Origin of the sequence: Desulfitobacterium sp. LBE (genome assembly GCF_007830365.1) — a bacterium.
GTDB lineage: Bacteria > Bacillota > Desulfitobacteriia > Desulfitobacteriales > Desulfitobacteriaceae > Desulfitobacterium > Desulfitobacterium hafniense.
Map to the genome: position 1 here is coordinate 2,879,341 of NZ_VLKD01000001.1, position 57,671 is coordinate 2,937,011.

Consider the following 57,671-nt stretch of genomic DNA (forward strand, 5'->3'; position numbering starts at 1 on the left):
CACCGGTCGCTCCTGTTTCTCCTGCCGGGCCTGTCGCGCCGGTTACTCCCGTTTCTCCCGCTGGACCTGTGGCACCCGTGGCTCCTGTTGGCCCTGCCCCTCCATTCTGATCTAATGGATCAAGCTCTGCAGGCAGCACACGATGAGCTGCGATCAAATTTCCCTCGTTATCTTTTCCCCAAGCCGAAATCTCAACATTTTCCAAACTGGTGGTAAATTGAAACTGAAACGCATCAAAATTGGCTGAGTAGCTTCGTGTTGCCACCTCTCCAGGTTCCAGAATGAATACCTCCAAAACATACGCCGTAGTAGTGGTTCCAGATACATAAGATCCAGATATTTGCACAGAAGCAGATGCGGAATCATCATTCACTACTCTGACAGAAAGCACAGTAGTTGCTCTTATTCCGGAGACGGGTGAGTTTTCAATCAATCCCGTGGTTAATAGCGCCATGAATTTCATCTCCTCTTTTTTTCAAGCCTGCAATTCTATATAAATAGAAAATTGCTTTGCTTCATTAACAACTCTATTGAACAAAACACTAGCTTTAAAAAAACTTCAGTGTGCACTATTATATGCAACTTGTACACAATCTGTTAACGCAGACAGCCTTCATACTGAAACGCAATTTAACGATTAGCAAGCTCCTAGCACTTTTATGGCAAAAAAATAAACCCGATGTGTCAGGCTTATTTAAATACCATCAATTTATTTAATATCAATCCCATACTCTTTAAGTTTACGGTAAATAGTCGTCCTCCCAATCCCTAAGATTCTTGAAGCTTCGCTTGCATCATTTCCTGTTTGTGACAGAGCCTCAAAAATTACTTCTTTCTCAATTTCTGCTAAGGTTAGCTTCCTGGTGTTAACCTTGGTCCTAAAATAATCATTACTCGTAATTTCGTCTGGCAAATTGCTGAGTTCTATCACTCCATTTGTCGACATATTCACACCATAGACCATTGCATTTTGAAGTTGTCTTATATTTCCTGGCCAACTGTATTCCTTAATCTTTTGGTAAGAAGCCGGACTGAGTTTGGGCACTTCACTCATCAATTTTTTCGAGATGTCCTCAATGAAATATTCCGCTAAAAGGATTGCATCATGATCTCTTTCGCGAAGGGGAGGGATAGTGATTTTAAAGATGGATAATCGAAAATACAAATCTTCGCGGAAGGTTTTTTCTTTCACCATTAGAGAAAGATTCTTATTGGTTGCAGCGATCACACGGAAATCTACCGGAATACCTCTGCTTCCCCCAAGCCTTGTAACCCTTTTTTCTTCAAGAACACGCAATAGTACGGGCTGGATTTCCAGTGGCATATCTCCAATTTCATCTAAAAACAAGGTTCCCCCGTTAGCCAATTCAATTTTGCCCGGACGTCCATTACGATCTGCACCTGTAAAGGTTCCTCCTTCATAACCAAACAATTCGCTTTCAATTAGATTTCGTGGTAATGAGGCACAATTCACTGCAACGAAAGGACCGTCTGCCTTATACGAATTATGTATTGACTGGGCGAAAAGTTCTTTTCCTGTGCCACTTTCCCCAATAAGCAATACATTATAGCCTGTTCTCGCGACATTCTGGGCAATTTGAATAGACTTTGCTAAGGATGTGCTTTTCCCCTTAATATCTTCGAATTTAAAGCTCGCAGGAGTTCCGCCACGGTTCGCAACCATACGATTGACTTTATCTGAACGCGATAAGCGAATTACTGCACCACTGTTATATTTTCCTTGACCATCCGCAATCGGCCGAATATTCAGTAAATATTGAGTGTCACGTCCCCGGTTCATAAATATCGTCTCATATTCCTGGACGAATCTCCCCTTATGAATGGATTCATTAATTATGATAAGTTGATCATCCTTCACAAATTCGGAAAGATGCCTGCCTATAATTTTCTCTTGAGGATTAGAAGCAAGAATATTAATCCCTTCTTTATTGATATGAGAAATATAGCAATTTTCATTGACTGTTATGACTCCGTCATCAATAAGTGATAATGTCGCTTCCAATGTTCCATTCATTAGCGTCATAGAATTATTTTGTTTTTTAAGTTCCAGTAAATTTTCAATCGCATACCCCATAGCCATAACCCATCCAAGTGAATGAGCTTGAATATTTTGCATATCTTTTCTGGCCAGCATTTGGACAACGACTAATGTACCGATTACGCTTCCATGATCGTTGAATATAGGAGTCGCCGAACTGATATTATCTTGTAAAATCATACTATAATTATATGGACCAATAAATTGGATCGGTTTACGATGACGTATGCATAGGGTATGAGCTGAGGTGCCGATTATTTTTTCATTTAATAAAGAAGAAAGTCTTATATTTAACTTATTAAAAGCTTCGATCTCCTTTTTAGAGCCTTCTATAAGAAGTACTACGCCATTCTCGTCCGTTAAAACCATTATAAAATTTGAGTAATTTAGAATTTCATGAAAATTGTGTATGTAATTAGATGCTGTCTCTACTAGATCCGCTTTTTTTGCTATAACTTTTTCGAATTTATTTGCCTCTAAAAGTACCTCAAAACTTTTTACGTAGGGATCAAGGTGTTGGTTCTTGGCCACGATCCATGATTCCGCTACTTCCCTGGGAATGATTGGGTCTAAGCGGGGGTCAACGTTTTCCTCAATGAATTTTCTTTTAGAATCTTTTACTTCGTCCCATAGGTTAGTGCTTAGCTTGTTTTCTTGTTTAAGAAAATTATCACAACTTAATAGAAGGCTCGGATTTTGGATAAAGTACACCACTTCTTTTTCACCTCTATGACTTAATTGTTTAAGTGCATTTCTTGTGAAAAGTTACTCCTATCTAATTATAGCATATGCCTGTCATTTTACGTTGTTTTTACAAAAATTATCATAAACTTTGGTTGACTTGGCACAGTGAGGTCAAACTAAACTACAGATGGATAAAACTCCACCTGTAGTAAGTATAACTATGTATTTTGGCAACCTGAGTGAGTAAAATTCAAAAACAACTGAGAGCTACGATGTCATCCCGTCCGCAAAATCCTGTTTCCGGCGGCTTTTTATGACAGCTAAACGTAAAGACCCTGCCGCTATACCCATGAGAGTTAAAATAACTAAGAGACCAAGTATGAGAACAATCGGTTCCTGATTGCCGTTCATAAGTTCTAATGTGGCTCCGGTAATTGCATTGCCCGCTCCCATAACCATCACCAATAGACCTGCACCGCCCCACTCACTGAGAGCTGTCATCATGCCATAAGGCGTAAGCAGCGCACCTAAACCTAGACCTAAAATAAGAATGCGTGGTGGATCCAATTTAGTAAATATCATAAAAATTTGAAATAGTGCCGACAAAATTCCACCCAATAAAAACGCGGCAATATACATCTTGAGGACCTCCCTAAATAGTGTAGAAGGCGATAACGCCGACAAGAACCGCTAAAATTGTCCCAATCCCTAATATATACAGAACAAATAAAAGTGCCTCTTTTACAGCATCGCGAGTCGATCCGGTATTAATTTTAGCTCCCGAATAAATTCCCCCTATAGCAGCAACCAAGCCGCAAAGAGGAAGAATCGCTCCAAAGGCCCCTATCTTCTCAATTTTCTGGTAGATTCCGCTGATAAACAGGACTCCTCCCATCATACCCAATACTAACAAGGTCACGAGAACAACCATCATTGAGAAACCTCCCAGCAAGGAAGAGATTACGGAAATCAGGCTTTGTCCCACCACGGCAAAAATACCCCCAACAATAAATGCTGACACAATTTGTTTAAACATACATAGGATGCCCCTTTCGGAAACAATTTGATGGACGGCGGCGGATTGCCAATGACGATCCGCCATCCGTTCCTTATTCCCACAACGGATTACACCTGTTTTTGAAGGGCAATATCCTCCACTTTCAAGCTATCTTCTACCCAAAAGCCATTTAACACATAGACTTGATAGCCTTCCTTTTTAGCCGTTAAAGAATATTTGCCTGCCTCCAATTTTTTAAACCAATAGTCGCCGAAGTTATCCGTTGTTTCTTTGAGGACCTTACCCGTATCAATATTTGTCAAAGTCACTTCTACTCCGCTTAAACACTCATCAATATTCGGATCGTAGATTTCACCCGCAACAAATAACTTGGGCAGGTTCAAATAGTATACACGGGGTTTCATACCATACTCAGGATTCATCACCTCTGCCTTGGTTAAGATATTCACAAATTCGCTCTCATCCCCGAACATCAAAGCTCCGGTTGCGCAGGCATCAACACAACGGGGCTCTTTCCCTTCGACGATAAGTTGGGCGCACCCTGTGCATTTTTGAGGAATGTCGAGGGTGTCATTCCAGTATACCGCCTCATATGGGCAAACTTCAGCAATTGCTCTCTGGCCTTTTGCTTTTTCCGGGTCAATAATAACCAGTCCATCAGGACGTTTATAGACAGCATTGTTTTTCGCAACTTTGATACAGGAGGCATCATCACAGTGCATGCAGGGTTTAGCAAAATATTCGACCTTTACTTTGGGTACCTGACCATGAGTCTTTTGATTGACTTTCATCCAAAAATGCCCGGTATCAGGCTGGGGCTTGGCATAGGGAGACCAGTCATTATCAACATGCTCATCCTTACAGGCTACCTGGCAGCCGTAGCATCCATTGCATTTTGCAGCATCAAATACAAATACTTTCATTTTTTTACCCCCCAATGATCCAAGAATCAACAACCAAACCAGCATTCGGATCGTATTTCTTGGCAAATGCTTCAGGATATTGCGCCTTTAACTCATTAATGTCGACCTTGGCGACTCCCACCAAATAGCCGCTCGTAACCTCACCTGCACAGTTTTTAGAAGTGGTCATCGTCGGGCAGATTAAATTATTCGCACCGGATCGGTCGCTTTCACCCGGAACAATCATATCTATTCTTGCACCATGGTCTTGGTAGACCACGCCGGGCATAATGCGTTCTGTAATATAAGCCCCGCCGAGTACATATCCTCTCTCGTTAAATAGCTTGACAATATCGCCCTTATGGATCCCCAATTCCTCCGCATCGACTGGGTTAATCCAAACCGGTTCATACATATAACCGTCGGCTCCTTTAACTTTACAGGTTTCGATTTCTCTGAACCAGGTTACATCATCTAAGTTCGCATGGACGCGCCAACGGGGGTGATTCGAAACGATTAGGAATGGATATTTTTCCGATCTCGGGTGAAGCAGACTTTCTTGATGGCTTTCCCCAAAGGGAATCCACTTGGGAATGGGTTGCCGTTCTTTATCATCCGGGAAGAATTCCTCAAGTCCTGTAGCGTAAAACTCGATCTTTCCTGTAGGAGTTTGCAGCGGATTGACTTCGGGTTCATTATAGAAGGGGCTGAAACCAGCCTGGTCCTCTTCCCAACCCTCTGCGGTAGGAATCATGTAGTAATCTTTTTCACGAAACTCTTCATAAGAAATCTTGTGAGCTACCCCTGATGTTTCAAAACCTGCTTTAATCCAATCTTCAATAGATTTCCCTTTAGTATACTCTTCATAGAGACCCAGCTTTTTCGCAACTTCACATACCGCTTCATAATCGCTCTTGGATTCATAAAGTGGTTCGATGCATTGACCTTCATGGAAAATATGATTAAACTGGCCGCTAAAGACATCCACAGAGATGTCTTGCTCCTCAAGTTTTGTGTTGATTGGCAGAATAATGTCTGCAAATAAACAGTCATTTTCCAGCCAAGGATGCTGAATTACAACGAATTCAATCTTGGGAGAACGCAAGGCCTTGATCATGTTGTTTCCACCGGACCAACATGTTGTCCAGCAAGGTGTGTCACTCCATATCATGTGAATTTCCGAACCACCATCATCAGCCGGGTATTTATACTGGATGAATTGATCTTCGCGGGGGAATCCGGCTATTGTTGTGCCGTACCAAGTGATAGGCTCATCTCTCAATATGGCTTCCGGAACCAGAGTTTTAGGAATAAACTGTTTTGGAATCGTAAAATACCAACCATGATAAGCGCCTTCAACATTGGGAAGAATTTCAGGTCTCGGATGGGGAATTTGGTCAAACATATTGAAGAGGCCCCACTCGATCATTTTCAATTGGTTTCTGCCCGGCTTTCCTAATCCCTGCATGGCGAGCAAACAGACTTCTAAACGACCAGGCTCCGAGGAATAGGCTGCTCTGACATAGGAACCTCCATTACAGTGTACAATCGTTGTAGCTCGGGCGGCCCATTCTCTCGCTAAAGCTTTGATCGTTCTGGATGGAACACCGCAGATCTCTGCTGCCCAACCTGGGGTCTTAGGAAGTCCGTCTTCTTTACCTAACACATAATCCGCAAATTGATTAAATCCATGGGTATGGGTTTCAATAAAACCTTTATCGTAGGTATTTTCTGTAATCCAGGTGTAGGCAATTGCCAGTTGCAATGCAGCATCCGTATTGGGTCTTACAGGTATCCATTTGTCGGCGTGAACTGCAGCTCCATAATTTACATCGGGGCAAACATAAATCGATTTAATACCGATTTCCGTGAACCAATAACATAATCTACTGGCCTGTTGACCTGACCATCCCCAAGTCGTGGTTTCTGGGTCACAACCCCAGAAAAGCAAAATTTCCGAGTTATCAGCAACATCTTTCCATAGATTTGTTTGTGTACCTTGGCCCACTGGGTCTTGTCCCCATACATGCTTTGCTCCCCAATACCAGCCTTCCCAACTGTCCGGGTTCCGTGCCTGAACAGTGTAACCGCCCAACAGCTCAAGTAATCCGGTTTGACATCCGTGGGGACCATGAATTGCCTTCGTCTCACCGTGTCCGTCAGCTTGGGCCAAAACGGAACATGGACCATAGGTACTTTGAACTCTCTTAAGCTCTTTGGCGATTAACTCTGCTGCTTCATCCCAGGAAATCCTCACAAACTTACTTTTGCCTCTGTTTTGAGGATTACGCTCCCCTTCAGGATCCCAGTCTACCCGTTTTAGTGGGTAAGGAATTCGGTTTGGTGAATAAACACGTTTTTTATAAGCCATACTGAAGGGTGGTATTAAGGATTTCATCGTCGGTTCAAAAACCTTGCCCCGCGCTTTGATCTTCCATGGTTTCATTTCTTCAGGTTTGTACTCTTTGTCAAAGTGAAGTGGACGAATACGTAAAATCTTGCCATCCTTAACATCAACCTCTGCTGAATTGGATCCAATACCGAAGCCGCACCAACCGAGCCCCTTAATATGGGTTTGAATTTGACCTTTTTCCATTGATCTTTCCCCTTCCTAAGATAAGTGTTAATAGTATGAAAAAGCTACCCCTACCAAATCACCTCCTTTCAGTAAGCGGGACTTTATTTGTTTTCGTTCTTAGTCAAATCAGCTTTACATTTTCTGCATTCTTTGGTATCCGGCGGGTTCATAGCCCCGCACTCGGAACATTTTATTGGCTTTTGAGCTGTTGGTGGTCTAAAACACATTTCTGATTCCCCCGTTTCTGCATCACTTTGATACCTATTGAATTTTTACGCTAAATATTTCACATAAATAAACTGTAGCAATTTTCATGCCACTTTATGGGTGCTATGAAATCAGCTGTTGCAGAAACTCTATTCGAAAAAAGAGGACATTAATTCCAATTCGGTAACCAGTTTGGAATTAACAATCGGGTCATGGCACCAATTTTCATTCATCAGTGGTGCCGCTATGCGACATGGAAGTCTGATACGTAAAGAAAATGCCGGCATTTTTGCCGGCGCCCTCTATAACTCACGTTCCAACTTCCTGAAATCTCTTTTACCCGCTCCCTCATTACGATACCATTTCATCACCCTTAACAACGGGCTCTTCCTTTTTCCTCACTGCTTCGCTGCCCCGCACTGCTCCCTTATCGCATTTGTTGCCCCAGGCGTCGATCAGCTCTTCATTCCTGTAAACACAAATGACTTCACAGTTATTGGGGCACCCCTGGCATTCCACACCCCGGGTATCAAAATGCATCTCCGTCATGCTGAAATTGAAATCCTGTTCCTGGCCGGAGCTTTTGGCCAACAAGGCCGCGCCTAGGGCTCCCATCAAATGGGCATGAGGGTCCACATGGATGGTTTCGCCGGTTGCTTCCTCAAAGGCTTTGATCACCCCAACATTTTTGCTGACGCCCCCCTGGAAGACGATGGGGGCTTTGGTGTGTTTGCCTTTGCCCACATTATTCAGGTAATTGGCTACTACGGCATGGCACAATCCGGCCACAATATCCTCTTTTTTATGGCCGATCTGAGCCTTGTGCACCATATCCGACTCGGCAAAAACCGTGCATCGGGCCGCTATTTTGGTGGGATTCTGGGACCGCAAGGCCAGTTCGCCGAATTCTTCCACTTCCATCCCCAGCCGCTTGGCCTGGGAGGACAGGAAGGAACCTGTACCGGCGGCACACAAGGTATTCATGGCATAATCCACCACAATCCCGTCTTCCACCAGAATAATCTTGGAATCCTGACCGCCTATTTCAAAAATAGTCCGGACATCTGGATACACGGACAGGGTTCCCACGGCGTGAGCCGTGATTTCATTTTTGACCACCTGGGCATTGAGGAGGGCGCCGATCAAGCGCCTGGCTGAGCCGGTGGTGCCCACGGCCTTAATCTCAATACCCTGAGTGACACGATTGCCGCTATCACCATTACTGCTGTTGTCGTTACCGCCATTACCGCTGATATCATCATTACCGTCAGCATCTTTAGTGCAATTAATACCGTCGATCTGAGCTTTGAGGTCGGCAATTACTGCCTTAACGGCCTCCACCGGGTTCCCTTCCGTCCACAAGTACTTCTCGGCCAGAATCTTGTTGTTCTGGTCAATGATCACACCTTTGGTGGAAATGGAACCGCTGTCCACTCCTAAATAACATTTTGCCATCTGTTCGCTTCCCTTCTCATCATCAGCATGTCATGGAACGCTTCCAAGCGTGTGAGCACCCCGGTTTCGGAGGTCTGAGCATCAAAACTGAAATACAGTATGGGCATTTTGTAATCATTGCTGATATTCTGCATCATGGGCATGGAATTGACTTCCGGCGTGCATCCGAAAGGTTTGACATGGATGACCCCGTCATAGCCGGCTTCAGCCAGCATTTTCGCCCGGGCCACACTGTCTGTGCCATCGGCGCCGATTTCATACTCCAGATAGTTTCCTGCCAGCTTCAGCAAGTCACTGGATTGGGGATGATGACGCAGCAAATAGGATACAGTGATGAAGCGGGTGACCTGGATGCCCTTTTTCGCCAGCTCCTTTTCGATGAAACAGCTGCTGAAAGGCTCCATAAGGGTATAGAGCTCTCCGACGATCCCCACTCTGAGAGGATTGTCCGGTTTATTGACTTCCAGTTGGCGGAATAGGGCATCGTATTTTCGATAGAGTTTGTCCAGGCTCCGGAAGCCTTCCACAGCGGCAAGCTCCCGGAGGAACTCCTTGTGCAGCAGCTCAAAGCTACCCTCCCGGACGGCAAAGCCGATATTGCTGCGGATCATATGATCCAAGGAGTCCATGGCCTCGATCATTTTAAAGGTCAGCTGAAAGTAGTAGGCAAATCGGGCCAAGGACAGTTGGGGATTCAAGCGCTTAAAGCGGTTGAAAAAGGCCAGGGGATTGACTTTTTCGTTGTCGATCAGGCTAATGAACTCAAAATCATAGCCTAGATCTCTTAAGATCTGTTCCTGAATTTCCCCATAATACCCGAACCGGCAGCCCCCGCCGGACTGAACCAGGATATTCGCCCCTTGCTCCAGGGCTTCCAGGTAGTTGCCCAGGTTATATTTAAAGGGTACACAAACAAAATCCGGGCTGTATTTCGAGCCCAGTTCCAAGGTTTTTTTGGTAATGGGGGGCGGGGTCAGAACCTGAATATTCTCCAGAACATGCTTGAGCAGAAATTCGATGGCCACATGGTAATTTCCAATGTGGGGAAAACTCATGATCTTTTCCTGACTAGCCAATTTGTGCTTCCCTCCCGGTCTTTTTCCTTTCCATGATGATATCGACAAAGCTTTCAATTCTGGTCTGCAGACCTGCTTCTCCCTGGAGTTCATCCACGATGATATTAGCCATGGGAACGCCTTTTATTTTTCTCAGGCACAATTCATTGACCAGGGAATCGGGACCGCAGGGGAAGGTGGAAATGAAGATGATCCCATCGATGTTCTGCTGATAATGATCAATGGCTCCAATGAGTTCTTTGTTGAAGGTCCAATAGAGGGTGTCCGAGATGAGCCTTGACTTGAGGGCGGTTTTCTTTTTGTCGGCGGCATCGGCATAAACAGGCACAATACCCAGGCTTTCCAAGTGCTTGACGACCGGATAGCCCACCACCTTGTCGTAGGTGTTGTAATCATGGGCGATAATGAGTATTTTCAGCTTGTCTTTGCCCTGAATGAGGCTCTCCTGCTCTTCGGCCAACTGCAGCTCCATCTTCTTTTGCAGCCGCTTCCCTTTAAGATAAGCTTTTAAGACCAGGGCGGGGTTTTTGCCCAGTTCCCTGCCCATCTTCATAAAGCCTTTGAATTCACTTTCCTGATGTGCCATATCGATGTTGTAGCTGAGCAGGTTGACTTCTTTAAAGGTATTTTTGACGATATCGTAGAGGGCGTTGAACTTGGTGCATACTTCTTCTTTTCTGCCGAAACCGACGATCCTGGGTACTAAGATAAAGTCTGCCTTTCCCCTCAGATAAGCAAGATGGCCCATATAAATCTTGGCGGAAAGGCAGCTTTCATCGATGGAGGAATCAATGCCCTCTTTGAGAATCTTCTTATTGGTTTCCGGGCTTAAGATGACCTGGCAATTCAATTCCGCGAAAAAGGTTTGCCATAGGTACTGATATTTAAAGAAGAGAAAAGCCCGGGGAATTCCGATGGTGATTTTGTCTTTCAATAGTGTGTCACTTCTTTCCTGGAGGTTTCCTTGAACGGGAGCGGGCCGGCAAGGGGGGTTCGATAACGGCAGCAGCATAATTGCCAACCCTCTGGTAATTCTAACCACTTATACCCAATTTCATAAGTCGTAAACAAATGGGCAATCCTTCCCGTGCATAATCCCTTGCTGTTGCTGACCGGCCTAAGTTCCAGCGGGTTGACTTTTATAACATTGTATTGCATTTGTACATATAATGTAATATGTTAAATATACTATAGTGAGGTGATTTCAGATGGCAAAGAGTTCAAGCATGTATATCCGCATTGACCCAAAAATCAAAGCCGAGGTAGAGGAGATTTACGCGCGATACGGCATGAGCATTACTGATGCCATAAATGTTTTCCTTTACCAGTCTCGCAACGTCAATGGACTTCCTTTCGATTTGCGCCCGTCTGCACAGGAAACGCGTGTTCCTTTATCTCCAAGCATGAAGGGTGCCTTAAGAAAATACGCCGACCCTGCCTTAAGAGCGAAGGAAGAAGGCGCGTGGGAAAAGGCGGCGGAAAAGCATGAAGGCATTTGATACCAACGCCGTCCTGCGTTATATCTTGCAGGATGATAAGAAAATGGCGGATGTGGTTGAGGATCATCTTAAACAGGGAGACTCCTTTATCCTACGGAGGTAATCGCGGAAGTAGTATATGTCCTGAGCGGAGTGTATCAGGTACCCCGCCAGGAAATAACGGCGGTTATTTCAGGCGTCTTGATGGAAGATGTAGCAGTGACCAATGCCACAGTGATCATAAAGGGACTGGAAACCTTTGCGACAACTACCCTCGATTTTGTAGATTGCCTTATGGTTGGATATCAAAAAGAAGAAAGACCAAACCGCTTCTAAGTCTTGTTTGAAAGCGGTTTGGTCTTTAATTGGTCATTATTTTGATTTCATGGCTTCTTTAATGGCTGCGGAAGTGATGGTTAGACTCGCCGGCGCGCGGCGTTGCGGCCGGCCAGCCGGCCAAAGGTAACGCTGCGTCCGGCGGCGGCACCGGCCAGCAGGTTCACATAGCTGCCGTGAAAATAACCGCCTGAGCAGTCGCCCGCAACGTACAGGCCTTCGATGGCGTTGCCGTCTTTATCGATGGCGTTCATGTCGGTATTGATCTTGACGCCGTCCATGGTGGCGATGAAGTATCCGCCGCACTGGCGGGTGCCGTAAAAGGGCGCGGTGCGCAGTTGGGAAAGGCGGAAGGGCTCTTTGTCAAAGTCTTCGTCCTTCTGTTGATCGTAAAGCTCATTATAGCGGTCTACCGTTGCTTTGAGGTTGTCGGCGGGAATGTTCAGCTTCCCGGCCAGCTCTTCGATGGTATCGGCCTGGACGATGTATCCCTGCTTCTGAAGATCGGGATTCATGACGTTCTGGATATACTCCATGGGGAAAACCGATTCCGTACCGTTGGCATGAGGATAGAGGCGGGAGCAGCCGTGGCTCTCGAAACGTTTGATATCCTCGGGATAGTCGGCATCCCAGATCATAGCGTAAGTATGCTCCGGCAGCAGGTTGAAGGCAGTGTGGAGAATATGGTCATAGCTGCCGGATTCATTGGTAAACCGGCGGCCTTTCAGGTCTACCTTCAGGAAGGGCTGGGAGCCCATCCAGAACCAGCCGGCATCTTCCGGGCCGGAGGCATCAGGCTTCACGCAGGCCCGGTCAAAGATCATGCTTGCGTGGGTCTCATCCATTATGCCGCCGGCCCACAGGCAGGCTTTGATCCCCTGGCCGGAACTGCCTGGGAAAGAGCGGTTAACACCGGTCATCTTCAGCGTCTCGGGCTGGAGAGCCTGGAGCATCTCAGTGTTGTTGGAGTAGCCCCCGGTGCACACAATCACACCTTTGGAAGCGTTGTAGCGCACGTATTTATCGCCGCTTTTGGCAAGGATGCCGGTGACCTTGCTTCCGTCTTTCAGGAGCTTGATCATCTCCGTATCGTGGTGAACTTCAAGCCCTTTGGCCTTGTAATCGTCCAAGAGAAGAAACATGGTGAATTGGGACTTGTATTCCCTGCCCTCCCACTGGACGGAATGGCCCACATCATAAAATTCAAATTTCTCTCCGGTGTCGTGATTATCCACCTCGTGGAGGACTTTCACGTCATGCTTGGCCATGCGCTCGGTATACCAGTCAATGGCCTCACCGGAATTATCCGCCCAAACCTTGAAAAGCCTCTGGTCGCCATAGCCTTGGGAATGCTGATACATCAGGCGTATCACGTCAAATTTATCCGGGTTATCCTTGTTGGCGATCTGCTGCTTTGAGCCAATGGCCCCAAGTGTATCACGGATGCCGGAACCGCCGAAGTCCGCGCCCGATTTCTCGATAAGCACGGTTTTCGCGCCTTCTTCAACGGCTGAGCAGGCGGCAAAGGTGCCGGAGGTCCCGGCGCCAATGACCACCACCTCATAATCATAGGTTTTGACGATCTCGCTGTCGGCGATCTCCGGTGCTTGGCCAAGCCAGTCGGTACCTGCGGAGCCGGAAGAGCCCGGGGAGACGACAACGGGGTTGCCGCCGGCCTGGGTGATGCAATCGGCCGCGGCCTTCATAACCGCCTTGCTGGTGATCGATGCACCGGATACGCCGTCGACCTGCACGCTCTGACCGTCAAGGATCTGAGCGATAAGCGTATCCTTAGCTGCCTGGCCGATGCCTGCGGTCTCGTTGGCCAGGTCAAGAACCACATCGGTGATGGTGTTCTCGTCGAAAGTCATGGTAACGGTTACTTCGCCCATGCCCTGGGCGGTGGCAGTATAGGTGCCGGGCTTGTAAGTCCCTTTGGGGGCAGAGGCAGGGGAACCGGACGAACAGCCGCTGAGGATACCGAGGGTGCTTGTACTGACGACACCTGCTGCAGCGGCCTTTAAAAAGTCGCGGCGGGAAAAATCCTTTTTCATTTTAATCCCTCTCTTTTTCTTGTTCGCGCAATATTGGCGGCTTCAGTATATCAACTTTACAAGCCCCGAAAAAGCAGCTATAATTTTCACAAGGTGCAAGCAATTGCTTGCGTTTGGAGGGCTGAGATGGATATTTCAAAGCTAAAGGCCTTTTTGGTTTGCTGTGAGGAAATGAATTATACCAAAGCCGCGGTCCGCCTTTTCATATCCCGTCAGGCACTGCGTCAGACGATCCAATCTCTGGAGACCGAGCTTGGTACGACGCTTTTCAGTAATTTGCGCAACCGCCTTTCCCTGACTGCATCAGGAGAAACGGTGCGAAACTATGCGGAAGAGCTGACACGCACCTATGAATCCATGCTCATGGAGGTGGGTGCCGTTCAGGGAAAGACCCTGCGGCTTGGGATTTCCTGCTCCCTTCTGCCGTTCTTCAGTCCGGAGCTGCCCGGCTATCTGGAAGAGTTCGGAACCGCTCACCCGGAACTGCCGCTGGAGTTGTTATCCCTGACGACGGATCAGACGATTGAAAAGGTACTGTCCGGAGAGCTGACCGCCGCCATTCTGGTCATGATGGACTGGGACATTCCCGGAATCGCAGCCGATACCATCTGCAGGTTCCCCTTCGGCGTGACCTTCGCCGAAACCCACCGTTTTTCCCGAAAAAAACAGATCGGCATCGAGGATCTGGCCGGTGAAAAATGCGTCGTCTGGGGTTCTCCGGAACTGATTATGAGGCCGCTGTATGAGGAATTGCAGAAGGCAGGCGTTCAGATCAGCGTCGAAGTCATTCCTTCGGCCAAAACAGCCTTTTACCTTATGGAAAACGAAAACCGCCTGATGTTTGAATACACCTATCCCAATACAAAGCAGCTTCAGGTCGAACGGAACAGCCCCCTTGCCGGCAGCGCCTTTTCATGGAGCCTGATGTTGATCCATAAATCACAAGAAAGTATCCTGCCCCTCACCCTGCTGAAGGATTTTCTTATTGCCAAATATGACTATATCACTATTTCCCGCAACATTATTCCTGTGTCTTAGAGGAACAACCATATAGGATGTACCTCATGGGTACCCAATAAAAGAACGCCGGCCTCTGCCGACGTTTTTTATTGAGTCATTAAGCTATGTTCTGCTTAGATTGTGGTATAAGCCGGTTGAGCAAACTATCTTCCCTATTTCTTTGGCCATCGATCACAGCAAGAACGCAAACCTTGTTTTCTTCAAGTTTATAGATAATCCCTCACTGAAGCCGCTGCTGATTCCGGAAAAAACCTTCCCAGGGATCACTGTCCTGGATCCTGCGCAGGGCTTCCGCCATATCCACACCGTCGGGAGCCACTGTATCCAGCTCCTCCCAAGTGATGGGCATGGATACCTTGGCTCCCCTTCTTGCTCTCAGGGAATAGGGGGCAATGCTGGTGGCTCCCCGGCCGTTGCGAATCCAGTCGATGAAGATCCTGTTGGTGCGCTTGGCCTTGCGCACATTGCTTGTGTAACGATCCGGCCATTTCTGCTCCATGACCTGGGCGACGCCTTGGGCGAAATCATGAAAGACTCCCCAGGAAACGGCGGGTTTTAAGGGGACCACCACATGGTACCCTTTGCCCCCGCTGGTCTTGAGATAGGAGTTCAGGGAAAGCTCGGCAAGGATGGTTTTCAGATCCCGCACACCCTGGCGCACCGTACCCAGCTCCATTCCCTCGTCGGGGTCCAGATCAAAGACCATCAGATCAGGCTTCTCCAGCTCATCAACACGGCTCCCCCAGATGTGAAATTCCAGAGTGCCCATTTGGGCTTCGGCGATCAGCCCGGAAGGGTTCTCAATATAGAAGTAGTCCTCTGTTGTTCCGTCACTGGTGAGAATGGGAATAGTGACAACTCCCTGACTGCCGGGGCCGGGATGCTTCTTATAAAAGCAGGTCTGGGCTACCCCTTTGGGACAGCGGACAATGCTGAGAATCCGGCGGCTTACATAGGGCAGCATGCGCTCTGCCACCTTGGCGTAATACCGGATCATATCCACTTTGGTGATTTCAGGATCGGTGAAGATCACCTTGTCCGGACTGCTGATCTTGATTCCTTCGATAATCATGCTGTTGGTATTGATTTTCATGAGGCTCTTCCTTTCAGGGGCAGGTGGCTGAAGCTGCAGTTCCCCATCATCTTTTTCCTCATCCGCCCTCTCCCTCCTGATCTCCCTGGGGTTCTTATCCGCCCGCAAGCCTTTGAAGCTGGCCTGCCTCAATAGATTCTCTTCGGTCCAATCGGCAAACTTAACCTCCACCACCAGTTCAGGTTCCACCCAGGTGATCCGTTCATTGGCTCTGGGCTTAGGAGCAGGTTTAAAGGGCGCCGAACTTCTCCTGATGTCCTTAAATTTCTCTTCAAGTTCCTCCATGTCGCTTTCCTTCAGGCCGGTACCGGCCCGGCCGGCATAGACCAATTCCCGGCCTTCGTAAATACCCAGGAGAAGGGAGCTGATCCCACTGATTCTTTTCTGGGAAAGAGTATAGCCGACGATGATGAATTCCTGCCTTTGATCACATTTCAGCTTGATCCAGTCGCCGTTCCTGGTTCCGCTGTAAAGGGCATCGGCTTTTTTGCCGATAATCCCCTCCATGCCTGCTTCACAAGCCGCCCGGAAACTTTCTTCGCCCTTTCCCCTCACATGCCGGCTGTAGTGAAGGTTTGGGGGAGCATTCTCCAGCAAGGCCGCCAGGGTTTCCTTCCTGTGGATCAGGGGGTGTCCCCGCAAGTCGGCTCCATCCAGGGCCAGGAGATCAAAGAGGATATAGGTCAGGTTTTTGGTCCGGGGATTTTTCAAATAGTTCTGCAAAGCCTGAAAGTCCGTCTTGCCCTCCGGATCCGTAATGGCCATTTCCCCATCCAGAATCATGGCCCTTCCCTCAGCCCAATCAGCGAGGGAAGAGGCCACATCCTGGAACCGCTCTGTATAATCATGGCCGTTCCTGGTCATAAGCCGGACCCTGTGCCCTTCAAGATAGGCCACGATCCGATAGCCATCATACTTCAATTCATAAAGCCAGCCCTCACCCTCGGGAAGGTGACGGACTAATTTGGCAAGCTGCACTTCCGTACTGCTGAAGGGGTTCCGGGTGAATTTTTCCTCCTCCCCTTCTTCAATTTCCGTCATGGTGCGTCCGGTCCTGATGCTGGTGGTAAATTGGGAAATTCCGTCGGCTGTTTGCACATAGTCGTCTTTTTCTTTAAGCAACAACCAGTTATCCTTCTTGTCCCCGGCTTTCCCTTTCATCCGTACCAGAGCCCACCTGCCTTTAAGCCTTCTGCCCTTCAGTACAAACTTCAGCATACCTTCATGGAGTCCCCCATCCACATCCACATAAGGTTCCCAGAAGCCTTCATCCCAGAGCATGACCACACCGCCCCCGTATTCCCCTTTGGGAATGGTCCCCTCAAAATGCCTGTATTCCAAAGGATGATCCTCCACCTGTACAGCCAGTCTCTTATCCCGGGTATTGTAGGAAGGCCCCTTGGGCACTGCCCAGCTTAACATGGCTCCATCCCATTCCAGACGAAGATCGTAGTGATCTCTGCGGGCCAGATGGTGCTGCACTACAAACCTCAGCCCCGCCTGGGGCATTTCTGTGATCCCCTCCGGCTCCAAGGTTCTGGTGAAATTCCTTTTTTGGTTGTACTGATTGAGTTTTGACCTCATATAATCACGCCGGTTCCTTCTTTTTGGTTAATATTCTGTAAGGTGTCACTGAGTACTATTGTTTCCCGCTGCAGGATAAGTATGTCCTCTCCGGGAATGGCCCGGCAGGCATTCCGGCAGATTCTTTTCTTGACACTTCACATCATTTTGATAAGCTTTAATTATTCCGAGCCAGGGTGCTGCTTTCAGCCCGTGCAAACCATATTCAGCTATGCTAAATTCTAAACCAGGGGGGCTTTTATGACTTACAATTCCATTCCAACTGAGATTATCGATACTATCCTTGCGGAATTAAAAATCGGTTTAACTCTTGTCGACAATACGGGAAAAATTATTTATTTCAATCAGTTGGCCGGTGAATTGCTTGGCTGGGACAATAAGCTCCCCGAAAACACTATTCTCTCCTGTCACAAAAAAGAAAACCAGCCCAAAGTGATTGAGAAGCTCAATCAGCCTGCCGCTATGGAATGGCACAAAGTGATTAAAACTCAAAACAGGTTTATTGAGAACGCCTATTCCCCGATCAACATACCGGATAAATTTATGGGGGCAATGATTCTTACCAAGGATGTGACGGCGAGAGAAGAAAGCTTAGAAAAATTAAAGAAAAATGCCGAAACGGATGCCCTCACAGGGCTATATAACCGCAATCTCTTTCATACGGTTATTCAGAGCTATATTACGGAGTCCAAGCCTTACGGGCTGATTATGCTTGACATTAGCGGTTTGAAGTATATCAATGACCATTTTGGCCATGAAGAAGGGGATCGAATCCTCAAGGAAGCTGCTGAGGCTATTCGAAGCAGCATCAGAGATACTGATTTCGCCTTCCGCTTTGGCGGCGATGAGTTTCTGATTCTTACCTCTTATCAGGAAGCCGTTCTCAAAACCATCGCCAACAGAATAAGGAGCAAAAATAAGATTCCGACCGAGAATACTCCCGCGGTATTAAACTTAAGCTTAGGTTATGCCACTTCTTTGGAAGAAAAGAATATGGAGGCTGTTTTGTCCTCAGCCGACCAACGAATGTACCGGGACAAGCAGCTGTTTTATCTGGGTGACGGAAAATACTTTAAACAATAATCAGCGGCTCCTTTCCCTTTCTCAGGGCATATGTATCAAGGGATTTATGCCTTCTTAATGGTGAACAAATAAAAAATCAACATACCCCCAAGGGGTATGTTGATTTTGTTTAATTAAGTCTTTATAATAGTCTTATCAGGATAAACATCCAAAAAATCCAAGGGTAAAATATAAACCAGCTGAACAAAATACGAATAAGGAGAGTGATTAAAATGCAAATTTCTGAAAAAGCAGCCGAAAAGCTAAAGGAAATCATTGCCACTCAGGATAATCCCGACCACACTCTGCTGAGAGTTGCTTTCAGGGGCTTTGGCTGAGGAGGCCCGCAATTAAGTTTAACTCTGGATGAGTTAACTCACGAAGACGATATCTCCATTGAATCCCAGGGAATTACCGTTGTCTACGATGCTAATCTGGAACAGTATGTTTCCGATTCAGTCATCGACTATTCGGATAGCTCCCTGAACCGGGGCTTCTCAATCAAATCAGAAGGACTGTCTTCCTGTTAGTCAGGTTAGCCCAGGTCCGCTAAGAAAAGGAGCATATCATCACAGCTGTAGGCTCAGGGCGCTGGAGGTTAAGTATATTTATACTGAAACCTCTGTTTTTTTGCCGATCAGGGTTAGGTCCATTGCACAATCACTGCTGCAGGCTAAATCACAGCTACAGGCTCAAAATCCGTAAGCTTGCAGACCTCTTTAAAATAGATCAACAGAATAAACATATCCCGCGGCTCCTCAAACTCGTCCACATGCTCGAGTTTGATTTGTTTCCCTGCAAAGAAGGTCTTAAGGTCCAGGTCCTTGTTCTCTTCCTGCTCAATCAGGAGATTGTATTCGTCGACCAGCTTCTGCAGTTTGACCTGGTTTTCATCATTGACCTCGACATCCGGAAAACGATAATTCTTAGAGTTCTCCCCAAAGCAAATCATCTCCTTGAGGGTTGATTCCGCTTCCGCTGCAGCCTCTTCTTCAGGTCTTAGCATAATATATCTCTTTGCCATCCTTCGCTCCTTTCCGGAAGTTTTCCACGTTCTAAGACTCCACGTTCTGGACTATCTTTTCGATAGCCGGGTTGAATTCATACTACTATGGATTCGCGGCCATTCCGGCAGTTCCCTTCTTATTGATTTTGGAAAAGGCCGCCCCAAATAAAAAACCTTATTCACCGAGTCTAAGCTCTTTGAATAAGGTTTTCCTTTGTGTCATCTGAAAGTACAGGTTTTCTTGTTCAGTCCGCCTTAGAGACAATCAGCACATTCCAGGCATTCTGTGTATGGATTCTGCAATTTGGGCTTTCCTTTTTTAGTTATAGCATTATAGATAGCCCCAATCAGTGAAAAGGATCTCATATTTTCCTCCGCACAATCATATAGGCACAGGAGTTCGGATCTTGGATGCATTTCATCCATAATTTGAGCATAGGTCTTACCTTCTTGCATTCCGGCAAGGATCGTGTTGATTTCTTCTTTAGTATAATACATATGGCCATCCCCCTCTTAACTCTTCTGTCTGGATCATCGAGTTTTATCTTGATTAAAGTATAACCCGGGACAGGAGGATAAGTACAATCTGAATGGCAAATGAATCGAATCGGGTTTCTTTATCCATTATTTTTCTTTAAAGAAGGATCTGCAGCCTTTTTCCCGTCTAAAGCGTATATAGGATAGGAGGTGAAGGACATGGCCTATAAGTCTGCCCGGCCGGAAGACTTTGAGGTGTTCGTAACAACACATGAAAACAGACTTTACCGCACAGCGCTGGCGATTACGGGGAATATCCCCGATGCTGAGGACATCGTCCAGGAAGTGTTTCTGCGGGCTTATGAGAAGGCTCCCCAATTTGAATCGGCGGAGCATGCAAAGGCATGGCTGATCCGGGTCACCGTAAACTTAGGCAAAAGCCGTCTGCGCTCACCCTGGCACAAGCGAAGGGAGCCCTTTCTCGATTCTTATCCTGCTTCAGAGCCCAAGCAGTATGAATTGCTGGAGCAGATCATGGCCTTACCTTCCAAATACCGTACGGTCATCCATTTGTTCTATTATGAGGATTATTCCATTAAGGATATTTCCGAGCTGACCGGGCAAAAGGAAGCAACTGTGAGAAGCCTTCTGACCCGTGCCCGGCAGAAGCTCAAGCTTTCTATAAAGGAGGACGATTATGAAAGCTTATAAGGAATATATGAATAACATAGACGTTTCGGACGCTTTGCACCAAAAGCTTATGTCCTGCACAGAGGCAGGCATGGGCACGGGCAAGGCCCGGACCCAATACCGGGCACCCCTGCTCCGGCGTTATAGGGCAGCCTTTGCTTGTCTGGCTCTGATCCTGCTCGGTGTTTTTATGCTGCTCCGCTTCATGGAGCATCCCCTGGCGCTGATGCCAGGTAATCCAGGGATTTCCCAGTCTGTTGATCCATCCATCAAATACCCCTTGGTTTTTAATAAAGCAGCCCGCCTTGCTGCAGCCGATATGGCAATTCCCGGTCATTTTTGGCAGGAGCTGACCGCTGACGAGCTTCGTGCTGTTTTCCCGGGTCTGGCAGACATGCGGAGGATCACGGCCACCGCAAATTTCTCAAGTGAGCAAAATGTGGCCGCCTTATTCAATATCGATGCCCATATGCTGTCCCCATCCGGACTGGAGACCTATCTCCAGCTTGCTCCCGGCCAGGTGCAGATTGACTATGCCTTTGATGTGGAGACCAAAACTTCGGATCCGCTTGGCACAGAGGTTACCGCAGGCTATTTTGAGACCCGGCCCAACAGCCGGGGGCTGAAGAACATCATCTACTTTGCCGCTTTCCAACTGGCAGACCTGGCCTACTATGTGGAGCTGGGCGGCCCGGAAGCTGAAAAGGAAGCTCTTCAGGCTGAAATCTCAGAGCTGGTTGGCCGTCTGATTGAGGGCGGAAGGGCCGATCTTACCGTATTCCATCCCGTCATACCTGAGCTGCGGGAGGAGGGGCTCACTCTCGGGGAAGCCCGGGCCGATGCTGATTTCGGTGCTTATCTGCCCACAGACCTCCCTGAAGGGTTTGCTTTTGAGGATGCTCTGCGCTCTATCAATCAGAACCAGGATGCTCTCTTTGTCAACTGGACAAAGAGCATGGGCTATATCAATTGGCGGGTTTCCCTGCTGGAGGATAAGGACCAAGAGCGGATCACCCCGATTGACCATAAAGAGAATTACGACCTATGCCTCTATCCCCTTCCCCGGGCTGATTCAGTCCCTGGAGAATTACAGGACATCGTGGATAATCCCATCTTCCTCATAGATGAACTGACACTGGATGCGGTACGGGCCAGGACTTATGAGATTGCCGATGCCGGGGATGAGCCGGGTCAGCGGATGAGCTTCAGCGTATTATATGGAGATGTCCTGGTGGAAATCGGTGTTAAAGGCGCTGCGCCGGAAAGGATATTCGAGATTCTGCAGGGGATTAAGCAATAAGATCCTTTTTGACATGGTTTGCCGATAAAAGAACCGCAAAAGGGATTGACAGATAATGAACCCTCTAATATCATTAATAATGAAAAGGAGTGACATTACCTTGGACGATCCTGACTCTGAATCGGAGCCGCCTGATCCTCGATGGGATAAATTAGGCCTGCTTAGTAAACAGGTCTATGCAAGGATATTACACAATGATATGGGCAATTTTACATTGTCCTTATTGTTGTGTATTTTTTTACGGCTATAACAAAGGATGTCAGTCCAATAAAGCGTTTCTGCCACTAAGGCATCCCTTGGCAGCAGCATAACTATTATCACGATAAAGCAGAATTTTGGGAGGGTATTATTTTGTCGGACAGTCCTTTATTTTGGTTATTTTTACTTCAACTTATTTTTATCTTCTTTAATGCGATTTTTGCCTGTGCGGAAATTGCCGTAATTACCATGAACGATAACAAACTGGCCAAACTGTCCGCTGCCGGTGACAAGCGGGCCTTGCGTCTCACCAAGCTGACTGAACAGCCGGCGGGTTTTCTGGCCACGATTCAGGTTGGCATTACTTTGGTCAATCTTCTGAGCAGTGCCGTGGCTACGGAAAACTTTTCCGACCGCCTGGTGGCCTGGTTTGCCGGGATGGGCTTTAATATTCCTGCAGCCGTCATCAGCATCCTGTCTGTGGCTATCATTACAGTTTTGCTCACCTATTTCACCGTACTCCTGGGCGAACTGATTCCCAAACGCCTGGCTATGAAAAAAGCTGAACAGATTGCCCTGGGCATGTCCGGGCTTATTTATACGGTTTCAAGAATATTTACCCCTGCGGTGTGGCTTTTCACGGTATCCACCAACGGTTTATTGCGGCTCTTCGGGGTTGATCCCAACAGCGAGGATGAAGAAAACGCGGAAGAAGAAATCCGCATGATCCTGGATGCCGGCAAGCAAAAAGGAACCATTCAGCCTGACGAGCAGAATATGATTCAGAACATCTTTGAATTTGACGATATTTCCGCCGGGGAGCTCATGACCCATCGGACGGAAGTTGCTCTCCTGTGGCTTGATGAAACCGATGAACAATGGCAGCAAACCATCAATGAAAGCAGGCATTCCATCTACCCTATCTGCTCGGATAGCCCTGACAACATCCTCGGCGTTTTGTATGCCAAAGATTACTTCAGACTGAAAAACAAAGCCCGTGACGAAGTGATGAAAAACGCCGTACAGTCGGCTTATTTCGTCCCGGAATCCGTACGGGCGGATGTTCTTTTCCGCAATATGAAAAAATCCCGAAACCACTTTGCGGTAGTGGTGGATGAATACGGCGGCATGAGCGGCATCATCACTATGAATGATTTGCTGGAACACCTGGTAGGTGACCTGGATGATGACATTTCCATGCCTGCGGAGTCTCCGCTGATTGAGCGTATTGATTCCAAAACCTGGCGCATTCAGGGCTCTGCACCACTGGACGAAGTGACAAAGCAGCTGGGTGTATTGCTTCCTGATGAAGATTACGACACCTTCGGGGGCATGGTCTTCGGGCTATTGGGCTCCATCCCCGGGGACGGCAGCACCCCGGAGCTTGAGGAATACGGGCTGGCCATCAAGATTATAAAAGTCAAAGACCGCCGGCTGGAAAGCGCGTTGGTCTGCTTGTCAGGGGCTGAATCTCCAGACACGGCAGGCGGGTGATAATCTCCGGATACCGGCAGGGAATGAGAATTTAAATTTCATATACAAGGATACTTGATAAGGAGAGAGGAATGAAAAGATATATATCCAAAATTGTCTTGACCGCGTCATTGCTGTCCTTTCTAGTTGCTGTGATTCAGGCCCTGATCAGCCGGTTCGGCGGTTCCTTAGGGAAGGATCTGTACTTTATTTTGCTGATTGCCGCCATCGGTGTCTTGTTTTTAGGTCTCTACAGAATCATTGACCTATTGGAAGCCCGCCGATAGGTTCCGGGAGTTAACATTCGTGAAGCAACGGGGATTCAGCTTACAAGGAAAGTAAAAACTGCTCCAGCTGTTGGATATTGCAGCAGGGCCAGGCCCCGGTGCAATTCTCTTCGTATTTTTCCATCAGACAGTCGGCGGCGCCCCAGAGATTCCGGCTCAAGGGATTGAGCCAGTAGAGGGCGGCCGCCGACTCTTTGATCTGGGCCAGAGCCTCATGCCCTTCCGGCTTATAGCCATTGTTCTTGCCGTCTCCCAGGATAATCACCGTGGTTTTCCTGCTGAGCTGGGTTAAATGCTCCGCGGCAAACTGCTGGAGGACTTTGCCGTAATGGGAATAGCCGGTAAGGTTGAAGCCTTTAAGCCTTTTCATGCTGTGCAGGGCATCGCTCCAATCCTGCCCCTGAAAATGCTCCGTGACCTCCAGCAGTGCATCCACAAACAAAAAGGTACGGATATGGGCATAACGGCTCTGGGTAGCGTAAACAAACAGCAGCATAAAATAGCTGAAGGGGCTGACGGAATTGGACATATCGCAGAGGAGCCAGAGATCGGGTTTAGCCGGTTTGCGGCGCACCCGTACCGGCGCCAGGGGGATGCCGCCGGTTTGCAGGGCCCGCCGGACGGTCCTGCTCAGAGCTATGGTTCCTTTACCCGCGACCTGGCGCCGCCGGCCCGGACGGACAGCCAATCTGCGGCCAAGCTTTTGAATTTCCCGGAACATAGGCTCAATTTGCCTCTCTTCCCCGGCCAGAAAATCGATGGTGCGGGGATTGTGCTTTTTCAGTTCGTCCAGCAGAACCTGCCCGCTCATAGTTTGAATCATCTGCAGTTCAATCTGATCCTGCAGGAGACAGTTCCATTCGCCGAGAGTCTCCCAGGCCTGGGCGTACTCCTCTTCCTCCAGTTCCCCCCGGCGGCGGGATTCTTCCACTCTCCGCCGGACTTCCCCCCAGCCGCTGCATTCACGGAAAAACTCCAAAGCCCGTTCTTCGTCTTCCCAATGAGGCTCAAGCCTGATGTTCAATCCTTGGAGCACGGCATAAATCAGGCCGATATTTTTCTTCAGCACCGCCTCGGCCAGCAGTTCCACCGGCGCTCCCCGGCCGCTGCTGCCCAGACCTTCCCCGGTGACCTCGGTGACCTGACGGCGGGAAAGCAGTTGGAGATGGTCGTTGCTGAGCTCCGGGTCCGGTCCATAGTAAAGCTCGGTCAGCCAGAGCACAAATTCCGCCCCCCAGGGAGTTTTGATCATGGTGGTGTTCACCAGCTGATAAAAGGCATACTTGCTGATTTTTGTTCCCAGCCGGTTCAACCCCTGCAGGCAGTCCTCAAGCTCCGGGGTGCCCACATGGATCCCCGCTCTCCGGAGCAGCCGGGCCATATCAAGCAGTAAATATTCCATCAAACCAGTCCTTCTGGTTTATTTTTTCTCTGATTTTCTCCTGGTCTTCCTTATATTTAAGCAGCAGGCCCAGGGTATTGAGGGCCAGGGGAGGGGACAGCTCCCGGGCTCCCATTTGGTTAAGGATGTTGACCCAGTCCAGCACCTCACTGATGCTGGGATGTTTTTTCAGCCGTTCCAGCCTGATTTTGCGGATCAAAATGACCGCCTGCCGGCCCAGAGTTTCCTGCAGCTCCGGAAAATTCAGACGCAGAATGTCCAGCTCCCGCTGCTCACCGGGATAGTCCAGATATAAATACAGGCAGCGCCGCCGTAGGGCATGGCTTAAGTTGCGGGTATTATTGCTGGTGAGCAGGACGGATGGGATGCTGGCCGCGCTGATCGTGCCCGTTTCCGGAATGGAAACCTGCCAGTCTGAGAGGATTTCCAGGAGAAAACTTTCAAATTCCTCGTCGCTTTTATCCACTTCATCGATGAGCAGAACCACCGGTTGGGGACTGCGGATAGCTTTCAGCAAAGGTCTGCTCAATAAGAATTCTTCCGAATAGATGGTTTTGCTGTTAACTGCCCAGGCATTATCTTCCGGACTCTGCTGACCTGAGTCCTGAGGATATGCCCCCTGAAAAGGTTTATCCTGAATGCCCTGCAGCCGGGTATTCTGAGATTGAATATAAAGCAGCTGCTTCTGGTAATTCCATTCATACAAAGCTTTGGCTTCATCGATCCCCTCATAGCATTGCAGGCGGATCAGGGGCCGCTGCCAATAACGGCTCCAGGCTTTGGCCAGTTCGGTTTTTCCGGCACCGGCCGGCCCCTCGATCAAAAGGGGCTTGTTCAGCAGCAGGGAGCACTGCATAGCCATGAGGGTATTGTCATCGGCTATATAACCCTGTTCTTTCAGACCTTGCCGCAGCTCATCAGAATCCATTGTTTCCCCTCCTTTTTCTTCAGTTCGCTCCTGACTCTTGTCTATTTTCTCCATCCAGGAAGGCAACTCCTGTACACTCTCGTGAAAACCCTGGTGAAAACCCAGGCAGATAAAATTACCAGCCTGCAGCTGAAGGCGCCTAGTAAAAAGAGAGCTTGCCGCAAGCATGCTCCCTTTTTACAAACACGATTATGTTTTCTCTGCATCCTCACAGGCCAGCCCCGGATTAAGATCATTGGCTTTTACAGGCTCTCACTAAATTATTTAAGAGAATGGTGGTGGTAACCGAGCCGACTCCCCCAGGTACAGGAGTGATGGCTTTGACCTTGTCCACTACCGCATCATAGTCCACATCGCCGCAAATTTTGCCGTCACCGGCATCATTGATGCCCACATCGATGACGATGCTGTTTTCCGCAACATAGTTGTCATCGATCATTCTGGCTCTGCCCATGGCCGCAATGACGATATCCGCGTTTTTAGCAACTTCCGGCAGGTTCCTGGTCCGGGAATGGCAGATGGTCACGGTGGCATTGTCCTGGAGCAGCATCATGCTCAGAGGCTTGCCAACCACTAAGCTTCTTCCCATCACTACGGCATTGGCGCCTTTCAGCTCAATGTCATAATGGCGCAGAATTGCCATGACGGCGGCCGGTGTGCAGGGCAAAAGGCCGCTCATATCCCCTTCAAAGACCTTCTCCAGATTGAGAGGGCTCATGCAGTCAATGTCTTTGTCCGCTGAAATGAGGTGCTTAATGACTTCTTCATCCAATTGTGGGGGCAGAGGCCGGAAAAGCATGATCCCATGCACAGAAGGGTCATCATTGACCTGAGTCATAACGGCAGTAAATTCTTCCATGCTGATATTCAGATCGAGGGGGTAGGTCTTGGTGGCGATTCCTACAGTTTCACAATTCTTAATGATATTATTCTCGTAGTAAACATCATCGGGGCGGCTGCCCACCCGGATAATTCCCAGCGTCGGCGCTTTTCCTTCAGCTTGCAAGGCCGCAACTTCCTGACGGAGGTTCTCCTTCATGGCCTGAACCACCGGCTTGGCATTAAGAATTTGGGTCACGATGATTTACCTCCCGTAATTGAATTCTGAACTTCAGCAAAAATCCGGTCGGCCTTGGCTGTATAGACTGTACAGAGATCGGCCAGTTCGGTCTCGATTCTGTGCTTGAACTCCTGATCCTTCATGATCTGGGTATTGATCAGAACATTGAGTTTGGCCCCTTCCAAGGCCGCCTTCAGGAAGGCCACACCCACTCCCACATCACTGATGGCGATCCGGGTGCCTTTCTGGGCGAATTCCTCCTGCAGGTCGATCCCCTCCGCACAGCAGCGGGCGATCTCCAGAGGAACCAGGGTGGCATTGACCAGGGCTTTCTGCAGTGTTTCCTCTTTCCGCTGAATTTCCTCTTCGGTGTTTTTAGGCATGCCATAAGCCTGAGATAGGGGATAAAAGGCTGCGGCATCTTCCGCCACCAGAGACTGGAATCTGGCGATGACTTTTTCGCTTTTTTCTATTAAAATCTTAACCTCTGCTTCAACATCAGCGTATTTTTTCTTACCCACGGTCAGATTCCCGACCATTACACCCAGGGCCATGCCCATGGAACCCACATAGGCCGAGGCTCCGCCGCCTCCCGGTATAGGTTCTTTTGATGAAAGGGCCGCTACAAAGTCTTTAGCGCTTGACTCAAGCATCCTGTTCATCTCCTCTCTCTAAAAATTGGTCTCATCCGCACAGTTTATCTCTTTAGCTCTACCCTTTTCAATTTATCTGTAGTTAACTCTACCCTTGTCACCTATCTTTATTTAACTCTACTCTTTTCACCTATTTTATTATCTCTACCCTTTTCACTTATCTTTATTTATCTCTATCCTTTTCTCCCGGATTTTTTATATTATCCGCACCCTTTTACCAAGCTTTATAAAAACCCTCTCCCTATAACCCTGGGAACTGAGATGACAGCATTCACCGCCATCTCAGCCCAATTTGACAATGAAGCACTCCCTGGGTGCCGATCAGAATAAACCGGAAATCCTGCCTGTGTTGTCCACATCAATGCTTTCGGCAGCCGGAACCTTGGGCAGGCCGGGCATGGTCATGATATCCCCGGTCAGGGCCACAGCAAAACCGGCCCCTGCCGATACTTTGACACTGCGGATGGATATTCTGAAACCGGTGGGGCGTCCCAGCTTTTTCTGATCATCGGACAGAGAGTACTGGGTTTTGGCCATGCAAACCGGAATATTGCGGTAGCCGATGCTTTCGATGCCCTCGATATCCTTGGTGCTGGAACCGATAAAGTCCACACCGTCGGCACCGTAGATTTTGGTGGCAATGGCTGTGATCTTTTCTTTAAGCCCCAGATCGATGTCATAAGCAAAGGTGAAGTTCTTGGGGCTGTCCATGAGCTTAAGAACCTCTTCAGCCAATTCGACACCGCCGGCTCCCCCCTTTTCCCATACTTCGGAAAGGGCCACATTGACACCCAGCTTTTTGCATTCCTCTTCGACCAGCTGGACCTCGGCCAGGGTATCGGTTGGAAAACGGTTAATGGCTACCACGGCGGGAAGTCCGAAGTTAACCGTAATGTTCTCCACATGTTTGAGCAGATTGGGGAGTCCTTCCTTGAGGGCTGCCAGATTTTCCTGATTCAGATCGGCTTTGGCAACGCCTCCATGGGATTTAAGAGCGCGGACGGTAGCCACGATGACCACAGCATCCGGTTCCAGACCGCTTAAGCGGCATTTGATATCGAGGAATTTCTCAGCGCCCAGGTCGGCGCCGAAACCTGCTTCCGTGACCACATAATCCCCGAGCTTTAAGGCCATCTTAGTGGCCATAACACTGTTGCAGCCATGGGCAATATTGGCGAAAGGTCCGCCATGGATGAAGGAGGGGGTATGCTCCAGGGTTTGCACCAGATTGGGCTTTAAAGCATCTTTGAGCAGGGCCGCCACGGCTCCCTGAGCCTTCAGCTGACCGGCGGTGACCGGTTCCCCGCTCCGGCTATAGCCGACGATGATTCTCTCCACTCTTTGCTTCAGATCGTCCAGGTCACTGGAAAGGCAGAGAATGGCCATAATCTCCGAGGCCACGGTAATATCGAAACCGTCTTCCCGGGGCATGCCGTTGGCTTTGCCCCCCAGGCCGTCATTGATATATCTGAGCTGACGATCGTTCATGTCCATGCATCGTTTCCAGGTGATGCGCCTTACATCGATGTCCAGGGCATTTCCCTGATAGATATGGTTGTCCAGCAATGCGGCGATTAAGTTGTTGGCGGCACCGATGGCATGAAGATCCCCTGTGAAATGAAGGTTAATATCTTCCATGGGAACCACTTGGGCATAGCCGCCGCCGGCCGCTCCGCCTTTAACTCCAAATACAGGTCCCAGGGAGGGTTCGCGCAAAGCGATAACGACTTTCTTGCCCAAATGAGTAAGGGCGTCCCCCAGACCAACGGTGGTGGTTGTTTTCCCTTCACCGGCCGGTGTGGGGTTAATGGCGGTCACTAAGATCAGCTTGCCGTCGGGGGTATCCCCTCTTTCCTTCAGGAGATTGTAGTCGATTTTAGCTTTGTACTTTCCATAGGATTCTACATACTCTTCGGCGATGTTCAGTTTTTCAGCGATCTCTGCCACAGGCAGCATGGTGGATTCCTGAGCGATTTCGATATCACTTTTGAAAGCCATGTTGTTTTTCCTCCCCTTATTGTTTAGATCTGTTTATTTTGATTTTGCCCAAGCGTTATCTAATTTTCCCGGCATAAGGCGGTCTGTTTTTTCCGCGGCTGCCGGCCTCCCTTTGTACAGGGTACCCAGCCAATAGAATACACCGACAAAAAGACTGCCCCCGATAATATTGCCCAAGGTTACCGGAATAAGATTATTGACTATAAAGCTTTCCCAATTGAGATGAGCCAGCTTGGCCGCCGTGACACCCAAAGCCTCGGCCTGCTCTACCCAGACGGGATTCATTTTGGCTATGATTCCTGCGGGAATATAGTACATATTGGCGATGCTGTGCTCAAAGCCGGAGGTGATAAAGAGCATAATCGGGAAAAATATGGCCAGCACCTTTCCCGCGATATCTTTGGCCGCAGCTGCCATCCAGACCGCCAGACAAACCAGCCAATTGCACATAATCCCCATTAAGAGAGCCTGGCTGAAGGTTAACCCGGTCTTGTAGACGGCGGTTTTGATGGTGAATCCGCCGAGAAGTCCTCCGGAAAAGTCCAATTGGCCGGAATAGATAATAAACATAACGATGGTCAGGGCGCCTATAAAATTGCCCAGATAGACGATGACCCAATTTCTTAGCATATCGAGCCAGCGGACTTTCTTTTCAATACAGGAAATGACGATCAGGGTATTGCCTGTGAACAGCTCTGCACCGGTAATAACCACCATCATAAGACCTGTCCCGAAGATGATCCCGGCCAGCAGCTTGCCTAAACCAACGGAATCCAAGGTGTGAATGGCAACATTTGAGCCTTCTGAGGCAAAAGCGATCAAGGCGCCGGCCAGTATTCCCAGTATAAACAGTTTGTAGGCCGGAGTGCTTGCTTTCTTTTGGCCGATTGCTACATATTCTTCTGTTATTTCTTTGGGACTCAGATACATATTAGCCATCCTTTTTGCTCCTTCCTGCGCAAGATCATGCAAGCCTTCCCTAGGTTTTAATCAAGGATAAGAATTCCGCTCTGGTTTTGGCACTTTTCCTGAACAGGCCCCGCACTGCGGAAGTCACGGTTTTGGAGCCTGGTTTTTTGATGCCCCGCATACTCATGCATAAATGCTCAGCTTCTACAACCACGGCCACTCCCTGGGGATTTAACTTTTTCATAATGACATCGGCAATTTCCCGGGTTAAGCGCTCCTGAAGCTGTGGACGCCTGGCGATACTTTCCACCACTCTGGCCAGTTTGCTGAGTCCGGTGACTTTGCCGCCGGCAGGAATATAAGCGACGTGAGCCTTGCCGATAAAAGGAACCAGGTGATGTTCACACGTCGAATAAAAAGGAATATCCTTTACCACGATCATTTCTTCATGTTCTTCTGTAAATACACATTCCAAATAAACTCCCGCATCTTCTGCCAACCCGCTGAAAATCTCAGCATACATCCTGGCTACTCGGTCAGGCGTATCCTTAAGCCCTTCCCGCTCAGGGTCTTCTCCGATTGCTTCTAAAATCATGAGTACTGCTTCCCTGATTTTTGCTTGTTCTATCAACTGCATAACCTCAAATCCTGTCGTCATACCTGAATGTGTCATCCTGTCTTCCAATTCAGAATAGCATTTTTCACCGAATGCGTCATTGTTCATAACTGACAGTATTTTTTATAGTTTTTTGATATTTTTGGACAAGTCAGACAGTTCCAATTTTTTTAACTCTTACTTCTGATGGAGAAAGATGCTTATCTATTTGGAATCTTCTTTAAAAAAGATATATAATGACTCTATCCGGTCTTTTTGAGCAATGTGCTGTAAATCGTTCAGCCGACCTGGCGGGAGGGGGAGTAAATTGAATATCAATATGCATATTCTTTTGGACGAACTAAGAGAGCTGAACCCCAAATCTTATCTCCATGATGCCATTGACCTCACCATCCGCTCCATGGCAGGTTTTGACAAAACATCCGACGGCTTTTTAAAGGACACATTGTATTTAGCCGCCACAACTGCCTTGGCCGCCTGGGAAGGAAAATTGCAGGATGTGAATCTGATCGCCACCGGTGCTTTTGATCTTGATTTTGCCCAACGCAACCGGTGCAATATCATTTGTTTCGATGATTCCCTGACACCTGTCGAGATTGCCGGCCATATCTTCAGAATTCAAAAGAAATATGATGATTGGAACAATGCCCTGCTCTCAGCACTGATAGCCAAGAAACCCACGAAACACCTCTTCGCCATTGCCCTGGAAGAGATTCATAATCCCATGATGTTGCTCGGCCCCCTCAATACACTGATCCTGGCCGCCGGCGACATCCCGGCAAGCTGTACCGATACCCTTTGGCGGGAACTGCTGAATGAGGGTTATCTTTCCTATGAACATCCTTTATACAGTGAGCTTCTTAAAATAGCAGAAAAGAAACCTTCTGAGCAGCCTTTTATCGTTAAATTTCCTATGCATGATTACACTTATCTTATCGCCAATCTGTTTCAATCGGGAAAACGCTGCGGGGCTCTGCATCTGCTTGAAGTCAATCAACCTTTTTCCTTGGGGCAGATAACCCTTGTGGCCCATTTCCGCAGTATTCTTGAACAGGCTATTAAAACTATTCCGGATCTCCAGATTCTCTCCTCCAATGCCAACGGCTTTGTTTATCAGCTGCTGAATCACATCTATGTCAAAGAAAGCATTATCATCAATTCCCTCCAAGCTAAAGGGTGGAAGGTGTTTGATGAATTTCTTTGCTTAAATTTAATGCAGAATAAGATGCAGAGGGATGATACTTTATTGAATATTATTGTCCAGGAGCTGTCCAGAGTTTTCCCTGCCGCTATCATTCTGAATTACAAAGACGGGGTGGTCATGATCCTGCGTCATGCTGATTTTCCCTTTGACCGGGAAGATTTGCGGGCCAGGCTGGCCTCTTTCGTCAAGAAGTTTTTCTTAACCATCGGGGTCAGTTCGGTCTTCTATGATTTCAAAAACCTGAAAAGACATTATGATGAATGCAGTCTGGCTATCAAATATGGTCTGGCTCAGGATCCTACTCTGGCCCTTCATTTCTTTGATGATCATGTCTTCCGGCACCTCAGCCGGTTCATCTTCGTTGAGAATGGCAAGAACCAATTTATCCATACCAAGGTTGAGCTGCTCCATCATTACGATCTAAAAAATAACACGGAGCTGGTTAAAACCCTGCTCACTTATTTTCAGTTCGGACAAAGTAAATCCCTGGCCGCCGAAAAGATGCACCTCCATCGGAACACCCTGACCTACCGGCTGAACAGCATCAACAATCTCGTAGGCATTGACTGCAGCAGCCGGAATCTGCAGGAGGAGGAAATCTTTCACATCATGCTGTCCTGCAAATTCCTTGAATATATACCGTAAATTTGCATCCTTGACAACACCTTGTACATTTTGTTACAATATGAATAAGTTAATTAAAGAAGTCTGTGTTCATCAACCCCAAGCAAAGCCTTTTGTAAATATCTACAAAAAAAGCCCGGTTCTTTGTAATTTTCTACAAAGACTGGGCTTTTGTTTTGGCCTCTGATTCCTGGGGTTATTCCATTATGCTAAAGAATTTTTGTTCCTCTGGGCGGGTAATAAAAAGTGGAGGGTTTTGTTAAACGCAACGTCGGCAAAGGAGCCGTCAGGCGCAGAATCCTGTCCGTCGGATTGCCCTGAATTTCTCTGAGCTGCAGGGCTCCGGTGACACAGGCCTGCACGCAGTAGGGGGCATTCCCTTTATCCAGCCGCTCATGGCAAAGCTGACACTTGCCGGCTTTGCCTGTCTGGGGATTAATTTGGGGAGCGCCGAAAGGGCAGGAGGCCACACAGGATTTGCAGGAACCGCATTTGTCCGGAAAATGAAGGACGATACCGTCCCGCCGCTTGGCATAGGCTCCGTAGGGACAGACCCGCAGGCATTCAGGATTGGCGCAGTGATTGCAGGCTGTGGAGAGAAAAAAGCGGGAAATCTGACCCCGGTCATCATCCACATCTTCCACCTGCCGCAATTTCCGCCAGGTCAGGGAAGGAGGCAGGCGGTTATGGTTGGCGCAGGCTTTGATGCACGCTCCGCACCCCAGACATCGGTTCACATCCAAAAAGAAACCCAATTGTTTGGCCATGTTTTCCCTCCTCATGAGGTGGTTTTTCTGATTCCGACAAAGGTCTCATTCAAGGCTAATCCATAAGCTCCTGTGGCATATTTCCCCATATCGGTCAATTCGCCAAGGTTGAGCAGATTCAGGTGGGGGGATTTTAGATTGGGCCGGTTCTCCTGATAAATCACGATAACTCCCTCTCCTATGCCCAGGTCCGGCTCGATGATGACCGGGAAACTCCCGCCCCGGTTCCATAAGATGGCCTTGTCTCCTCTGTTCAAGCCATAGCCTTCAGCGGTTTTAGGATGGAGCCGGGCTTTCAATAAGGAGTCGCTCTCTTCGGAATAGAGATAGACCTGGGAATTCAGCCCGGATAAATGATGGGGGGTCAGCAGGCGCAGAGGAGTTTCCGGGGGTGCTTGACGTGGCGGCCGGTAAACAGGCAAAGGGGGGAGGCCCCATTCCTGAGCTTTCTCCGCATAAAATTCATACTTGCCTGAGGGAGTTTGGAATTGCCGTCCCTGCCAGGCGGTCCCGGGATAGTTTACCCGCCTGGGACCCTTAAGCAGCTCCTCAGCCGAGTCAATTCCCAGTATGGCCAGCATCTCCGGTCCGATGGCGCCGAGGACCCACTCCTTTTCCGACCCTTCTGTGGGAAAAGCCGAGCTGCCCGGTGAGCTTTGATTAAGGCGTTTCGACAAATCCCAGGCAATCTGCAGATCGGAGCGGGCTTCGCCCACCGGCTCAACGGCCGGTTCATTGATCCCAATATAGTAATGCCAGTAGCTGGCATGAAGGTCCCAATGTTCATAATGGGTGGTCACAGGAAGAAAGAGGTCGGCCGCGGCGGAGGAACGGGTGTGAAAGAGGTCACTAACCACGATAAGCTCCAAGGTTTCACTGAGTTTTTGCCAGCCGGCATGATTGCCATCCTGCTGGAAGGGGTTGCGGCTGGCGATCCAGAGCATTTTCACAGGAGGATCGACTTCTAAGGCCAGCTGGGGAAATTGATTGATATCCAACTCCCGGTCCTGAGCATGGCCGCATTGGGAATGGGCTAAGGGCCCGGCAAAACGCCAGGTTTCAAAATGCCCGTACTGAACTCCTCCGCCGGGCCGGCCGATATTCCCGGTCAGGGCTCCTAAGGCGTCGATGGCTCTCAGATTCTGTCCCCCGTTGGTATAGCGCTGCAGTCCAAAGCCCGCCCAGATGCAGGCCGGTTTCACCGCCCCATACTCCAGGGCCAGTTCCTTCATGGTCTCCAGGGAAACCCCCGTCACTGCCGAGCATTCCCGGAGATCAATCTCCGCCTTCAGATAATCTATAAATTCATTATACCCCAGTGAATAGTCGGGCAGCTCCGGATCTGTAAGCTGATGATCGACGATAATTTTCGCCAGGCCTAAGGCTAAGAGCCCATCCGTACCCGGATTCACCCGCACAAATTGATGAACCCGGGCAGCCGTAGCTGAAAAATGGGTATCCAGACAAATGACTTTGGCCCCTTGGTCCATAGCCCGAAAGATAATGGGCATCTGGTGAGCGGCATTCCAGGCGGGATTGGCTCCCCAGATCCAGATGAGCTTAGCCTTCTCCATATCCAGAGGATCGGAGCAAAAGAAGGCCCCGAAATCGAAGACCTGAGCCTCCACCCCTGCCGACCAGCAGGGAGAGCCCACGGCCCGGGTGGTGGGACCAAGACCTGTCAGAAAAGCCTCCAGGGCATTATGAAGGATCCCGAAGTTGCCGGAGTATTTATTGTGAGCAAGGGGCAGGGTGGTTCCATACTTATCTTTAAGGTCAAGAATCTTCCGGCTGATGGTTTCCAGAGCTTCATCCCAGGTGATCCGCTCCCATTGCCCCGAAAAGCGTTTGCGCTGGCGCAGGGGGTAGCGGATCCGCTGAGGGCTGTATACTTTATGAATCTCATCCATAACTTTGGGGCAAAGCTTGCCCCGGGTATAGGAGTGGGCAGGATTGCCCTCGATGGAGACCAACCGGCCATGGCGAGTGGTGCTGATTATGCTGCACGTGTCATAACAGTTTCGGGGACAGATATGATGATGTAAAGTATCCATGCCGGAATCCCCCCTGCAATTATCGCTGTTCATGAATTACCCTTATCTTCGCTAAAGAAGAGGTTTTTCCTGCTCAATTTTTTGTGCTAAAGTCATATTGAATTCCTCCTTACACCATAAATATAGCCCAATAGGAATTTAGTGTCAAAGCGCCCAATTAAAGATCTTGTGTCGAAGATTGCCAGGTTTTGATCATAGTTCAAAGTTAAGATACCCTGGACCCTCACCTCAAGAGTGAAGAGTCCAGGGTGTTTAAATTTAAGAGAATTACATCAAGGCCGTGATCTGCATTCCTACCGCACTGACATAGAAGAGTCCTCTGCCCAGGAGCTCGCCCACGACACCGCAGGTGAGAGCCAGAACAATGAGCTGAGATTGGGGATTATCCTGCTTGCTGATGGTATTGAGGATAAGAAGGATGGGGAGAATCCAGCCGACCGCCGCCCTCAGCCAGAAGACGGGACTGCTTAAAAGGGCCTGGGCTGTAGCGGCTCCCTCCGGGGTAACTTCCAAGCCGGAGAAGTAGAGCAGATAGAGGATAGCACTGCCCATAACACTGCCTAAGGCGATGCCCAGCATCTGCTTCATCTCTCCCCCGGCCAATGCTTTGCGGCCTAAGACTGCCGTGACAAGGGCCCCTAAGATCATGCCCGTCATCAGGAAGAAAATCACCGGTCCTAAGTTGTTCCAGGCGGGAACCCGGGGCAGGGTGTAAATCAAGGCGCTGCTGATGATCCCCAGGAAGCCTAAGGCCGAAGTGAGAGCTAAAACTCCTGTGAGCTTGCCTCCGGGTCTTCTGGAGAGAAGGGCCAGATAGGCCCAGGCCCCAAAGGTGAAGACGAAGAGAAGAATTTCCCGGCTTAACCAGGAGGTGCCCAGATGGGTTAAGGCCCGGTAAGCGGCCAAAGGATGCCCTAAGTGGAAAAGGGAGGCGATCATCGCCACGGCCAGGAGCACTCCTGAGACCAGGACGGAGCTTTGCATAAATTTTTGATACTCGGGGCCGGCCTGTACAGCCTGTTTACCCCGTTTCCTTTCCAGCAGCCAGAGACAGAAAATGATTCCCACGGATGTTTGACCGAGAACGGTAAAGAGCACTAATGGCCATTCCCAATGTCCCATTATACATCCCTCCTTATTTGCTTCCCTTGTTTCGGGCCGATGAACCGTATGGACGGATGGGTGACTGCCGGATCAGGCATTCCCGGCAGGGTGGTCAGAACTCCGGTCTTCAAATCCAGTTCATCCGTCATCTCCACCAATTGTAAGGCTTCGGGAACACAGGCCGCCACACAGGCCGGCTGCTGCCCCTGATCCAGGCGCTCATAACAGAGATTGCATTTCTCTACTTTTTTGACAACGGTATTGAATTGGGGGCGGTCATAAGGGCAAGCCATGGTACAGAGCTTGCAGCCGATACAGCGCTCCTGGTCATGGATGACAATGCCGTCCTCCCGTTTGGTGTAGGCTTTAACCGGACAAACCCTCAGGCATTCCGGGTTTTGGCAATGGTTGCAGGCCACGGAGATAAACATCCGTGTGGGCAGGGAAAAATCTTTTTCCCGCAGCTGATAGACCTGACGCCAACGGACCGAGGCATCGCTTTGGTATTCATTCTTGCAGGCCATTTCACAGCCTCTGCAGCCGATACATTTTTCTGAATTATGCAGGAAACCTAATTGCTTACTCATGCTTCATCCCCTCCTTACGCCTTTTCAATGGCCACAAAGTTATCATGGAAGGCAATACCGTCCATTCCGGTGGCCAGCTTGCCCATATCCGCGGGAATGGCCTTGACGGTATAGTTCACATTGAAGGGAGAATCCTTATACCAGGCCTCATAGCTGACGATCACATCCGGGGAGGTGGTTCTGGTCAGATGAGCCTTAATCGTGACTTCACCTAAGTCATTGTAGACCCGGACCTGATCCCCTTCGGCGATGCCGTGCCGGGCGGCCAGCTCGGGATGAATCTCCAGAAGGGGCTCCGGATTGGCAGCCATCATCCAGTCCAGGTTCTGGAATTGAGAGTGGATACCGTGTTGGGGATGAGGGGTCATAAAGCGAATGGGATATTGGGCGGGAGCCTTCATTTCCTCCACCCAGATGGGGATGGCAGGCAGACCATTTTGAGCGGCGCGCTCACTGTGGACTTCAAATTTCCCGGATGGAGTACGGAATTTACCATCGGCCCAGGCTGCCGGTGAGAATTTAGCTTTGCGGGGTCCAGCCAATAATTCCTTATAATCGGTGATTCCCAGCATGTTATAGACTCCGTCATTGAACTCCTTAGCTGTCCATTCCTCGGGATCACCCTCGGTGGGGTAGGTGCAGGAGCCGGGTTCCAGGGCATTCATGGCCTTGGACAGGGCCATGGCGATCTCCACATCGCTCTTGGACTCGTACATGGGGTCGATGGCCCGCTGATTGACTCCGACCCAGTGATGCCAGTAGCTGGCCATGACATCCCAGTCCTCAAAATGAGTGGTGGCGGGGAGGACGATATCCGACTGCTCCACCGTCTTATTGAAGAAAGAGTCTACGGTAACCACAAGTTCCATGGAATTGAACATTTTGATGATATCATGGGTATCGGGATCCTGGGACACCGGATTCCGGGCGGCAATCCAGAGCATTTTGACCGGCGGATCCGTCAGAGCCTGAACATCGGCAGCAAAATTATTCATATTGACAGAGCGGTCCGTATAAGTGCCGTCAGGTCCTGCCATCCCTACCGAGCCTTCCGGGGCGGGCATGACCATGGCATGGTAGTTAAAACCCCAGGTTTCCAGATGGGCATAGTTGATGCCGCCGCCGGACTTGCCGATATTGCCGGTCATTAAGCCTAAGGCGTCGATGATGCGGACATTCTGCCCGCCGTTGGTGTGGCGCTGCATACCGTAGCCCACCCAGATGGAAGCCGGTTTGGCAGTGGCGTATTCATGGGCAAGCTGGCTGATGATTTCTTTGGGAATGCCGGTCTTTTCCGCGGCCCAATCCAGGGTGATGTTTTTCTTTACATAGTCCGCCCATTCTGCAAAGCCGATGCTGTTGGCCTGGACATAATCCCAATCCACCAGATCATGATCCAGTATATAGCGGGCCATGCCGAGAGCCAGAGCCCCGTCGGTACTGGTATTGATCTGAATATAGAGATCCGCCTTGGAGGCTGTGGAGGTCAGAACGGGATCAATAGCCACTACTTTGGCCCCTCTCTCCTGAGCTTTGGTGATGAAGGGCAGGCTGTGCACTCCCGTCCAGGCGCAGTTGGAGCCCCAAAGAATGATGTAATTGGCATTGACAAAATCCTCCGGATCGTTGTTGACGATGGTCCCAAAATCATAGGTTTGGGAATCGATGCCCGCCGGCCAGCAGGGGGTTCCGATGGCTCTGGTGGTATAGCCGATGCTGGACATGGTTCCTTCAATACCGTAGTGGGTAATGCCAAAGTTGCCGGAGTACTTATTCATACAGATGGGCAAGGTGGAGCCGTAACGCTTTTTCAGATCGAGAATCTTTCCGGCAATGGTGTTCATGGCTTCATCCCAGCTGATCCGCTCCCAGTTCCCTGAACCCCGGGGAGTTTGCTTCATGGGGTATTTAATCCGGTCCGGGCTGTAAACCCGGCGGGTATAGTTATAGCCTTTGAGACAGAGCTTGCCGTTGGTATAGGTGCTCTTGGGGTCTCCCTCCACTTTTTTGAGCACCCCGTCTTCTACATACGAGATCTGGGCACAGGTGTCATAACAGTTGCGGGGACAGACATTGCGGAATGTCTTAACTCCGGCTTCAGCCCCGGCAGCCCTGGCAAAATCCGATTCAGCCAGCATGTTAAAGCCGAACAACCCGGCCCCGGCGGTGACTGCAGCGGTTCCGCCAATAAATTGGCGACGTGTGATTTTCATAGTAGACCTCCTTTTTTGTGCAACTCCATGGGTGGGGTAATTAAGATGGAACAGCTCTCACCGTTTTTAGGATCATCTCGCCCAAGACATGAAAGAGGGGTTCTCTGGCATGGGTGAAAAGGCCTGTCACAAAGCGAGGGAGCCAAATTCTCAGATGTTCCTGGTAAAAAGCATTGTAGTTTTTTAGATAGAGTTGGGCTTCTCCGGGTTGGTTTTTCTGAAACCCTGCCAAGGCCTTGGCGAGAAGGTAGGCGGCAAACTCCAGTTCCGTAGCAATGTAATCGTCAGGCTCTTTGCTTGCCCCTGCCAAGGATAACCCTTCCGAGCGATACCAGCGGCGAACGTCCAAGGTGGATTTTTGCATGACCAGGCGTTCCCCATGGCGATAGACGGACTCATAAGGGGGAACGGTTGGAGATTGAGGCCCCACAAACAGCCGGTTGAATTCATACCCCAGAGTTTTTTTCTCTTTTCCCTCTTGGGCCTGGAGCAGTTGATTGAGAATCTCTTCTTCCTCAGCCAATACCCCTTCCTTTTCCTCCAGCCACTGAGCATAGGCTTCAGACAACGTTGTCAGAGTTCGCTGGAGATTCTCCCCACCTGCAGAGAAAACCCCGCTTAGAGCCATCAGTGTGGCGATGCGGGCTTGAAGATGAAGTGTTTGCGCAGCCCCTTCAGGTGAGCACACGAGCTCTGCCATAAGCATCCCTCCTTTGGTTTTGGTGACGTCGTGAATTTTTTCTTTTTCCTAGCTTCACTTTACTTGTTCGGCATTATAAAACTTCATGAAAATCTTCCGCTTCCTTTGTAATAAAAAACAAAACCCTTGCCCCCCATGTGGTGCAAAGGTTTATCAGGATTTTCAAAGTTTTTAAACTTCTTTTAGGTTTTTTTATTATGCCCGCTCCCGGATGGGCATCAGCAAATCAAGCTGCAAGTCCTTAGGCTCGGTATTATCCAGATGGACATGGTTAAGATAATTCAGATGCTCTTCGAGCAGTCCGCACATATGCTCCTGATCCTGCATATCGCCCGCAAATTCATATTGCTCGCTTTTCTCCACCCAGTCAAAAAGCCACTGCCACTCATTGAAATTGCCAAAGGCGATCATATGGGCGGCATAAAGCCCTCCGGCAAAGTGCTTTTTAATGAGCGGGACCGGAACTTCCCAATCCTCCGGGATGGTCACCCAGGTTTCATAACCGTGATAGCCCGTTTCGTCCACAGGGTTGGGGTGATTGAAGCCATAATGCCTCAAATCAGGCTTGATTATGCTTAAATTCGTATCCCGTACAAACTGGTCAATTAATTTATAGGTATAGGATTCGGGATCATCGCCGATATAATGGGCGGAGGCAACGGTTGCCGGCGGCAGATAGGTGATCCGCACATCATTCAGCTTCGACAGGCTTTCTTCTGCTTTTTTCAAACGCTCCATCGTCTTATCCTCCATAAAATTAATGCTTGTCAGGGATAAGGATTCTATGGAAGCCAATAGGGTTTTATCCTGGGCAACCAGGTTATGGATTTCTATGTTCGCCGTCTCCTGCAATTCATCTATAAAGCGGCTCAGGATGCTTCGTATCGTGGACAGTGCGGTTATCTCTGCATCCAATTCATTGATATTCTGCCTGAAGATCTCGATGGCCGCAACGGCATCTGCTTTTTGCAGAATGACCTTGATTTGCTTAACAGGGATTCTGAGCTTGCGTAAAATCAGTATCTGCCGCAACTTTGCAAGGGCAGTCTCATCATAAATGCGATAGGCGTAATCATCCCGCCGCAGGCTCTCAATAAGCCCGGCCTGCTCATAATAGCGCAGCATTCTTGTTGATATGCCAAGGCTTCTGGATACATGGCTGATTTTCATGGTTTCCATTCTTCCTTACCTCCTTCCTCAATAGGAGTATAAACTACGACACGATGTCAGAGTCAAGAAGTGAGCGCTTGTTTTTATTATCCTAACATACTCCATAACAGGCCTCTTTACCAAACCACTGGAAAGACGTTCAATATCAACCTGCTCGTCAATATGTTCCTCGATGTAAGCCAATGTTGTCTGTGGATATTCGGCAGCGTTTATAGACCTGGACAGAAGGATTTATTCCTGCCAGAGGGACTTCAGCCGGCCGATTTTTAAGGCGATAAACAAATTCATCCGGGTTTCCAGGCTGTTCAGATCCCGATCCAGGACCTCGGCAGCCTTTTTCAAGCGATAGCGCAGAGTATTGGGATGGAGAAACAACCGGTCTCCCGCCAGATTCAAATCTCCGTCCGAAGCCAGATAAGCCAGCAGGGTCTCTTCCAGGTGCAGATTGTTCTCCTGATCGAATTTAAGCAAAGGACCCAAGACCTCATTGCGAAAATCCTCCAGCTCCTGCTGCTCAAGATTGAGCAAAAGCCGCATCACTCCCAAATCCTGAAACAGGATCACCCGTTCCTGAAGGTTGAACAATTGCCCCAGCTCCAGGGCGGACTTAGCCTCCTGAAAGCTGCGGTGGATAAAGCGGGCGGAAGCATAAAGATTGCCCACTCCAAACATCATGGACCGCTCCTCTTCCAGGCCTTCCAGTAAGATTAAGAGAGGACTGAGCAGTTTTTTGGCTGTAGCTTCCCATTGACTGAGGGGTATCATCCCTTCCAGGGGATAAAGAAGGACAATCTGATCATTGCGTTCCAGGAAGATGGTCCGGGGCTGATTGCGCAAGGCCGTGGACACAGTATCCAGAAGTTCCTGAAAAGCTAACTGGTCCATGGAGTCCGGGTCATAGCCGGGGATCTCTCCAACCACCACCAGGTGGGGTTTGGTCAGATCCATTCCCCAAAGCTTGCCCCGTGATTGCACCACTTCCAGAGAGTCGAAGTTATTATACAGAAGATCAAAAAGGAAATCCCGATAATGCTGGCGCTCCGTGTCCTCTACGGATTGGGCTTTTGCCAGTTCAAAGTAAAGCAGGACCGCTGCTTTATAGAGGAAGAGTCTCCCCACCGGATTCAGCTCCCCCTGCTCTATTCCCAAACCGATGTATCCAAGCACCCCCTGATGGCCTGCCAGAGGATACCAGCTTAAAGGAAGCTCCTTATACTGAGAGTCGTTCCATTTTCCTATGCCCAAGGGAGTCTCCAGCAGTAAATCCATGGATTTGAAATGGGAGAGCTTCGGCGTCACAAAGGAAACAGGATGAAAGGGGAAGCGCCCTCCTCCTTCCCAGGACAGAACCTTAAAATGCTTATCCAAAAGAAAGAGATCCACTCCCAGAGTTTTTTTGAGCTCGGCAAGAATGCTCAGCCCGTATCCCTGGGTAATCTGCTCGGTTAAATTCCTGGTGAACGCTTCGCAAGCGCCCAGGATTCTCCCTTTTTCCCGCTCCATCCAGTCCGCGGCCTGGGTACAGAAGTCCTCCCAGGTCCGAGAAAACGCACATAGGAAACTGCCCTGGGTACGGGGAGTCTTTTCCTCACCTTCCGCTATACGAAGACGAAGGTATTTTCCCTGATCCTCCAGGTGCACATGACTGCCGGCTAAGGGCAAGCTCAGAGACTTGCCCGGCAGCCTGTTGTTCCCGCCCTCCGAGAGCCCGCTCTCCCGACTGCTGAAAGATAAAGTTTGGATAGCCAGAGCCAGCATCTCTTCCTGAAAAAGGGGATCTTCACGAAGAGGCTCCAGCTTCTGCTGTTCAAGAAAACGCCCCAGTGTCACTGCCTCAGGCATATGGTTCAAGCCGCTCACCTTCCTACGAGACATTCTAACCTTATTTTATCATCCTTAGTAAGCAGCCACTATAAATTTCACCTATAAAGCGGTAATTCCCAGTGAAATTATATTTAACATTTTTAAAGAAACAAGAATCAGTTAAGACCGCTTCAATATTTATGATTGAGATGTCTGAATATGACCACCCCGGCAACATACTGAAAGACAAAATACCCTGCCAAATATAAAATGATCAGTTTGGCGTTAGTAATCACTTCCAACTTTCCCAGTATGGCAAAAAGCACTACAGAAGCGCTGAGCACCGGCAGCCCCAGCAAATAAGCATATCTTCCCGATTTATCCCTTAGTCTTTCTTTACGCTCATCACCCAATTCGATCCTCTCATTGTCCAACCGCTCAGCATATCTGCTTCTGTTTTGGGGAGCGGTCCAATAAAAGTATTTGATGATCATAATCGCTCCGGGAGCGATTAAACCACCGGCAAATCCAAACAATAAGCTATCCAATCTTGTATCCAGCATCAGAGCTATGGCCAGGCATACAACACCGCCCAGTATAAAGAGCATTCCTGCCCAAAGATTACTTTTTTTCATTCTCTTTTCTCCTTTCATAGATAAAAATCTCTTCTATGGACTTTTCAAAAAAATCTGCTATAGCAAAGGCCAACTCTAAAGACGGATTGTATTTTCCGTTTTCGATTGAGCTGACCGTTTGCCTTGAAACACGAATGGCCTTGGCAAACTCTTCCTGATTCAGCCCCCGCTCCCTTCTCAACTGCTCCACTTTGTTGTCCAAGCAATCACCCCCTAATGTGACGACAAGTTTCCTTTACATTTTTATTGTAATCCAGTTCCATCTTGTTTGTCAAGGTTCCTTTACATTTGTTCTTAAGCCCCGAGTGCCACGTCACACCGGACTGGTTGCTCATTTATAAAACTGAGGATGACATACTGGTTTTGACCCTCACCCGCACCGGAACCCACAGCGGCTTGTTCGGATAAGGCAACTGCAGACAATGCTTATGAGAGGGTCTTCGTATATTCAAAAAATCAGCCAAGAGATAGGCGCTGTCCCGCAAGAGGCAGTGCCTATCTCTTGGCTTTTCCGTATCGGTTTGGGGTATGGTTCAATAAGTTTACTCCTCCCATTTCACCAGCCTGGGATTAGGGTCAAGAATGGACTCATATTGCTCTTTCCAACCATAGCGGGCTTCCGGGTCCAATTCCATATAGCGCTGATATTTAGCCATGCGGTGCTTGGGATCGGCCCAGCCCAAATGTTTTAGCCTTAATGACGATAGCTTGTAGGGAAGGGTCTTTATGCTTTTCGGGAAGCGGCCGCAATGCTGGGCAACCTCATGCCACTCGGCAACAAAGCCCGGCCGGTAGCGCAGCAAAAAGGGCCGGTAGGTGGAGTGGGCATTCCAATACTCATCTTCCCGGTAATGGCTCTCATCCCAAAAATCATAAAGCCGGAAATACCATACATCTGTGTCAGGATCCTCGATCAACATCCTGACCTCCTGTCTGAACCTGTTCTCAAACACTTCATCGGCATCAAGGTTTAATATCCATTCCGGATTAGTTGCCACAGTTGCCCGCCATTGCTGCTTCCTGAGCTCTACCTCATTGGCAAATTTAGAAGCGGAATTCTCAATGATCTGAAGAGGAATTCCTTGAAGTATGCTTAGGCACAGCTCTACACTGTTATCCGTGCTTCCATCATCGATGATCACCGCAGCATCAATATAGTGCCGGTGCTCCCGGAGCACCCTTGCCAAATCTTTAGTTGCTTCATTTTTCATGACCATGGATAAGGTCAGTTTCGGTTTATGCTGCTCTTGTACGATACAGCTCCCCTGCCCCAGCGGTTTTTCCCCTCTACAAACGGCTTTAAATTCCTCCACCCCTGCCATTGATGATTCCCGGTAAATATGGTAAGCCGGATAATGGGTGTCCACCCATAAGCTTAAGCCCAAGGCATTGGCTCTTACACAAAAATGCCTGTCTTCTCCCCATAGGGTCAGGTTTTTTATCTCGCTGAAACTGATTCCTGCCTGCAGGGCTTGGCGGCTGAGCAAAGTGCAGGCGCCCAGTCCCCCCACCTCATAAACCCCGGGTATTCTCAACTGGTCGATAAACCCCTGGGCTCTTATATCCAGATCTTTCTGGCTTAATTTTTCTCCCCTTTGCCGAGGTGACATGTCGTAATGATCATAAAGCCATACATTAGGCATCTCCCGACTTCCCGGATACCAGGCAGTCCAGAAGATTTCCGAAATGATCTCTTTGCCGGTACTCACAAGGTGCCGGAGGGTTGCCGGATGCAGAACCAAGTCCGAATCAACCAGAAACAGATAATCATACCCCCACTCAAGGGCTTTCTCGATCATTAAATTTTTGTATCCGGCTACTTTCTGAATCAAGTGATCCCGCCAATGGTGGGTGATATCGTCGCATACATAGTCCCCCGACCTTTTCTCCCCCTTGTCCCCTTTGATCAGGGTGGCCAATCCCTCCTCTTCAAAATTCACCAGCAACCGGCTGGATTCTTCGCTCTCGTTATCATCGACAAAGATATAGTTCAATTCCAGCTCCCCTTGCTCGAGGCCCCTCAGAGAATCCAGGAATTCTTTTAGTACATGGGGGCTTTGGCGTATAGGGCTGCCGATTAATACTCTCTTTTTCTCCATAACCTTCTCCCGTTTCAAACTTATTAAGCACATTGCTTCTTATCATATTACGTCCCATTGGCAAGTCATGTGATTAATTCTGCCACCCCCGCTACAAACGACGCTCAAAAACCACGTCCGTATTGCGGGGAAAGCCCTTGACAAATTCTATGGCAACTATGCCGCAGCCGCCCAAATCAATAAATCAAACTTCAGCCCTGTTTCTCAGGGCCCTTTTTATTTCCAAACTCACTGCCATCGTGGGCTGACCCATCTTATTTGACCTTGTCGTCCCTGCTTGTGCGACAGAAAATCATAATGCGAAAGTCTCATCGCATAAGTGCGATTGATGCAACAAAAAAGTTGGTTCAAAGAAGAACTTTGGGTTGCGCGAAGCCCCTCACTGTCGGCCGGCGGGACAGTTTAGGGGTAATCTTTCCATTGCCGAAACCGAACTTCAACGTGGCACACATTTTGCAGTACAAAAGGGCAGGCAAAAATTCATCTTCAAAATATCATGATTGGAGGAAATCCCATGGCTACACTACATTGGAACGAAAAATCCGCCCCGGCTGTGACCGAGCTGGCGGACGGCACCAAAGTCTATCGTACGAATGCCTGGTCGCCCCCGGGCTGTCACGGGGTGGGTTGCGGCCTGCGTATTTTCGTTAAAGATGGCGAGCTTCAGAAAGTGGAGGGCGACCCGGATCACCCCATCACCAAAGGCCGTCTTTGCGTCCGCTGCCTGACCATGAAGGAATATTTCTATCATCCCGATCGGATCAAGTATCCCATGAAACGGGTCGGCCAGCGCGGCGAAAACAAGTGGCAACGCATTACCTGGGATGAGGCCTACGACATCATCGTGGAAAATTATCAGGCCTGTGCGGAAAAATGGGGCGTCAACTCCGTCTCCGTCTGGTCCGGCACCGGCCGGGAAGCCTGTCGTTATCAGACTCCCCTCTGCCTGGACGTTTTCGGCAGCAAAACTATCGTCCATCCCAACAGCGGCTGGTCCTGCCTCGTTCCCCGCATGGCGGTGATGAGCTGGATTCTGGGCAGCGCTTACGTGGAATACGACTATGCCAACGGTCTGCCCTTGCGTTACGATGATCCTCGCTGGGAACCACCGAAGTATATGCTGGTCTGGGGCCGGGACCCACTGCGCTGCAATGCGGACGGCCTTTGGGGTCATTCCATGATTGAACTCATGAAACGCGGCACCAAGCTGATCTCTGTAGATCCCCGCGCCAACTGGCTGGCGACGCGGGCGGAATACCATCTCCAGCTCCGGCCCGGCACCGACGCTGCTTTAGCCCTGGCGCTGCTCCACGCTGTCATCAAAACCGGTAAATACGATAAGGAATTTGTGGAGAAATGGTGTTATGGCTTTGAGGAGCTGGCGGAGAGAGCTAACCAGTATAATCCGGAATGGGCCGAGGGGATCACCGGTGTGGCGGCCGCAGATATTTACGCGGTAGCTGAGTGCCTGGTTCAGAAACCCTCCAGCGCCTGCATCGGTCTGGCTATCGACCAGAACCCCAATTGTATCCAGATTGGGCATGCCCTCTACAGTATTTTCGCCATCACCGGTAACCTGGATATTCCCGGCGGTTTGTTCATGGGACAGCCGACCTTTTTTGCGGGTGACGTCAACAATGATCCGAACCAGAAATCTGAAGAAGCAGAAGCAGAGTTTGAAGGGATCGGTTACAAAGAATTTCCCGCCATCCCGATGATCGTAAATACCACCCATCCCGACTGTACGCTGGATACTTTGGAAACCGGCAGGCCGTATCCGATCAAGTTCGCTTTTATCCAAAGCACCAACTTCCTCGCTTCCTCGATTGTCGTCCAGCCCAAACGGTGGTATGAAGCGATGCGCAAACTGGACTTTATTGTGGCTTCCGATATTTTCATGAATCCTACGATTGCCGGCCTGGCCGATCTGGTGCTGCCGATCTCCACTTCCCTGGAACACGACGGGATCGTCATGAACAGCATGGCTTCCCAGCCCGGTCAGTACGGTGCGCTGGTGAAAATCATCGAAGATTTTGGGGAAACCAAGAGCGATCTGGAAATCCTCCTAGATTTGCATCACCGCCTGCACCCGGACAGCCAGGACCCCAGATGGAAGGATACCGACAGCTATCTCAGCCATGATATGGCCCCCATGCCCGGCGTCGACATTACCTTTCCTGAGCTGAAAGAACGGGTCATCGCCCAATACGAACTGGAGTACCGCAAATACGAGAAGGGCCTGCTGCGTCCCGACGGCCAGCCGGGAGTCAATACGCCCACCGGCATGATTGAATTGTACAGCACCATGCTGGAGGCGCTGGATGAAGACCCGCTTCCATATTATATGGAGCCCAAGTTCAGCGCCGTCTCCAGGCCGGATATCGCCGGGGATTATCCCATGATCATGACCACCGGCGCCCGGCGCTTTACCTCCTTTCACTCCGAGCACCGCCAGATCAGGACCTTGCGGGAAATTCATCCCTGGCCCACGGCGGAGATCAACCCCAAGACCGCTGCTGCCAAAGGGATCACCGAAGGATCCTGGATCTATGTGGAAAATCCCTGGAGCAAAGCCAAGCTGTATGCCCACCTGACGCCCATCGTCAAAGAAAATGTCGTTTCCATCGATCATGGCTGGTGGTATCCGGAAAGAGGCCCGGAAAAAATGTTTGATGTCTGGGAATGCAATATTAACAACCTGATCCCTAATAAGGAAAACGGCAAACTCGGTTTCGGCACCCACTTCAAGAGCATGCCCTGCACTATCTACCGGGCGGATTAAGGGAAGAAGGGAAGACTATTTATTGATTATTATCGGCGAAAAAATTAATGGCACAATTCCCAATGTTAAACAGGCCATTGAGACAAAAAACGAGGGATTTATCCATGATCTGGCTATGAAGCAAGGGCAAGCCGGCGCAGCTTATATTGATGTTTGTGCAGGTACTGCCCCCGAACTTGAAGCTGAAACACTGGCATGGCTGATCGACATTGTGCAGCAGGCAACGGATACCCCTATTGCTATCGACAGCCCTAACCCCAAGGCGATTGAAGCCGTTTTCAACTGCGTTAAGCATCCGGGGCTGATCAACTCAGTGTCTTTAGAGGGCGACAAATGCGACGTCATTTTTCCCTTGATCAAGGGGACCCCATGGCAAACGGTGGCGTTAACCTGTGATAATGCCGGAATCCCCAAAGATGTCCAAAGCCGGGTGAAGATTGCCGGGGCGATCGTTGAAAAAGCTCAAGCTTATGCTATCACCCCTGACAAAATTCATATTGACCCCTTGGTGACCGCCTTGTCGGCGGACAATCAGTCCCTGCTAAACTTCGCCGCGGCTGCCCGAAAAGTCAAGGAGCTTTACCCTGATATTAAAGTAACTTCCGGCTTGAGCAATATTTCCTTTGGTATGCCGCTCAGGAAAATCATGAACCAGAACTTCTTGGCCCTTGCGATGTTTGCGGGAATGAATTCGGCGATCTTAGATCCCTTAAACAGAGATATCATAGCCACGATCCTGGCTGTTGAAGCATTGCTGGGACAAGATCGCCACTGCCGCAATTATGCTAATGCTTATCGTCAGAACAAAATCGGGCCAGTAAAAGCGGCGGCTGATTGAAGGGCCGGTTCTGATTGACATTTTGGAGGGAAACGTATGATTGATTTGCAAAAGTTTACTCAATCTATTGGGGATTTGGATGAAAATGCGGTAATAGAGACTCTGAATGAATTTGTTGCCGCCAACCCCACGGAAGAAGAAGCTCAAGCCCTCGTAATCGCCTGTCAGAATGGTATGGCCATAGTGGGGGACCTGTATGAGAAGAATGAGTATTATGTGGGCGATCTTATCTTTTCAGGAGAGATTTTATCCTCTGCACTGGATATTTTAAAACCCGTTTTAGGAACAGGCAACAGGGCTAAGGCCGGTTCGATTGTCTTAGGTACCGTCGAAGGAGATTTGCATGATATCGGCAAGAATATTTTTAAAGGGATGGCGGAAGCGGCAGGTTTTGAGGTTTATGACTTGGGAATAGATCAGTCGCCCAGTGCTTTTGTCAAGAAAGTCAGCGAGGTTAAGCCGGCGATTGTAGGTATGAGCGGTGTTTTAACTCTGGCCTTGGATTCCATGAAGCACGTCGTGGATGCCCTTGAGAAAGCCGGGTTGCGAAAGGATCTGAAAGTGATTATTGGCGGCAATCCGGTTACGGAGATTGCCTGCAGGCATATTGGCGCAGATGCCTTCACGGTTAATGCCGCGGAAGGGGTAAAGATCTGCCAAGGCTGGACAGCTCAGCAGCCAGGAGATCATTGAGACAAAATTACTTTAAAGGAGATGAGAAAAATGGCACAATACGGACTGTTGATTGACAATGAATACTGCACTGGTTGCCACAGCTGTGAAGTGGCCTGTAAAAATGAAAAAATGCTGCCCCTGGGTCAGTGGGGAATCAAACTTCTGGAGCTCGGCCCCTGGCAGCTGATGGATGACAAGCACTGGGAGCACCGCTACATCCCTGTTCCCACCCAATACTGCGACCTCTGTGAGGACCGTGTCGCCGGCGGGGGGCAGCCTTCCTGTGTCCTGCACTGCCTGGCCAGCGCCATGGAATTCGGCCCGCTGGAGGAACTGACCGCAAAAATGGCCGCCAAAGGCCGCCAGGCCTCAATCTTTATTCCCTGAAAGGAGTTGCCTTATGTCGGACATCAAAACAACCATCAAGACCCTCGGTTTCTGTGGACCTTGTACCGCTTCCGACCCGGCGGAAATCGATGTGAAAGACGGAAAAATTCTGCGCACACGTCCTTTCCGTTATACGGACCATGCCCCCAAGGAAGGGCTCAACGCCTGGACCATCAAGGCCCGCGGCAAGGAATTCCGCGCGAAAGAGAAATCCGAAATTTCCCCCTTTGCCCTGGCCTATAAACAGCGGGTCTATTCGCCCAACCGTATTTTATACCCGCTGAAGCGGGTGGATTTTGATCCCAACGGGGAAAGAAACATCCAAAACCGCGGCAAATCCAAATACGTGCGGATTTCCTGGGATGAAGCCACCGATATCATCGCCCGGGAAGTGCTGCGCATCAAAGAAAAATACGGGATGAATTCGATCTTCGTCCAATCCGACGGGCATCATGCGGTCAAGACCATCCATGGCCCCCGCGGAACCCAAGGCGCCCTGCTGGATATTTTAGGCGGTTATACCCTGCAGGCCCGCAACCCGGACAGCTGGGAAGGCTGGTATTGGGGTGCCAAGCATATCTGGGGTCAGGATCCCGTTGGGCAGGGCAATCAGAACAATCTGTTTCTGGATGTAGCCCGAAATTCGGATATGGTCCTGTTCTGGGGCTGCGATGTGGTGACTACCCCCTGGGGCTGGGGCGGGCACTTTCCCAGCCGTTACTGCTTCTTCCTGCGGGATATCGGGGTGCGCCAGATATACATCTGCCCGGACGTAAACTACGGCTGCGCGGTGCACGGCAACAAGTGGATTCCGGTTCTGCCCAACACTGACTCGGCCTTACAATTGGCTATCGCCCACACCTGGATTAAAGAGGACCTTTATGATCAGGAGTATATCGCCACCCACGCCGTTGGCTTTGAGACCTTTGTCAATCAGGTCATGGGGCGGGACGATGGCATAGAGAAAACGCCGGAATGGGCGGAAACCGTGTGTGGCGTTCCGGCCCGGACCATCAAAGCCCTAGCCCGCTCCTGGGCCAAACAAAATACCTCCATCGCCCACTGCAACGGCGGCTCATTTATCCGTTCCACTTATTCCCATGAACCGGCGCGGCTGGAGGTGGCCCTGCTGGGCATGCAGGCTCTGGGCAAACCGGGGCGCAACCAGCTGAAGATGATGGAATACCAGCTTTTCAGCCTGGATTCCCAGATGCCCGCCCCCCGGGCCCAATTCATTCCGGATTTGGTTTCCATCCTCTTCCCCTATGCCGCCGATACCCGGGAATCCTTAGTTACGGAAACACTGGTCCCGGAAGCCCTGGCCGGCGATTATTCCCGGGAGAATCCCCTGACCTGGTACGGCTGCACCTGTGCGGGGGTTCCGGTAGAAGATCAATTCCGAAAAATTGAGTACCCGGCTCCGGGCTGCGAACGCATCCACATGGTCTGGACCGACTCCCCCAAATGGACTTCTTCCTGGAACGGCGGCTTTAAATTTATGGACGCCCTCCACAGCGAGCACATCGAATGTGTGGTGGCCCAGCATATTTGGATGGAAGACGATTGTCTGCTGGCCGATATTATTCTCCCGGTCAATACGAAGTTTGAGGAGTATGATATCAACTGCGACATCACTTCCGGCAATTACAACATGCTGCTCATCGAAGAACAATCCATCCCCCCTTTGGGTGAATCCAAAAGCGATTATGAGTGCGCCATGGCCGTGGCCGAAAAGTTGGGAGTGCTCCAGGAACTGACCGGCGGTGAATCCATCGCGGATAAAGTCAAAAAAGGCTTTATGAACTCGGGTGTCCAGGATTACATCAGCTTTGAGGAGTTTAAGGAACAGAAGTGCTACGTGGTTCCGGCAGCGGAAGACTGGGAAGAGGATGTGGCCGGCTTTTATGCTTTCTACAGCGATCCGGAGAATTTTCCCCTTACCACACCCAGCGGCAAGCTGGAATACTATTCCCAGCGTCTGGCTGAATCCTTCCCTGAGGATACGGAGCGGGGACCCTATCCCAAGTGGATCGAAAAAGGCGAGACCCATCCGGATGAACGTTTAAGCACACCCAGGTCTGAAAGCTATCCATTCCTCCTGGTGTCCAACCACCCACACTGGCGGCTGCATTCCCAAATGGACGACTGCGCCTGGTTCCGGGAGATCAAGACCTGCAAAGTCAAAGGTCCCGACGGTTATGCCTATGAGCCGGTCTGGATCAACCCCGTGGACGCGCAAAAACTTAACATCAAATCAGGCGACATCGTTAAGCTTTTCAACGAGGGAGGCTGGGTTCTTGGGGGGGCTTACGTCACGGAGCGCATCAGACCCCAGGTCGTTCTCCAGGACCACGGCGCCAGAATCGACCCCATTGTGCTGGGAGAAAGCGACCGGGGCGGTTCCAACAATCTCATCGCCCCGAAAAAGATCACTTCTAAAAATTGTGCCGGGGAAGTCACCAGCGGTTATTTGGTCGGGATCGAAAAGGTGGATGTCTTCGAATTGGCCCAACGCTACCCGGAGGCCTTTTCCCGCAAGTATGATCCTGAAACCGGTGTGATTGTCGACGCCTGGCTGGCAGAATAAGGAGGCCTGATTATGAAAGTATTTATCGTGGACATGGAACGATGCAATGGCTGCTACGGCTGCCAGATTGCCTGCAAAGACGAACATGTGGGCAATGCCTGGCCGCCCTATGCCCTGCCCCAGCCCAATACGGGTCAGTTCTGGATGCGGGTCAAAGAAAAAGACCACGGGCAGGTGCCCAAAGTGACGGTGGAATACACCCCCTGGCCCTGTATGCACTGCGACAAGCCGGCCTGCCTGGAAGCGGTACCGGAAGCGGGCTATAAACGGGAAGACGGTCTGGTCATTCTTGATCCGGAAAAGGTTAAAGGCAGGAAGGAAATTGTCGAGGCCTGCCCCTATCAGGCCATCTTCTGGAATGAAGAGTTAGCTATCGCCCAGAAGTGTACCGGCTGCGCCCACCTGGTGGATGCCGGGAAGCTTCCCCACTGTGTGGACCTGTGCGCCACCGGGGGTCTGCGCTTCGGGGAGGAGGAAGAGTTTGCCCAGGAGATTGCCAGGGCAGAGACCATGCTGCCGGCAAGCGGCTGCCGTCCCCGCGTCTATTATCTGAACCTGCCGAAACTCTTCCTGGCCGGCGAAGTATGGGACCCGCAAGCCAACGAAATTATTGAGGGTGCCACGGTCAGCCTGACCTTCCCCGGCGGTGAAACTCTGACGACTGAAACTGATGATTTCGGGGATTTTTGGTTCAGGAAGCTGGAGGCGGGCATGTATTTCCTAAGTATTGAAGCCGAGGGTTATGCCCCTGTAGAGAAGACCGGAATTAGATTAAATGAAAGCCTGAATCTGGGGGATTTCCCCCTGAAGAAGCCGGGAGCCCTGTGAGATCGACTCCCCAAAAACTTAAGAATAGAAGGAGTAAAAAATCATGAATGAAATGAATCGCGTCACTCGCTATGGCATCGTATTTGCCATCATGTTCATGAACTTTTTTATCCCAACCCATGGGATTGTGGCGACAACTTTCGCCGCCATGGCCGAATCCTATCCTGATGTTTCCGCCTCTGCTCTTACCTATGTTACTGCCGTTGTGAATGTGGCCCAAGTCGTCGCCTCCATCGGCGCCGGGGTCCTGATCGGCCGCAAATTGAAATACAAGACGGCCGGCATCATCTCCCTGCTTTTGTTTACCGTGGCCGGCGGCTTCCCTTTCCTGATGGGAGAAGGCCTGTCCTTCGGAGCCCTGCTGGCCAGCCGCTGCCTGTTTGGCCTGGGGCTTGGCGCTTTCTCTCCTATCGTCAATTCCACCATTGCCTACCTGTTTGACAAGGAAAACACCCGGGCTTTCATGATGGGGGCTAAAGATGTCTTCTTCAGTCTCGGTGCCACCATCGGCAATATTATCGCCGGGATTCTCTGCCTGATCAGCTGGCAAACCACCTATGTCTTTTATCTTTTCGGCATCATCCCCCTGGTTTTCTTCGTCATCTTCTACAAGGAACCTGAATTCGTCCAAGAAACCAAAAAGGAAAAAATCAAGATCCCCAAGACAGCCTTTTATTACCTCTTTCTCCTCCTCGTCGTGATGCTTCTGACTCAGTTCTGCTGGAACTATATCGCCTTTATTCTCACGGATATGGGCTATTCCAGCGCCGTCATCGGGACGATCGTCACCTGCTTCACTGTTGGGGCGATCTTAGGGGGTATTGCTTATGGCTTCTGCTATCGTTTCTTTAAAAACTATATTCTTTTTGTGGCCATGATCATGGTTTCCCTCAGTTTTATCATTATCTATGGGGCTAGTTCCTCTGTTTCCACCTCGCTCTTGTTTGTTTTCGGCATCGGCTTCTTTCTCTCCGGTTTTGCCAGCGTCATGTTCACGGCCGGCATCCCCATGAGCTTGTCCCTGACCGTTCCGGCCTCGGCGATTGCCGCGGCAATGGGGCTGTTCTTCGCCTTTCAAAACTTCGGCAGCTTCCTGGCTTCGCCGGTCGGCCAGCTCTTCTTCAGTATTGTCGGTCAAGACGCGCCCATTAATACGATTTTCATCTTCGGGCTCGTGGTGGCGCTTATCTTTACGGTTATCGTCTTCATTACCAGCACACGGGACGCTAAACTGGCCAAAGCTCAAAAACAAGAGATGAATTCTGTCTGAAATCTGTTAGGATAATAACGGACGGGGGGATTCGCACAATGAAGGGAGGATTTCGCTTGGCTTCGCTATCCTTGGTTCAGGAAACCCAACAAAATCTCTGGGATGCAACAAATTTCAGAGAACCCAAAAAAGTGCCGGTGGGCATGGAATTTACTTACTGGCCCTTTTCCTACGCCGGCGTAACGTATAAAGAGGTTGCTCACGATCCTCAGCTCACTGCGGAAAAATATCTGCAGTTTTTAGATGATATTCACCTTGACTACACCTGGGGAATGGCCTCTTTGCCCAACCCCTATAAAGCTTTTCAGGCCCTGGGTTCGAATTCTTTTTTCTTGGCCAATGATCAGACGACAGTGGCACACAACCAGACAGCCGATGTCTACATGGAAGATGACGAATATGATGAATTCAGCAAAGATCCTTATTATTTTATTAATGAGATCTTACTGAAAAGGAAGCTGCCGAAGCTTGATCAAGGGCGCAAGGAAGCTGCCTATGGGGCGCTTCGGCAAAGCATGCTGGAATTCCGGCATTTTGACCTTACCAATGAATTGATTTTGCAGGGATTAGCCGAAAGAGCCGTCTATACCTTAGTCAATGCTCCCATCGTTTTCAACTCTCCTTTAAAACTTCTTTTTGACAAAGTCAGAGGAATGAAAAACACTCTGATCGACTTACGCAGGCGACCGGATAAGGTCAGAGCGGCCTGTGCTCAACTACTGGCAGCAGATAAGGCGGCAATTCCCCTGAAGCCCGAAGACCTGGCCAAGATGCCGGGACTTAAGGTCGGACTGACAGGGTATCATGTGGAATGTTTCCTGAGCGGAAAGCAATTCGATGAATTTTTCATGAAGCCCTTTTTGGAAGTATGCGAACCTTATATGCAGGCAGGCGTGAAGTTTTTCCTCAAAGGTGAAGGCAAGTTTCTCAATACGATCGAAAGGTACCGGCAAACACCCAAGGGCAGCATGATTATTATGCTGGAGGAAGATGATCCTTTCGAGGTCCACAAACTGGTTGGTGATTGGTGCACACTGGCCACGGGTATAAGCGCCAGCCTCTTAAAATACGGAACGAAGCAGCAGTGCATCGATTATGTCAAAAAGTGCTACGATACTTTTGCCCCGGGCGGCGGATTTATCTTCATGCAGGACAGGCCGCTTCTCAGTGCCAATGATGCCAACCCGGAGAATATTACAGCCGTTTATGAATTCGCCAACGAATATGGAAAAAAATAAGAAGGGATGAGGTATCCGTGGCTGAAGAAAAGTATAGCATAACCGAGTTATTTGCCATGCTGCAGGCTGATGATTCCTGGGAGAAGGACCCGGAGCAAAGAGCGCAATGGATAGAACGTTTTAAGATGTCACTAAACGTTTGGTATTGTTAGAAATAGGGGCAGGCTTTTGCTGTAAAACGACGAACCGGCAGACTGCTGAATCATATCGGCCGGTTCGTTGATCTGTTTACTCTGATTTAAACAATTGAAGTGTATGCCATCACACTATTCTTGGTAAGCCATTCACAATTTAACGTCGGAAAGGTTGTCTTTTCCGATATATCTAAAAAGGGGCGAATCATGATGAACCTAGCTGTGCAAAGTGATGAAGAATTATTGGCAGGTTATGCCGCAATATTATCACGACTGAAAGAACTGATCAAAGAAGACCTGATGGTACTAATAACCGATAAAACTCATATTCTTTATTTTTATCCCGGATACAAACTGAATGCTTCCAAC

Annotated in this window: 47 protein-coding genes and 2 pseudogenes (1 of these 49 running past the window's edge); 18 read left to right on the forward strand and 31 right to left on the reverse strand. The window is 49.5% G+C overall.

What is annotated here, in order from left to right:
* The 9 genes and pseudogenes from DESLBE_RS27055 to DESLBE_RS13750 all read right to left on the reverse strand — a co-directional run.
* Window positions 1–454 (reverse strand): annotated as a pseudogene (locus DESLBE_RS27055) (collagen-like triple helix repeat-containing protein); the annotation flags it as partial.
* Window positions 455–709: 255 nt separating this feature from the next.
* Complete coding sequence (locus DESLBE_RS13715) at window positions 710–2,773, reverse strand: sigma-54-dependent Fis family transcriptional regulator (RefSeq protein WP_018307095.1); 2,064 nt, start codon at window positions 2,771–2,773, stop codon at window positions 710–712.
* A gap of 237 nt (window positions 2,774–3,010) precedes the next feature.
* Window positions 3,011–3,382, reverse strand: a complete 372-nt coding sequence (locus DESLBE_RS13720; protein WP_015942859.1) for a SpoVA/SpoVAEb family sporulation membrane protein — start codon at window positions 3,380–3,382, stop codon at window positions 3,011–3,013.
* Between the two features lie 13 nt (window positions 3,383–3,395).
* Window positions 3,396–3,779: a SpoVA/SpoVAEb family sporulation membrane protein gene (locus DESLBE_RS13725; protein WP_018214300.1), complete on the reverse strand. Its 384-nt coding sequence runs from the start codon at window positions 3,777–3,779 to the stop codon at window positions 3,396–3,398.
* Window positions 3,780–3,868: 89 nt separating this feature from the next.
* Window positions 3,869–4,684, reverse strand: coding sequence for a 4Fe-4S dicluster domain-containing protein (locus DESLBE_RS13730; protein WP_015942857.1), 816 nt, complete (start codon window positions 4,682–4,684; stop codon window positions 3,869–3,871).
* Window positions 4,685–4,688: 4 nt separating this feature from the next.
* The gene (locus tag DESLBE_RS13735; RefSeq protein WP_015942856.1) at window positions 4,689–7,259 is read right to left on the reverse strand and encodes a molybdopterin-dependent oxidoreductase; all 2,571 of its coding nucleotides are present in this window, start codon (window positions 7,257–7,259) and stop codon (window positions 4,689–4,691) included.
* A gap of 540 nt (window positions 7,260–7,799) precedes the next feature.
* Window positions 7,800–8,903, reverse strand: coding sequence for an acyl-CoA dehydratase activase (locus DESLBE_RS13740; protein WP_015942855.1), 1,104 nt, complete (start codon window positions 8,901–8,903; stop codon window positions 7,800–7,802).
* Window positions 8,885–9,979 (reverse strand): hypothetical protein, encoded by a 1,095-nt coding sequence (locus DESLBE_RS13745; protein ID WP_144677325.1) that lies wholly within the window; start codon window positions 9,977–9,979, stop codon window positions 8,885–8,887. The genes DESLBE_RS13740 and DESLBE_RS13745 overlap by 19 nt, the downstream gene beginning before the upstream one ends.
* Window positions 9,972–10,913 carry an acyl-CoA dehydratase activase-related protein gene (locus DESLBE_RS13750; RefSeq protein ID WP_026198966.1) on the reverse strand — a complete coding sequence of 314 codons (942 nt, stop codon included), beginning with the start codon at window positions 10,911–10,913 and terminating at the stop codon, window positions 9,972–9,974. Before DESLBE_RS13750 ends, DESLBE_RS13745 begins: the two co-directional genes overlap by 8 nt.
* A gap of 274 nt (window positions 10,914–11,187) precedes the next feature.
* Here DESLBE_RS13750 and DESLBE_RS13755 point away from each other — a divergent pair, with 274 nt between their 5' ends.
* Entirely contained in the window at window positions 11,188–11,478 is a 291-nt protein-coding gene (locus DESLBE_RS13755; protein ID WP_005809845.1) for a type II toxin-antitoxin system RelB/DinJ family antitoxin, read from the forward strand.
* Between the two features lie 395 nt (window positions 11,479–11,873).
* Here DESLBE_RS13755 and DESLBE_RS13770 read toward each other — a convergent pair whose 3' ends face one another.
* Entirely contained in the window at window positions 11,874–13,847 is a 1,974-nt protein-coding gene (locus DESLBE_RS13770; RefSeq protein WP_144677329.1) for an FAD-dependent oxidoreductase, read from the reverse strand.
* Between the two features lie 126 nt (window positions 13,848–13,973).
* Between DESLBE_RS13770 and DESLBE_RS13775 the strand changes: the two genes are divergently transcribed.
* Window positions 13,974–14,885: a LysR substrate-binding domain-containing protein gene (locus DESLBE_RS13775; protein ID WP_018214305.1), complete on the forward strand. Its 912-nt coding sequence runs from the start codon at window positions 13,974–13,976 to the stop codon at window positions 14,883–14,885.
* A gap of 202 nt (window positions 14,886–15,087) precedes the next feature.
* On the opposite strand, the gene ligD is transcribed toward DESLBE_RS13775, so the two are convergent.
* Window positions 15,088–17,544, reverse strand: a complete 2,457-nt coding sequence (gene ligD / locus DESLBE_RS13780; RefSeq protein ID WP_018307100.1) for a DNA ligase D — start codon at window positions 17,542–17,544, stop codon at window positions 15,088–15,090.
* A 240-nt stretch (window positions 17,545–17,784) separates the two neighbouring features.
* Between ligD and DESLBE_RS13785 the strand changes: the two genes are divergently transcribed.
* Window positions 17,785–18,627 (forward strand): GGDEF domain-containing protein, encoded by an 843-nt coding sequence (locus DESLBE_RS13785; RefSeq protein ID WP_144677331.1) that lies wholly within the window; start codon window positions 17,785–17,787, stop codon window positions 18,625–18,627.
* A 652-nt stretch (window positions 18,628–19,279) separates the two neighbouring features.
* Here the strand turns inward: DESLBE_RS13785 and DESLBE_RS13790 are convergent.
* A complete protein-coding gene (locus tag DESLBE_RS13790) occupies window positions 19,280–19,630 on the reverse strand; it encodes a hypothetical protein (protein ID WP_005809858.1) in 351 nt (116 codons plus the stop codon).
* Window positions 19,631–19,867: 237 nt separating this feature from the next.
* Window positions 19,868–20,110: a hypothetical protein gene (locus tag DESLBE_RS13795; protein ID WP_005809862.1), complete on the reverse strand. Its 243-nt coding sequence runs from the start codon at window positions 20,108–20,110 to the stop codon at window positions 19,868–19,870.
* Window positions 20,111–20,308: 198 nt separating this feature from the next.
* Between DESLBE_RS13795 and DESLBE_RS13800 the strand changes: the two genes are divergently transcribed.
* The 4 genes from DESLBE_RS13800 to DESLBE_RS13815 all read left to right on the forward strand — a co-directional run bounded on the left by DESLBE_RS13800 (window position 20,309) and on the right by DESLBE_RS13815 (window position 24,037).
* Window positions 20,309–20,800: an RNA polymerase sigma factor gene (locus DESLBE_RS13800; protein WP_005809864.1), complete on the forward strand. Its 492-nt coding sequence runs from the start codon at window positions 20,309–20,311 to the stop codon at window positions 20,798–20,800.
* Entirely contained in the window at window positions 20,787–22,079 is a 1,293-nt protein-coding gene (locus DESLBE_RS13805) for a hypothetical protein (RefSeq protein ID WP_144677333.1), read from the forward strand. The genes DESLBE_RS13800 and DESLBE_RS13805 overlap by 14 nt, the downstream gene beginning before the upstream one ends.
* A gap of 351 nt (window positions 22,080–22,430) precedes the next feature.
* Entirely contained in the window at window positions 22,431–23,771 is a 1,341-nt protein-coding gene (locus DESLBE_RS13810) for a hemolysin family protein (RefSeq protein ID WP_144677335.1), read from the forward strand.
* Between the two features lie 71 nt (window positions 23,772–23,842).
* Window positions 23,843–24,037: a hypothetical protein gene (locus DESLBE_RS13815; protein WP_144677337.1), complete on the forward strand. Its 195-nt coding sequence runs from the start codon at window positions 23,843–23,845 to the stop codon at window positions 24,035–24,037.
* Window positions 24,038–24,077: 40 nt separating this feature from the next.
* Here the strand turns inward: DESLBE_RS13815 and DESLBE_RS13820 are convergent, their stop codons facing one another.
* The 7 genes from DESLBE_RS13820 to folE all read right to left on the reverse strand — a co-directional run bounded on the left by DESLBE_RS13820 (window position 24,078) and on the right by folE (window position 31,624).
* Window positions 24,078–25,439, reverse strand: a complete 1,362-nt coding sequence (locus DESLBE_RS13820) for a VWA domain-containing protein (RefSeq protein WP_144678656.1) — start codon at window positions 25,437–25,439, stop codon at window positions 24,078–24,080.
* Window positions 25,420–26,367 carry a MoxR family ATPase gene (locus DESLBE_RS13825; protein ID WP_020502646.1) on the reverse strand — a complete coding sequence of 316 codons (948 nt, stop codon included), beginning with the start codon at window positions 26,365–26,367 and terminating at the stop codon, window positions 25,420–25,422. Before DESLBE_RS13825 ends, DESLBE_RS13820 begins: the two co-directional genes overlap by 20 nt.
* Before the next feature lie 232 nt (window positions 26,368–26,599).
* Window positions 26,600–27,445 carry a bifunctional 5,10-methylenetetrahydrofolate dehydrogenase/5,10-methenyltetrahydrofolate cyclohydrolase gene (locus tag DESLBE_RS13830; RefSeq protein WP_144677339.1) on the reverse strand — a complete coding sequence of 282 codons (846 nt, stop codon included), beginning with the start codon at window positions 27,443–27,445 and terminating at the stop codon, window positions 26,600–26,602.
* Entirely contained in the window at window positions 27,442–28,080 is a 639-nt protein-coding gene (locus DESLBE_RS13835) for a cyclodeaminase/cyclohydrolase family protein (RefSeq protein WP_015942840.1), read from the reverse strand. The genes DESLBE_RS13830 and DESLBE_RS13835 overlap by 4 nt, the downstream gene beginning before the upstream one ends.
* Before the next feature lie 321 nt (window positions 28,081–28,401).
* The gene (locus DESLBE_RS13840; protein WP_144677341.1) at window positions 28,402–30,078 is read right to left on the reverse strand and encodes a formate--tetrahydrofolate ligase; all 1,677 of its coding nucleotides are present in this window, start codon (window positions 30,076–30,078) and stop codon (window positions 28,402–28,404) included.
* A 33-nt stretch (window positions 30,079–30,111) separates the two neighbouring features.
* Entirely contained in the window at window positions 30,112–31,017 is a 906-nt protein-coding gene (locus tag DESLBE_RS13845; protein ID WP_144677343.1) for a formate/nitrite transporter family protein, read from the reverse strand.
* A gap of 40 nt (window positions 31,018–31,057) precedes the next feature.
* Window positions 31,058–31,624 (reverse strand): GTP cyclohydrolase I FolE, encoded by a 567-nt coding sequence (gene folE / locus DESLBE_RS13850; protein ID WP_011459178.1) that lies wholly within the window; start codon window positions 31,622–31,624, stop codon window positions 31,058–31,060.
* A 286-nt stretch (window positions 31,625–31,910) separates the two neighbouring features.
* Between folE and DESLBE_RS13855 the strand changes: the two genes are divergently transcribed.
* Window positions 31,911–33,452, forward strand: a complete 1,542-nt coding sequence (locus tag DESLBE_RS13855) for a helix-turn-helix domain-containing protein (RefSeq protein ID WP_144677345.1) — start codon at window positions 31,911–31,913, stop codon at window positions 33,450–33,452.
* A 188-nt stretch (window positions 33,453–33,640) separates the two neighbouring features.
* Here DESLBE_RS13855 and DESLBE_RS13860 read toward each other — a convergent pair whose 3' ends face one another.
* The 10 genes from DESLBE_RS13860 to DESLBE_RS13905 all read right to left on the reverse strand — a co-directional run bounded on the left by DESLBE_RS13860 (window position 33,641) and on the right by DESLBE_RS13905 (window position 44,666).
* Entirely contained in the window at window positions 33,641–34,198 is a 558-nt protein-coding gene (locus tag DESLBE_RS13860; RefSeq protein ID WP_144677347.1) for a 4Fe-4S dicluster domain-containing protein, read from the reverse strand.
* A gap of 11 nt (window positions 34,199–34,209) precedes the next feature.
* Complete coding sequence (locus tag DESLBE_RS13865; protein ID WP_144677349.1) at window positions 34,210–36,252, reverse strand: molybdopterin-dependent oxidoreductase; 2,043 nt, start codon at window positions 36,250–36,252, stop codon at window positions 34,210–34,212.
* 267 nt (window positions 36,253–36,519) lie between these two features.
* Window positions 36,520–37,374, reverse strand: a complete 855-nt coding sequence (locus DESLBE_RS13870) for a DmsC/YnfH family molybdoenzyme membrane anchor subunit (RefSeq protein ID WP_144677351.1) — start codon at window positions 37,372–37,374, stop codon at window positions 36,520–36,522.
* A complete protein-coding gene (locus tag DESLBE_RS13875) occupies window positions 37,374–37,943 on the reverse strand; it encodes a 4Fe-4S dicluster domain-containing protein (protein WP_011459174.1) in 570 nt (189 codons plus the stop codon). The genes DESLBE_RS13870 and DESLBE_RS13875 overlap by 1 nt, the downstream gene beginning before the upstream one ends.
* Before the next feature lie 14 nt (window positions 37,944–37,957).
* Window positions 37,958–40,156, reverse strand: a complete 2,199-nt coding sequence (locus tag DESLBE_RS13880; RefSeq protein WP_005809903.1) for a molybdopterin-dependent oxidoreductase — start codon at window positions 40,154–40,156, stop codon at window positions 37,958–37,960.
* Between the two features lie 40 nt (window positions 40,157–40,196).
* Window positions 40,197–40,862, reverse strand: a complete 666-nt coding sequence (locus tag DESLBE_RS13885; RefSeq protein ID WP_144677353.1) for a molecular chaperone TorD family protein — start codon at window positions 40,860–40,862, stop codon at window positions 40,197–40,199.
* A gap of 189 nt (window positions 40,863–41,051) precedes the next feature.
* Window positions 41,052–42,035 carry an effector binding domain-containing protein gene (locus DESLBE_RS13890; RefSeq protein ID WP_018307109.1) on the reverse strand — a complete coding sequence of 328 codons (984 nt, stop codon included), beginning with the start codon at window positions 42,033–42,035 and terminating at the stop codon, window positions 41,052–41,054.
* 222 nt (window positions 42,036–42,257) lie between these two features.
* Window positions 42,258–43,901 (reverse strand): helix-turn-helix domain-containing protein, encoded by a 1,644-nt coding sequence (locus DESLBE_RS13895; protein WP_144677355.1) that lies wholly within the window; start codon window positions 43,899–43,901, stop codon window positions 42,258–42,260.
* A 119-nt stretch (window positions 43,902–44,020) separates the two neighbouring features.
* Window positions 44,021–44,464 carry a hypothetical protein gene (locus tag DESLBE_RS13900; protein ID WP_015942830.1) on the reverse strand — a complete coding sequence of 148 codons (444 nt, stop codon included), beginning with the start codon at window positions 44,462–44,464 and terminating at the stop codon, window positions 44,021–44,023.
* Window positions 44,451–44,666: a helix-turn-helix transcriptional regulator gene (locus tag DESLBE_RS13905; protein ID WP_005809912.1), complete on the reverse strand. Its 216-nt coding sequence runs from the start codon at window positions 44,664–44,666 to the stop codon at window positions 44,451–44,453. Before DESLBE_RS13905 ends, DESLBE_RS13900 begins: the two co-directional genes overlap by 14 nt.
* Window positions 44,667–44,767: 101 nt before the next feature.
* On the opposite strand from DESLBE_RS13905, the pseudogene DESLBE_RS13910 reads away from it, so the two are divergent.
* Window positions 44,768–44,872, forward strand: a pseudogene (locus tag DESLBE_RS13910) (type II toxin-antitoxin system mRNA interferase toxin, RelE/StbE family); the annotation flags it as partial.
* A 134-nt stretch (window positions 44,873–45,006) separates the two neighbouring features.
* Here the strand turns inward: DESLBE_RS13910 and DESLBE_RS13915 are convergent.
* Window positions 45,007–46,563, reverse strand: a complete 1,557-nt coding sequence (locus DESLBE_RS13915) for a glycosyltransferase family 2 protein (RefSeq protein WP_144677357.1) — start codon at window positions 46,561–46,563, stop codon at window positions 45,007–45,009.
* Window positions 46,564–47,077: 514 nt separating this feature from the next.
* Here DESLBE_RS13915 and DESLBE_RS13920 point away from each other — a divergent pair.
* From DESLBE_RS13920 to DESLBE_RS13960, 9 genes are all read left to right on the forward strand, one after another.
* On the forward strand, window positions 47,078–49,345 hold the full coding sequence (locus DESLBE_RS13920; protein ID WP_011459168.1) for a molybdopterin-dependent oxidoreductase: 2,268 nt from the start codon (window positions 47,078–47,080) through the stop codon (window positions 49,343–49,345).
* A 22-nt stretch (window positions 49,346–49,367) separates the two neighbouring features.
* On the forward strand, window positions 49,368–50,183 hold the full coding sequence (locus DESLBE_RS13925) for a methyltetrahydrofolate cobalamin methyltransferase (RefSeq protein ID WP_005809919.1): 816 nt from the start codon (window positions 49,368–49,370) through the stop codon (window positions 50,181–50,183).
* A 36-nt stretch (window positions 50,184–50,219) separates the two neighbouring features.
* Window positions 50,220–50,876: a cobalamin-dependent protein gene (locus DESLBE_RS13930; protein WP_011459167.1), complete on the forward strand. Its 657-nt coding sequence runs from the start codon at window positions 50,220–50,222 to the stop codon at window positions 50,874–50,876.
* A 30-nt stretch (window positions 50,877–50,906) separates the two neighbouring features.
* On the forward strand, window positions 50,907–51,245 hold the full coding sequence (locus DESLBE_RS13935) for an oxidoreductase (protein ID WP_015942827.1): 339 nt from the start codon (window positions 50,907–50,909) through the stop codon (window positions 51,243–51,245).
* 13 nt (window positions 51,246–51,258) lie between these two features.
* Entirely contained in the window at window positions 51,259–53,832 is a 2,574-nt protein-coding gene (locus tag DESLBE_RS13940) for a molybdopterin-dependent oxidoreductase (protein WP_018307112.1), read from the forward strand.
* Between the two features lie 12 nt (window positions 53,833–53,844).
* A complete protein-coding gene (locus DESLBE_RS13945) occupies window positions 53,845–54,660 on the forward strand; it encodes a 4Fe-4S dicluster domain-containing protein (RefSeq protein WP_018307113.1) in 816 nt (271 codons plus the stop codon).
* 43 nt (window positions 54,661–54,703) lie between these two features.
* Window positions 54,704–55,930, forward strand: a complete 1,227-nt coding sequence (locus DESLBE_RS13950; RefSeq protein ID WP_005809928.1) for an MFS transporter — start codon at window positions 54,704–54,706, stop codon at window positions 55,928–55,930.
* A gap of 38 nt (window positions 55,931–55,968) precedes the next feature.
* Window positions 55,969–57,168, forward strand: coding sequence for a hypothetical protein (locus tag DESLBE_RS13955; RefSeq protein ID WP_005809930.1), 1,200 nt, complete (start codon window positions 55,969–55,971; stop codon window positions 57,166–57,168).
* Window positions 57,169–57,509: 341 nt separating this feature from the next.
* Window positions 57,510–57,671, forward strand: partial view of a methyl-accepting chemotaxis protein gene (locus DESLBE_RS13960; protein ID WP_018307114.1) — the 5' end (the start) only. 699 nt of this gene lie beyond the right edge of the window; 162 of the gene's 861 nt are visible here — the first part of the coding sequence; the start codon lies at window positions 57,510–57,512; its stop codon lies off the right edge, out of view.

Bases quoted from the DNA above. Each gene is read 5' to 3' on its own strand.
- DESLBE_RS13920 (WP_011459168.1), top strand. From the start codon at position 47,078: ATGGCTACACTACATTGGAACGAAAAATCCGCCCCGGCTGTGACCGAG.
- DESLBE_RS13890 (WP_018307109.1), bottom strand. From the start codon at position 42,035: ATGGAAACCATGAAAATCAGCCATGTATCCAGAAGCCTTGGCATATCA.
- DESLBE_RS13815 (WP_144677337.1), top strand. From the start codon at position 23,843: ATGAAAAGATATATATCCAAAATTGTCTTGACCGCGTCATTGCTGTCC.
- DESLBE_RS13805 (WP_144677333.1), top strand. From the start codon at position 20,787: ATGAAAGCTTATAAGGAATATATGAATAACATAGACGTTTCGGACGCT.
- DESLBE_RS13795 (WP_005809862.1), bottom strand. From the start codon at position 20,110: ATGTATTATACTAAAGAAGAAATCAACACGATCCTTGCCGGAATGCAA.
- DESLBE_RS13930 (WP_011459167.1), top strand. From the start codon at position 50,220: ATGATTGATTTGCAAAAGTTTACTCAATCTATTGGGGATTTGGATGAA.
- DESLBE_RS13800 (WP_005809864.1), top strand. From the start codon at position 20,309: ATGGCCTATAAGTCTGCCCGGCCGGAAGACTTTGAGGTGTTCGTAACA.
- DESLBE_RS13880 (WP_005809903.1), bottom strand. From the start codon at position 40,156: ATGAAAATCACACGTCGCCAATTTATTGGCGGAACCGCTGCAGTCACC.
- DESLBE_RS13755 (WP_005809845.1), top strand. From the start codon at position 11,188: ATGGCAAAGAGTTCAAGCATGTATATCCGCATTGACCCAAAAATCAAA.
- DESLBE_RS13820 (WP_144678656.1), bottom strand. From the start codon at position 25,439: ATGGAATATTTACTGCTTGATATGGCCCGGCTGCTCCGGAGAGCGGGG.
- DESLBE_RS13875 (WP_011459174.1), bottom strand. From the start codon at position 37,943: ATGAGTAAGCAATTAGGTTTCCTGCATAATTCAGAAAAATGTATCGGC.
- DESLBE_RS13865 (WP_144677349.1), bottom strand. From the start codon at position 36,252: ATGGATACTTTACATCATCATATCTGTCCCCGAAACTGTTATGACACG.
- DESLBE_RS13885 (WP_144677353.1), bottom strand. From the start codon at position 40,862: ATGCTTATGGCAGAGCTCGTGTGCTCACCTGAAGGGGCTGCGCAAACA.
- DESLBE_RS13730 (WP_015942857.1), bottom strand. From the start codon at position 4,684: ATGAAAGTATTTGTATTTGATGCTGCAAAATGCAATGGATGCTACGGC.
- DESLBE_RS13740 (WP_015942855.1), bottom strand. From the start codon at position 8,903: ATGGCAAAATGTTATTTAGGAGTGGACAGCGGTTCCATTTCCACCAAA.
- DESLBE_RS13945 (WP_018307113.1), top strand. From the start codon at position 53,845: ATGAAAGTATTTATCGTGGACATGGAACGATGCAATGGCTGCTACGGC.
- DESLBE_RS13720 (WP_015942859.1), bottom strand. From the start codon at position 3,382: ATGTATATTGCCGCGTTTTTATTGGGTGGAATTTTGTCGGCACTATTT.
- DESLBE_RS13900 (WP_015942830.1), bottom strand. From the start codon at position 44,464: ATGAAAAAAAGTAATCTTTGGGCAGGAATGCTCTTTATACTGGGCGGT.
- DESLBE_RS13895 (WP_144677355.1), bottom strand. From the start codon at position 43,901: ATGTCTCGTAGGAAGGTGAGCGGCTTGAACCATATGCCTGAGGCAGTG.
- DESLBE_RS13735 (WP_015942856.1), bottom strand. From the start codon at position 7,259: ATGGAAAAAGGTCAAATTCAAACCCATATTAAGGGGCTCGGTTGGTGC.
- DESLBE_RS13840 (WP_144677341.1), bottom strand. From the start codon at position 30,078: ATGGCTTTCAAAAGTGATATCGAAATCGCTCAGGAATCCACCATGCTG.
- ligD (WP_018307100.1), bottom strand. From the start codon at position 17,544: ATGAGGTCAAAACTCAATCAGTACAACCAAAAAAGGAATTTCACCAGA.
- DESLBE_RS13860 (WP_144677347.1), bottom strand. From the start codon at position 34,198: ATGGCCAAACAATTGGGTTTCTTTTTGGATGTGAACCGATGTCTGGGG.
- DESLBE_RS13915 (WP_144677357.1), bottom strand. From the start codon at position 46,563: ATGGAGAAAAAGAGAGTATTAATCGGCAGCCCTATACGCCAAAGCCCC.
- DESLBE_RS13725 (WP_018214300.1), bottom strand. From the start codon at position 3,779: ATGTTTAAACAAATTGTGTCAGCATTTATTGTTGGGGGTATTTTTGCC.
- DESLBE_RS13845 (WP_144677343.1), bottom strand. From the start codon at position 31,017: ATGGCTAATATGTATCTGAGTCCCAAAGAAATAACAGAAGAATATGTA.
- DESLBE_RS13940 (WP_018307112.1), top strand. From the start codon at position 51,259: ATGTCGGACATCAAAACAACCATCAAGACCCTCGGTTTCTGTGGACCT.
- DESLBE_RS13770 (WP_144677329.1), bottom strand. From the start codon at position 13,847: ATGAAAAAGGATTTTTCCCGCCGCGACTTTTTAAAGGCCGCTGCAGCA.
- DESLBE_RS13785 (WP_144677331.1), top strand. From the start codon at position 17,785: ATGACTTACAATTCCATTCCAACTGAGATTATCGATACTATCCTTGCG.
- DESLBE_RS13775 (WP_018214305.1), top strand. From the start codon at position 13,974: ATGGATATTTCAAAGCTAAAGGCCTTTTTGGTTTGCTGTGAGGAAATG.
- folE (WP_011459178.1), bottom strand. From the start codon at position 31,624: ATGCAGTTGATAGAACAAGCAAAAATCAGGGAAGCAGTACTCATGATT.
- DESLBE_RS13950 (WP_005809928.1), top strand. From the start codon at position 54,704: ATGAATGAAATGAATCGCGTCACTCGCTATGGCATCGTATTTGCCATC.
- DESLBE_RS13935 (WP_015942827.1), top strand. From the start codon at position 50,907: ATGGCACAATACGGACTGTTGATTGACAATGAATACTGCACTGGTTGC.
- DESLBE_RS13835 (WP_015942840.1), bottom strand. From the start codon at position 28,080: ATGCTTGAGTCAAGCGCTAAAGACTTTGTAGCGGCCCTTTCATCAAAA.
- DESLBE_RS13790 (WP_005809858.1), bottom strand. From the start codon at position 19,630: ATGGCAAAGAGATATATTATGCTAAGACCTGAAGAAGAGGCTGCAGCG.
- DESLBE_RS13825 (WP_020502646.1), bottom strand. From the start codon at position 26,367: ATGGATTCTGATGAGCTGCGGCAAGGTCTGAAAGAACAGGGTTATATA.
- DESLBE_RS13870 (WP_144677351.1), bottom strand. From the start codon at position 37,374: ATGGGACATTGGGAATGGCCATTAGTGCTCTTTACCGTTCTCGGTCAA.
- DESLBE_RS13955 (WP_005809930.1), top strand. From the start codon at position 55,969: ATGAAGGGAGGATTTCGCTTGGCTTCGCTATCCTTGGTTCAGGAAACC.